Consider the following 50,103-nt stretch of genomic DNA (forward strand, 5'->3'; position numbering starts at 1 on the left):
GGTTGGCGTAGGGGTGTCACCAGGCCTTCGTGGCTCGTCGCTTCGCTCCTCGCGCCTCAGGCAGCAGAGCTGGGTGCGATGCGTTCTTTCGGCTCAGGCGGCAGAGCTGGGTGCGTCGCGTTCTTTCGGATCAGGCAGCGAGGGGTGGCGGCGCAACGGATCTCGACGTCGTCGTGGAGATCACCCGGTTGGCGTAGGACGCCTAATGCCAGCCGAAGCGTGACCTGAGTTCATCGGCGACCGCGTCGAAGCGGCGACGGTCGAGGATGGCGCCCTCGCGTCGGATGCCGTCGGCGTCGACGACGAGGACGCGGTCGAGGCGGACGAAGCTCGGCCGGTTCTGTGAGTCCCAGCTCCCGGTGCCGACGGCGAACCAGTCGTCGTCATCCTGGTGATAGTCCTTGCTCGACAGCATCAGACCCAGAACCTCCTGGAAAGTGTCACCGTCGGCGGTCTCGGCGTTGGCGTCGCGGCCCACGACGAGCACCGGGCGGTCCTTGCCCTGGCTGGGGTCGTCCTCGTAGGCGACCCAGGTCCACACGATCTCGCCGGGATCGGCGTCGCCGTCGAGTTCGGGGTTGTAACTGATCGTGCGGGCGACGTCTTCGGTGGGGCGGAGGCGGGATCGGATGCTGCGGTTCGTCACGCCCGAGATCCTTTCATCAGGAACTCGTCGACGGCGTCGGCGGTCAGCTGCGCGGTCGGCTTCTTCTTCGGGTTGAGGTCGTGACCGACCTTCTCGAGTTCGACGATCCGCGTCGGCGCGTCGATCAGGCCGACCGCCGCGGCCATCTCCTCGGTGGTGCCGAACGGGTCGGTGCTGCCGTGGACGACGAGGGTCGGCACGGTGATCGACGGCAGGTGTTCGGTACGCAGCCGGTCGGGCTTGCCGGGCGGATGCAGGGGATAGGAGCTGAGCAGGAGGCCGTCGGCGAGGTCGGTGCCGTCCTCGGCGACCGCCATCGACGCCTGACGCCCGCCGTAGGAGTGGCCGCCGACGAACAGCGGGCCGTCGGACTCGCCGCGGAACCTCGCGCAGGCGGCGCGGATCCCGTCCCGATCGGCCGGCGACGTCGACGGACTGGGCGGTCCCTTGGGCCGGCGCCGACGGTAGGGGAGGTCGATTCGGGCGACGACGTAGCCGCGTGAACTCAGTTCGTCGGCGAGCGCGCGCAGGATGACCGCGTTGCGGTTGCCGCCCGCGCCGTGGGCCAGGACGATCATGGCGCGGGGTGTGCCGTCCGGCCGGTGCACGTCGGCGGCGACGTCCTCGGTCTCGACGGGGGTGATGGTGGTCGCTGGCTTTTCCGACTCGGCGGACTCGGCTGTCACGGCTGCCACGGTAGCGCCCCGCCATCCGCTTGGGCACCATTCGCGGCGCTCATGAGAACATGGTGGTCAACGTACGTGTCCATCCTCGAGGAGTAGTTCCAATTCCCACCTTCGCCGACCAGACCTTCACCGACCCGGCGCGCATCCGGAACTTCTGCATCATCGCCCACATCGACCACGGAAAGTCGACGCTGGCCGACCGGATGCTGCAGCTCACAGGTGTCGTGGAAGAGCGCCAGATGCGGGCGCAGTACCTCGATCGCATGGACATCGAGCGTGAGCGCGGCATCACCATCAAGGCGCAGAACGTGCGACTGCCGTGGCAGCTCGACGGTGACGACTACGTCGTGCACCTCATCGACACCCCCGGTCACGTCGACTTCACCTACGAGGTGTCGCGTGCGCTCGAGGCGTGCGAAGGTGCGGTCCTCCTCGTCGACGCCGCCCAGGGCATCGAGGCCCAGACGCTCGCCAACCTGTACCTGGCGATGGAGAACGACCTCACCATCATCCCGGTCCTGAACAAGATCGACCTGCCCGCGGCCGACCCCGAACGGTATGCCGCCGAGCTCGCCCACATCGTGGGTTGTGAGCCCGAGGACGTCCTGCGGGTGTCCGGCAAGACCGGCGTCGGCGTCAGCGAACTGCTCGACGAGGTCATCCGCAAGGTGCCCGCCCCCGTCGGGAACGCCGACGCCCCGGCACGCGCGATGATCTTCGACTCGGTTTACGACACCTACCGCGGCGTGGTCACCTACGTCCGTGTCGTCGACGGCAAGATCGTGCCCCGCGAGAAGATCCAGATGATGTCGACCGGTGCGACCCACGAGCTGCTCGAGGTGGGCATCGTGTCGCCGGAACCGAAGGCCACCCAGGGCCTCGGCGTCGGCGAGGTGGGTTACCTCATCACCGGTGTGAAGGATGTGCGCCAGTCGAAGGTCGGTGACACCGTCACCAGCGCCCGCAACGGCGCGAGCGAAGCGCTCACCGGCTATCGCGAACCGCGACCGATGGTCTACTCGGGTCTGTACCCGATGGACGGATCGGATTACCCGGTCCTGCGTGAGGCGCTGGAGAAGCTGCAACTCAACGACGCCGCGCTCACCTATGAGCCGGAGACCTCGGTGGCCTTGGGCTTCGGATTCCGTTGCGGCTTCCTGGGTCTGCTCCACATGGAGATCACCCGCGAGCGTCTCGAGCGCGAGTTCAACCTGGATCTCATCTCTACCGCACCCAACGTGGTGTACCGCGTGGTGATGGAGGACGGCTCCGAACACATCGTCACCAACCCGTCGGACTGGCCGGAGGGCAAGACCCGCCACATCTACGAGCCGATCGTCAAGACCACCGTGATCGCGCCGAGCGAGTTCATCGGCGCCATCATGGAGCTCTGCCAGTCGCGTCGCGGCGAGCTCGGCGGCATGGACTACCTCTCGGAAACCCGTGTGGAACTCCGCTACACCCTGCCGATGGCAGAGATCATCTTCGACTTCTTCGACTCGCTGAAGTCGCGCACCCGCGGCTATGCCTCGCTCGACTACGAGGAGGCGGGAGAGCAGGAAGCCGACCTGGTCAAGGTCGACATCCTGCTGCAGGGTGAGGCCGTCGACGCGTTCAGCGCGATCGTCCACCGCGACGCCGCCTACGCCTACGGCAACAAGATGGCGCTCAAGCTCCGCGAGCTCATCCCGCGCCAGCAGTTCGAGGTCCCGATCCAGGCGGCCATCGGCTCGAAGATCATTGCGCGCGAGAACATCCGGGCGATCCGCAAGGACGTCCTCGCGAAGTGCTACGGCGGCGACATCAGCCGTAAGCGCAAGCTGCTCGAGAAGCAGAAGGAAGGCAAGAAGCGGATGAAGACCATCGGCCGTGTCGAGGTCCCGCAGGAGGCGTTCGTCGCAGCGCTCTCCACCGATGCAGCAGGTGACAAACCGAAAGGGAAGTAGATGACGGGGCAGGACAGCGCAACCAATCCGGTACTGGCACAGAGTGATCTGCCCTACGATCTACCGGACTTCGCGTCGATCTCCGACGACGACTTCCTGCCCGCCTTCCGCGAGGCGATGGCGTCGCACCTCGCCGAGGTCGAGGCCATCGCCGCCGACCCCGCCGCACCGACCTTCCCCAACACCATCGAGGCACTGGAACTCTCGGGTCGTGACCTGGCCCGTGCATCGGGTATCTTCTTCAACCTCGTCGGCCCCGACACGAACCCCAGGCGCAACGAGATCTCCCAGGAACTCTCGACGCTGCTGACCGACCACGGCAACACCATCGCGATGAATCCCGTTCTGTTCGGCCGGATCTCGGATCTCGCCTCCCACGCCGACGAACTCGACCTGACCGAGCCGCAGCGTCGTCTTCTCGACAAGCGGTACCGCGAGTCCGTGCGCGCCGGTGCCGGTCTGCCCGAGGCGGAGCAGGAGGAGATGCGCCAGATCGCCTCCCGGCTCGCCTATCTGACGACGACCTTCTCGCAGAAGATCCTCGACGACACCAACGATTCGGCGGTCCTCGTCGACGATGCGGCCGACCTCGACGGTCTGTCCGCCGGCCAGATCGCGGCCGCTCGGCGCGCGGCGGCCGACGCCGGCCACGAGAACGGCTACCTGATCACCCTGGAACTGCCGACCAGCCAGTCGGTGCTGACCGAGCTGACGAATCCCGCCGTGCGGCAACGGGTGTTCGACGCGTCGGTGAACCGCTGCTCGCGCGGCAACGACCACGACACCCGCGAACTCGTCCTCGAGATCGTCCGGCTGCGTGCTCGCCGTGCCGAGCTGCTGGGGTACCGCGACCACGCCGAGTTCGTGATCGCCGAGCAGACCGCACCCGACCCGTCCGCGGTAGACGACCTGCTGCGCGAACTCAACGAGTCCGCGATGCGTGCCGGGGGTCGGGAACTGACCCGGCTCACCGAGTTCGCCGGCGACGTCGAGATCGGACCCGCCGACCTGACCTTCTGGCTCGAACGCGAGAAGCAGGCCAAGTCCTCGGTGCCGCTCGACGGTTTCGCCGACTACTGCGAGCTCGACACCGTCCTGACCCGCGGAGTCTTCTACGCGGCCAACAAGCTGTACGGCCTGACTTTCGTCGAACGCACCGGGCTGCCCGTCTATCACCCCGACGTGCGGGTGTGGGAGGTGCGGGACGACTCGGGCACCGGCATAGGACTGTTCCTCGGCGACTACTACGCGCGGCCGTCGAAGCGCGGCGGTGCCTGGATGAACAACATCGTCGACCAGTCGTCGGTGCTGCAGACCCAGCCGATCATCGTCAACGTCCTGAACCTGACGAAACCCGACGAGGGACAGCCATGTCTGCTCACCATCGATCAGCTGACGACCCTGTTCCACGAGTTCGGGCACGCGCTGCACGGTCTGTTGTCGTCGGTCGAGTACCCGTCCCAGTCCGGTACGTCCGTGCCGCGCGACTTCGTCGAGTTCCCGTCGCAGGTCAACGAGATGTGGGCGCTGCACCCGGAGGTGCTCGCCAACTATGCGCTGCACCACGCGACCGGTGAGCCGATCCCGGCCGAACTGGCCGCCGCCGCACGGGAATCCGCGGGCGCCGAGACCGCGCACGGGACCATCGAGTACCTCGCGGCGTCGTCTCTCGATCTCGCCTGGCACCGGCTGACGGTCGAGGAGGCCGCGGCCGTGACCGACGTGGAGGCATTCGAGGCGAAGGCACTCACGGAGGTCGGCCTGCAAACCGACCTGATCCCGCCGCGCTACCGCAGCGCCTACTTCAACCACATCTTCGGCGGCGGCTACTCGGCCGGCTACTACAGCTACATCTGGTCGGAGGTCCTCGACGCCGAGACCGAACAATGGTTCCTCGCCTCGGGCGGCCTCGAGCGCAACAACGGACGACGCTTCGCCGAGGCGACGCTGTCGCGCGGTGACAGCATCGACCCGCTGGTGTCGCACGAGGCCCTGATCGGCCGTAAGCCGCAGATCGAGCCGCTCCTGCGTCGTCGGGGGCTCGCGGCCTGAGCCGGTCCCGATCATGACAAGCGGACAACGCCGTAACCTCGCGCGGTTCGCGGTGCTCAGCATCGTGACCGCGGTGGTCGTGTTCGGGCTCAAACTGCTGGCCTGGTGGATCACCGGGTCGGTGGGCCTGCTGTCCGACGCGCTCGAATCTATCGTCAACGTCGTCGCCGCCGTGGGCGCGTTCGTCGCACTACGGGTCGCCGCGAAGCCACCGGACCGGGGACACAACTTCGGGCACACCAAGGCCGAGTACTTCTCGGCGGTGTTCGAAGGTGTCCTTATCGTCGTGGCGGCGGTGATCATCGTCGTGACCGCGATCGACCGGCTCATCAACCCGCGCGAGCTCGAAGAGGTCGGACTCGGGCTCGGCATCTCGGTGGGCGCCACGGTACTCAATGCGGCGGTGGGGCTGATCCTCATCCGGGCCGGCCGCAAACACCGGTCACTGACCCTCGAAGCCGACGGCAAGCATCTGATGACCGACGTGGCGACCACGGTCGGCGTCCTCGTGGGCGTCTTCCTGGTCGCGTTGACCGGCTGGCTACCGCTCGACCCGCTGATCGCCATCGCGGTCGCGATCAACATCATGGTCGTCGGCAGCCGGCTGGTGTGGCGCTCGGGTGCCGGTCTGATGGACTCCGCGCTCCCCGCCGAGCAGCGCTCCGCCATCGACGGCGTACTCGACCGACACCGTGCCGACGGCATCGTCTTCCACGACATCCGCACCCGCGAGGCCGGTCACGAACGGTTCCTGCAGCTTCACATGCTCGTTCCCGGTGACTGGTCGGTGCAGCGCGCCCACGATCTCACCGAGGTCGTCGAGGACGAACTGCACGCTGCGGTACCGGACCTGAACATCACGACACACGTCGAACCGGTCAACGATCCGCGCGCCTACGAGGAGTGGCGACTGGAATAGGAACGGCGCCCTGACCATGGCCTGCGGAGAGTTTCGATCTCACTGATTTGAACTCGGGCGACGGCCCGGCAGGTTGCTAGCGTAGTCCGGTCTCCGCCGGTCACAGCCCTCATCAGACCGGCCCCGCCGAGTCTTGGAGGAAGAGTGAGCGCTGGCCCTGTCACGCCGCGCGGCACCCGGGTGCTGGTGAGCCTACTGGCGTTGGCGATGGTGTTCGTCGCGGGCTGTGGTGGCGGATCGACCGACGAGCCCGGCGGAGTGGACATCTCCAGCGGCGACCGGCACCTCGACCTGGTCGCCTACGCCGTCCCCAAGATCGGCTTCGACGAGATCATCCCGGCGTTCCGCGACACCCCTGAGGGCCACGACATCGGCTTCTCGGCGTCGTACGGCGCCTCCGGAGACCAGTCGCGCAAGGTGGCCCGTCGTGTTCCTGCCGACGTCGTGAACTTCTCGGTCGAGCCCGACATCACCCGACTGGTGAAAGCCGGCCTGGTCGACGAGGACTGGAAGAAGCAGGCGCCCAACAACAGCACCCCGTTCGGGTCGGTCGTCGCGCTGGTGGTCCGCAAGGGCAACCCGAAGGGCATCCGCGACTGGGACGATCTGCTGAAGCCCGGCGTACAGGTGGTCACCCCCAACCCGGGCAGCTCCGGCTCGGCGAAGTGGAATCTGCTGGCGCCGTACGCCGCCGTCAGCAACGGCGGCCGGGATTCACAGGCCGGCCTGGACTACGTGGCCGAACTGGTCCGCGATCACATCAAGGTGGTGCCCAAGTCGGGTCGCGAGGCCACCACGGCGTTCGAGCAGGGTCAGGGCGACGTCTTGATCAGCTACGAGAACGAAGCGATCATGCTCGACAAGAACAACGCCACCGCCGGCCCGAACAGCCAGGTCGAATATGTGATCCCGCCACAGACCTTCAAGATCGAGAACCCTGTCGCGGTCGTCAACACCTCCGATGACATCGCCGGCGCACGCTCCTTCGTCGACTTCCTCTTCACTCCGGAGGCGCAGCTGATCTGGGCCGAGCAGGGATTCCGGCCGGTCGACCCCGCGGTCATCGAGGCGACCCGGGATATGTTCCCCGGGGACATCGCGAAGCTGTGGACCATCGCCGAAGTCGGCAAGGTGCTCGGGGAGGGCACCGCCGAGGACAACGACGGCAAGGACCTGACCGGTTGGAAGGCCGTCGACGAGGCGCTGTTCGGCAAGAAGGGCGCCATCACCAAGATCTACGACTCAGGGGGTAAGCAGTGACTCCGGTCGACTCGACGGCCACGGAGGCCGGGACACCCGTTCCCGACTCGCGGCCGCCCCGCGGGTTCCTCGGACGCTCGCGCACCTTCGCCGGCGTGAGCCCGATGACCATCGGCGTCGCCTGGCTCTGGCTCAGCGTCATCGTGCTGCTGCCGCTGGCCGCCATCACGGTGCAGTCCTTCGAGGACGGCTGGAGTGGCTTCTGGGAGGCGATCTCGGCGCCCGCCGCGGTGGACACCATCTGGATCACGGTGCTCGTGTCCGTGATCGCGGCGTTGATCAACGTCGTGTTCGGCACCCTGATCGCGTGGGTACTGGTCCGAGACGAGTTCCCCGGCAAGGGTGTCGTGAACGCCATCATCGACCTGCCGTTCGCGTTGCCGACGATCGTCGCCAGCCTCGTTCTGTTGTCGTTGTACGGGCCGAACAGTCCCATCGACATCCAGCTCAACGCGACCAAGCCCGCACTGGTGATCGCCCTGACGTTCGTCACCCTGCCGTTCGTGGTGCGCCAGGTACAGCCGGTTCTCATCGAACTCGACGTCGACGTCGAGGAAGCGGCAGCCGTGCTGGGCGCGAACAACGCCACGATCTTCCGCAAGATCGTGCTGCCGGCCCTTCTCCCGGCGATCCTGACCGGCGCCGGCCTGGCGTTCACGCGCGCCATCGGCGAGTTCGGTTCCGTGGTGCTCATCGGCGGCAACATCCCCGGCGACACCCAGGTGGCCTCGCAGTACATCCAGCAGCAGATCGAGATCGACGCACCCGTCAACGCGGCCGCGATCTCGGTGGTGCTGCTGCTGATCGCCTTCGTCACGCTGCTCGTCCTGCGCGTCGCGGGCCGCCGACAGTCCAAGAGGGAGGACGCAGACCGATGAAGGTTGCACCTCTGACGAAGTACGGGCTGCGCACCGTCGCGCTCGTCTACCTGTTGATCCTCCTGGTGGTCCCGGTCGGCACGATCTTCTACCGCTCCTTCGAACACGGCCTCGGCCAGTTCTGGGAGTGGATCACCACGCCGGCCGCCATCTCGGCGCTACAACTCAGCCTGCTGATCGTCGCCATCGTGGTGCCGCTCAACGTGATCTTCGGCGTGATCACCGCGCTGGCCCTGGCTCGCGGCCGCTTCCCCGGCAAGGGATTGCTGCAGTCGGTCGTCGACCTGCCGTTCGCGGTGTCGCCGGTGGTCGCCGGCGTCGCCCTGATCCTGCTGTGGGGTTACGGCGGCTGGTTCGGCGGCATCGAGAGCCTCGGCTTCCGGATCATCTTCGGCTTCCCCGGATTGGTGCTGGCCACGCTGTTCGTCACGCTCCCGTTCGTGGCCCGCGAGGTCGAACCGGTGCTCCGGGAGATCGGAACCGAACAGGAAGAGGCCGCTGCGACACTGGGCGCCAACAACTGGCAGGTCTTCTGGCGGGTGACCCTTCCGGCGATCCGCTGGGGCCTGACCTACGGCATCGTGTTGACCGTCGCGCGAGCGCTGGGCGAATACGGTGCGGTGACCATGGTGTCGTCGAACTATCCCGGTGTGTCCCAGACGCTGACGTTGCTGGTCCACTCCCGCTACACCGACGACTACAACGAATTCGGTGCCTATGCGGCCGCAACCCTGCTGATGTTCGTCGCCATCCTGGTGCTCGTGCTGATGTCGCTGATCGAGCGCCGCGCCAAGTCCCGACTCGTCGACGCCAGTGAGTCCACGTCCACCGACGTCGAACTCGATCTGACCCCGCCGCACGGCCCCGAGTCCGTCGACGCCAAGCAGATCGTCCATCCCAACGCCCAGCACAAGGAAGGCGTGTGACATGTCCATTCAGGTGACCGGCGCGAACAAGCGCTATGGCGACTTCGCCGCCCTCGACGACGTCTCCATCGACATCCCGGACGGTCAGCTCACCTCGTTGCTGGGGCCGTCGGGCTCCGGCAAGTCGACGCTGCTGCGCGCGATCGCCGGCCTCGACACACTGGACTCCGGCATCGTCCGTATCAACGAGAACGACGTCTCGCAGAAGTCGCCGCAGAAGCGCGACATCGGTTTCGTGTTCCAGCACTACGCCGCGTTCAAACACCTCACCGTGCGCGACAACATCGCCTTCGGCCTCAAGATCCGCAAGCGGCCCAAGAAGGAGGTCGACGCCAAGGTCGACGAACTCCTCGAGGTGGTCGGACTGGCCGTCTTCCAGCACCGCTTCCCGGCGCAGCTGTCGGGTGGTCAGCGGCAGCGTATGGCGCTCGCCCGCGCCCTCGCCGTCGACCCCAAGGTGCTGCTGCTCGACGAGCCGTTCGGCGCCCTGGACGCGAAGGTGCGAGATGACCTGCGCCGCTGGCTGCGTCGTCTCCACGAGGAGGTGCACGTCACCACCGTGCTGGTCACCCACGACCAGCAGGAGGCACTCGACGTCAGCGACCGGATCGCCATCCTCAACAAGGGGCGCATCGAGCAGGTCGGCACGCCCGACGACCTCTACGACCGCCCGGCCAACGAGTTCGTGGCGTCGTTCCTCGGTTCGACGGTGCGTCTGAACGGCGAACTCGTTCGCCCGCACGACATCCGGATCGGACGCACCCCGGAGATGGCCTCCCCGGCTGCCGACTCGTCGCTCGACACCGGCGTCATCAAGGCGACCGTGCTGCGCGTGGTGAACCTCGGCTTCGAGACCCGCGTCGAACTCGTCGCCGCCACGACCGGTGACGAGTTCGCCGCCCAGATCACCCGCGGCGACCAGAACGCCCTCAACCTCCAGGCCGGGGAGACCGTGTACGCGCGGGCCACCAAGGTCGCGGCGCTCACCGAGGCCTAGGTCCTGCCGGCCCTACCGGCCGAGAATTGCCACCGAAATCCGCCCCTGAGAACGACCCTCAGCAGCGGCACCGACGCACTGTGTCGGCGGCCGCTCTCTGGAGGGCGTTCCTCAGGGGCGGATTTCAGTCGACGATGGTGGGGCGCGTCAGTGATTCGCCGGCTGGAACGTGTGCTGGTGCTCGGCCTCCTCGGCGCGGATGACGTGCATGACCGCGTTGATCAGCGCGAGGTGGGTGAACGCCTGGGGGAAGTTGCCGAGCTGCTGGCCGGTTTTCGCGTCGATCTCCTCGGCGTAGAGCTTCAGGGGACTCGAGTAGGAGAGCAGTCGCTCGCACAGCGTCTTCGCGCGTGCCAGTTCGCCGATCTCGACGAGTGCCGACACGAGCCAGAACGAACAGATCGTGAAGGAGCCCTCCTCGCCGGTGAGGCCGTCGTCGGTCTCCTCGACCCGGTAACGCAGCACCAGACCGTTGTCGGTCAGCTCGTCGGCGATCGCGAGAACCGTTGCGCGGACGCGATAATCGTCGGGCGGTAGGAACCGCAGGAGCGGCACGAGGAGCAGTGACGCGTCGAGCGCGTCGTCGCCGTAACGCTGTGTGAAGACGCCGCGGTCGTTGACTCCGTGGGCCAGGACGTCGGCCTTGATCTCGTCGGCGATCGCCGCCCACTCCCGGGCGTGCGTCTCCTCGCCGTGCATGGTCGCCAGCCGGGAACCGCGGTCGAGCGCCACCCAGCACATCACCTTCGACGAGGTGAAGTGCTTCGGTTCGCCACGGACCTCCCAGATGCCGCGGTCGGGTTCGCGCCAGTGCTTGATCGCCTCCTCGACCTGCGCCTTGAGGACGGGCCACAGGGTCTCGGGGACGGACTCGTGGGACTTGATGTTGAGATACACCGAGTCCAGCATCGTGCCCCAGATGTCGTGCTGCGCTTGGTTGTACGCGCCGTTGCCGATGCGGACCGGGCGTGCGCCGTCGTATCCGGAGAGGTGGGTGAGCTCTTCCTCCTCCAACGTCCGCTCACCGCCGACGCCGTACATCACCTGCAGCGGATGACGTTCACCGTTGGTGATGCCGGATACGTCGGCGATGAAGGAGAAGAAGTCGTCGGCCTCACGGTCGAGGCCCAGGGTGTACAGACCCCACAGCGCGAAGGTCGAATCGCGCACCCACGCATAGCGATAGTCCCAGTTGCGCTCGCCCTGAGGGGTTTCCGGCAGCGAGGTGGTCGCCGCGGCCAGCAGTGCGCCGGTCGGGGAGTAGGTGAGTCCCTTGAGGGTGAGCGCGGACCGCTGCAGGTGCGAGCGCCACGGGTGGTCGGGGAAGCTGCCGATGTTGATCCACTGCCGCCACGACTCACTCGTCGACCACATCTTCTGGGCGGCCTCGTCCCAGTTCTGCGGGGCGGGCTGTCGCGACCAACTCAGTGCGACGAAGCGGTTGTCGCCCTCGACGAGACGTGTACGTGCACGTGCCTCACGGCCCTCGAGGCCGAGACGGAGGTCGGTGGTGAGCTTGAGGGTGGGCATCTCCGCGTCGGACTCGGTGTCTCTGGCGGTCGCGATCGCCTCGCCGTAGGCCGGACCCGAGTACTCCCACTTGGTTGTCCCGCGGTGATAGTCGAATGCCGGCTCACAGCTCATGTGCAGTTCGACGGTGCCCGACACGCAGCGCACGGTGCGGAGCAGGATGTGCTCGGCATCCCAGTCGGTGGGGGTGCGGCGGTGGGTGCGGGAGCGGCGCTCGTTGTCGTGCCACGGCCCCATGACGAGCGCATCGCGCACGATGATCCAGCCGGTGTCGGTCTGCCAGGTCGTCTCGACCATGAGGCTGCCCGGCAGATACCGGCGGTCGACGGGCACGTTGACGCCGTACGGCGCGAGACGGAAATGGCCGGCGCTGCGGTCGAGCACTGCGCCGAAGATGCTCGGCGAATCGGGTCGCGGCACACACATCCACTCGACCGAACCGTTGCGGGCGATGAGGCAGTTGGTCTCGGTGTCGGACAGGAACGCGTAGTCGCCGATCGGCGGGAAGGCACTCCGGTGCGATGGGCTGGTCGGGTTCACCTGCGTCGGTATCGTGGCGCTGACTCGCGCGACGTCGGCCTCGGCGGTCCCGCCCTGTGGGGGAGTCGCGGTCGGCAGGGACGTTACGGTGGAGTCATCTGCAACAGACATGGGAACTATCATTGCGACGGACGCTGTCCGATGCCAGTCGGCCTGAACGGGGCCGGGCCGACAGTGATCCGAATCGGACGGACGGGGTGATGAGGTGACGGCGTTCTTCGCCTGGTGGGACGGTGTGGAGGAGTGGCTGACCGGCCTGTCCTTCGTTCCGCAGCTCTTGGTCACCGTCGCCGTGGTGATTCCCGTCGCGATCCTGATCGCCTATGTTCTCAATCTCTTGGTCGACCTGGCGGCAACGCTGTTCGACCGCCGACGCTTCGCCGACGACGATGGGACCGGACTGTGAAACTGATGCGCTCGCCGGTGACCCTCGCCCTGCTGGCATTGCTGATCCTCGTCGTGATCGCATGGCTCATCACGATGTGAGCCGCCGGATCTGACGGGTCTCAGCGCCCGGCGATCACCGTGCGACGCTGAGCCGCCGTGCGATAGAGACCGCAGATTCCCTCGACGACGTCGGGGTGTGCGCCGAGTGGGCCGGCCACGAGAGTCTCGTCGGCCAACGCGTCCAGCGCCGACTCGACCCGCTCGATCAGGAGACCGGCCGAGAGGAAGTACGGGCTGAGCGCGATGCGCTGCGCGCCGGCGACCCGGAGACGACGGACCGCCGAGGCGACCGCGCGGTTGTTCGGGCCGAGCTTGGTGGCGAAGACCACCTCGACCGGCCGATTCAGGTACGTCGACAGTTCGATGGCCCGGCGGCGGACGTGACGGTCGGCGGACTCGTCGGAGGAACCGACCGCCGACAGGATCACCCCGTCGCGCGCGCCGAGGCCTGCTTCGAGCAGACGATCGGCGAGGGCCGTCGTGAACGACCGGGTGCCGATGACGTCGGTCTGATGCGCGAACGGCCGGTGCTCGGCGATGATCGCCGGCAGGTCGACCTTGTGGTGATACCCCGCCGACAGCAGCAGCGGGACCACGACGGGATCGTCACCTGGATCGTTCGCGACAGAGGCGAGGACGTCGCCGACTAGCGGCTCGTCGAGATCGAGATAGGACAGGACCACCTCGACGCCCGGCAGAGCGGCGGCGACGGCGTCGCGCACACGGCGCGCGGTCGCGCCGAAGCGCGGATCGCGGCTGCCGTGTGCGACGAGGACGAGAGAAGGACTCACACCAACTCTTTGAGGTGCAGCGGCGCGAGTGCGTCGCCCACCAGACCGGCGGCGAGGGTGTTGCCACCCTGCGGGTCGATCAGCAGGAAGCTGCCCGACTCGCGGTTCACCTGGTAGTCGTCGGCCGGGATGGGTTCGGCGGTCTGCACCGAGATCCGCACGATCTGGTTGAGCTCCACCGACTCCGGGGCCTCCACTAGCGCCAGGTTCTGCTCGTCGAAGAGGGCATCGAGCCCGCCGACGATGGCCTGGGTGGTCTTGGTGCCGTGCTTGAGGAGCAGACGCGCACCGGGGCGCAGTTGCTTCTCGGCGAGCCAGCAGACGGTCGCGGTGAACTGCTGCACCGGTTCCGGTGCGTCGACCGCGGCGGCGATCAGGTCACCGCGCGAGATGTCGACGTTGTCGGCGAGCAGGATCGTGACGCTGCGTCCGGTGTGGGCGGACTCCAGCGGGCCGTCGGCCGTGTCGATCTGGCTGACGGTGGTCCGCTGGCCCGACGGCAGGACGACGACCTCGTCACCCACCGACACCCGACCGGCCGCGACCTGACCGGCGTATCCGCGGTAGTCGGGGTACTCGGGGGTGCGGGGACGGATCACGTACTGCACCGGGAAACGCAGGCCCACCGGGGCACGCTCGGTGAGGTTCGGGACCGTCTCGAGGTGCTCGATGAGGGTGGGGCCGTCGTAGAACGGCGTGTTCTCCGAGCGGTTCGCGACATTGTCGCCGTGGAGCGCGGACACCGGGATGGCGGTGACCTGTTCGTCGGACCAACCCAGCGAACGGGTCAGTTCGGCGAACTCGGCGGAGATCTCGGCGAACACAGAGGCCTGATCGTCGACGAGGTCGATCTTGTTGACCGCCAGCACGAGCTGCGGCACACCGAGGAGAGCCATCACCGCGGCGTGGCGACGGGTCTGGGAGACGACGCCGTTGCGGGCGTCGACGAGCAGGATCACCAGCTGGGCGGTGGAGGCGCCGGACACGGTGTTACGCGTGTACTGGACGTGGCCGGGGGTGTCGGCGAGAACGAAAGAGCGTGCAGGCGTGGCGAAGTAGCGGTACGCCACGTCGATGGTGATGCCCTGCTCGCGTTCGGCGCGCAGGCCGTCGACGAGCAGCGACAGGTCGGGGCCCTCGAGACCGCGGTCGACCGAGGCCTTGGTGACGGCGTCGATCTGGTCGGCCAGAACGGATTTCGTGTCGTACAGGAGACGGCCGACAAGCGTCGACTTGCCGTCGTCCACACTGCCGGCGGTGGCGATGCGGAGAAGGTCGGGTGCGTGCCTCATCAGAAATATCCTTCGCGCTTGCGGTCTTCCATGGCGGCCTCGGAGACCCGGTCGTCGCCACGGGTGGCGCCGCGTTCGGTCAGTCGCGATGCGGCGACCTCGGCCAGGACGGCGTCGTTGTCGGCGGCCTCGGAGAGCACCGCGCCGGTCGATGAGCCGTCGCCGACGGTGCGGTAGCGGACCGAGAGGCGCTGCAGCTCTTCGCCTTCGCGGGGTCCGCCCCAGACGCCGGGGGTCATCCACATGCCGTCTCGCAGGAAGACGTCACGTTCGTGTGCGTAGTAGATCGAGGGGAGCAGGACCTGCTCGCGGGCGATGTAGCGCCAGATGTCGAGCTCGGTCCAGTTCGACAGCGGGAACACGCGAACGTGCTCGCCCGGTGCGTGGCGGCCGTTGTAGAGGTTCCACAGCTCGGGGCGCTGACGCTTCGGGTCCCACTGGCCGAAGGCGTTGCGCAGCGAGAAGATCCGCTCCTTGGCGCGCGAGCGCTCCTCGTCGCGGCGGCCACCGCCGAAGACCGCGTCGAAGCGGTTCTCGGTGATCGCGTCGAGCAGCGGGATGGTCTGCAGCGGGTTGCGGACGCCGTCGGGGCGCTCGGTCAGCCGGCCGTCGGCGAGGTAGTCCTCGACCTTGGCGACGTGCAGACGCAGGTTGTGACGCTCGACGACGTTGTCGCGGAACTCGAGGACCTCGGGCAGGTTGTGTCCGGTGTCGACGTGCAGCAGCGAGAACGGCAGCGGCGCAGGCCAGAAGGCCTTCAGTGCGACATGCAGCAGGACGGTGGAGTCCTTGCCGCCGGAGAAGAGGATGACCGGGCGCTCGAATTCGCCTGCCACCTCACGGAAGACGTGGATGGCCTCGGACTCCAGCGCGTCGAGCGTGGTGAAGTCGTCGGTGTCGGCGGAGACGGTCAAGTCGCGGACGGGTTCGGTGACGGTCATGCGTGGAGCCCACATTCTGTCTTGGCGCGACCGGCCCAGCGGCCGCTGCGCGGATCGGATCCGGGTTCGGGTTTGGCGGTGCACGGAGCACAACCGATGGAGGGGTAGCCCTCGTCGACCAACGGGTTGACCAGCACTCCGTTGGAGTCGATGTAGTCCTGCATCTGCTCGTCGGTCCACGGTGCGATCGGGTTGATCTTGACCAGCCCGAAGGCCTCGTCGAACGAGATGAGCGGAGCGTTGGCGCGGGTGGGCGCCTCCACTCGGCGGATGCCGGTGATCCAGGCGTCGTAACCGGCCAGACCCGCCTTGAGCGGGACGACCTTGCGCAGTCGGCAGCACTCGCCGGGGTCGCGTGCGAACAGGTTGCGGCCCAGCAGTTCGTCCTGCTGCGCGACGCTGTGTTCGGGGTTGAGGTTGACCATCTCGACGCCATACACCTGCTCGACCGCGTCACGGGTGCCGATGGTCTCGGCGAAGTGGTAGCCGGTGTCGAGGAACAGGACCTTGACCGGGTCGCCGCCGAGGTGTTCGCGGTCGATGTTCTTCACCGCGAGGTCGACGAGGGCGGCGTCCTGCATGTTCGACGCGACGACGAAGTTGGTGCCGAAGGTCTCCGCGGTCCAGCGGATCAGTTCCTCCGGGGTGGCGTCGGGACCGAGGTCGGCCGCGCCCTTCGCCGCGATCGCGCGGAGTTCGTCCTCGCTGTGGCGGCGGCCGGTGGCCGTCGCCGTGGTGCTGATCGTCATCGGAGTGCCTCCTCGTCGGCGCGAACGGCCCACTGCGCGAACCGTTCACCCTCTTCGCGCTGATCCACGAAGTTGCGGACCACGCGTTCGATGTAGTCGCCGAGCTCGGTGCCGAGCACCTTGTGCTGGCGCAGCTTGCGACCGAAACCGGAGTCCAGGCCGAGGCTGCCGCCCAGGTGGACCTGGAAGCCGTCGGTCTGGTTGCCGTCGGCGTCCTCGACGAGCTGTCCCTTGAAACCGATGTCGGCGATCTGTGACCGTCCGCAGGAGTTGGGGCAGCCGTTGATGTTCACCGTGATCGGCACGTCGAGCTTCGAGTTGATGTCGGCGAGACGCTCGTCGAGCTCCGGCGCGAGAACCTGTGAACGCTTGCGGGTCTCGGTGAACGAGAGCTTGCAGAACTCGATACCGCTGCACGCCAGCAGATTCCGGCGCCACTGCGTCGGGCGGCCGTGCAGGCCAAGCGGCTTGAGCTCGTCGATGAGCCATTCGACCTTGTCGTCGGGGACGTCGAGGACGATCAGCTTCTGGTACGGGGTGAAGCGCACGCGGTCGGAACCGACGGCGGCGACAGCCTCGGCGGTCTTGGTGAGGATCGTGCCCGACACGCGACCGGCGATGGGGGAGAAGCCGATCGCGTTGAGGCCGTTGCGCAGCTTCTGCACGCCGATGTGGTCGATCGGGCGTTCGGGCTGCTCCGGCGCCGGGCCGTCGATCAGCTTGCGGCCGAGGTACTCGTCCTCGAGCACCTGACGGAACTTCTCGATGCCCCAGTCCTTGATGAGGAACTTCAGGCGCGCCTTCGCGCGGAGGCGACGGTATCCGTAGTCGCGGAAGATCGAGACCACGGCCTCCCACACGTCGGGCACCTCGTCGAGTGGGACCCAGGCGCCGACGCGCTGGGCGAGCATCGGGTTGGTGGACAGGCCGCCGCCGACCCAGAGGTCGAGGCCGGGGCCGTGTTCGGGGTGGACGACGCCGACGAAGGCGACGTCGTTGATCTCGTGGACCACGTCCTGCTGGCCGGAGATCGCGGTCTTGAACTTGCGCGGCAGGTTCGAGTACTTCGGGTCGCCGATGTAGCGGCGGACGATCTCGTCGATGGCCGGGGTGGGATCGAGGACCTCGTCGAAGGACTCGCCGGCGAGCGGCGAACCCAGCACGACGCGGGGGCAGTCGCCGCAGGCCTCGGTGGTCTTGAGGCCGACGGCTTCGAGGCGGTCCCAGATCGTCGGGACGTCTTCGATCCGGATCCAGTGGTACTGGACGTTCTCGCGGTCGGAGAGGTCGGCGGTGTCGCGGGCGAACTCGGTGGAGAGCTCGCCGAGGGTGCGCAGCTGCGCGACGTTGAGCGCTCCGGCGTCGCAGCGCACGCGCATCATGAAGTGCTTGTCTTCGAGGATGTCGATGTTCTCGTCGCCGGTCCAGGTGCCGTCGTACCCCTCGGCGCGCTGCGTGTAGAGGCCCCACCAGCGCATCCGGCCGCGCAGGTCCTGCTTGTCGATCGAGTCGAATCCCTGCTTGGAGTAGATGTTCTCGATGCGGGCGCGGACGTTGAGGGGGTTGTCGTCCTTCTTGACCTGCTCGTTGGGGTTCAGCGGCTCGCGGTAGCCGAGCTTCCACTGACCTTCGGCGCGGCGCTTGGCCGGGCGGGCCTTGCGTGCGGGACGAGCGGGCTTCTCGGTGCCGGCCTCGCCTGCCGCGGCAGCGGGCTTGACGGCATCAGGCTGTGAGCCCGTGCTGGAGACAGCAGCAGGGGCGTCGGTTGTGGACGTCATGAAATCTCCTGTGCCGGCGCACAGGGCCGGCGTTCATTGCACGAAAAGTGGGCTGAAACGTGCCGGCATCCCCGGATTCAGGGATCAGTCAGGGCCGAGACGTCGCTAGATGCGACAGAAAGCGCTGTTGACGCGCTTGAGATCAATGTGGCGACGCGCTGCGAGCCACACCCCTGGGAAAATCACGGGGTCCATATTGCCACGCCCATCATCGCCTCGTCTACTTGGGGTTATTTTCCATCACGATGATGGAAACGCGCCTGGGCCGGTGGGGCCGCAGGTCTCACCTCGAGTCGATCAATAACACCCGGCACGTGGTTATTCCCGGCCCGGGCGTGGTGTCGTGAGGCCTGGTCGATGCGGCGATTTCGGTGCTGACGTCGGGGTCGTCATGATGGAACGGTGAAGGTCGACATCGAAGCACCCACCCCCGAGCTCACCACGCAGCTCATCGACGGGGCGTGCCGAGACGTCGACTCCGACGTGCCGTTCGGTCTCTACCTGCACGTCCCGTTCTGCGCGACACGCTGCGGCTACTGCGACTTCAACACCTACACCGCAGGGGAGCTCGGCTCGACGTCGTCTCCGGAGTCCTGGCAGGAGGCGGTGGCCGCGGAGCTGGAGTCGGCGGCGCGGCTGCTGACGCCGACTCGGAAGGTGTCGACGATCTTCGTCGGCGGCGGCACCCCGTCGCTGCTCGGCGCAGACGGGCTCACCCGCCTGCTCGACTCGGTGCGCGCCAACTTCGACCTCGCCGCAGACGCGGAGGTCACCACCGAATCGAACCCGGAGTCGACGTCGCCGGCGTTCTTCGAACAGTTGCGGTCGGCCGGGTTCACGCGCATCTCGCTGGGCATGCAGTCCGCCGCCCAGCACGTCCTCAAGGTGCTCGACCGGGTGCACACCCCGGGGCGCGCGGTCGCCGCGGCGCGCGAGGCTCGGGCGGCCGGCTTCGACCACGTCAACCTCGACCTGATCTACGGGACCCCCGGGGAGACCGACGCCGACCTGCACGCCACCCTCGACGCCGTGCTGTCCGCGGGCGTCGACCACGTGTCGGCCTATGCCCTGATCGTCGAGGACGGCACCGCGCTGGCGCGTCGGATCCGGCGCGGCGAGATGCCCGCCCCCGACGACGACGTGCTCGCCGACCGCTACAAGATCCTCGATGATCGGTTGAGCGCCAACGGGTTCGGTTGGTACGAGGTGTCGAACTGGGCCCTCGACGACGCGGGCGCGTGTCGCCACAACCTCGCCTACTGGAACAGCTCGGACTGGTGGGGGATCGGCCCGGGCGCGCACTCCCACGTGAATGGCGTGCGCTGGTGGAACGTGAAGCATCCGGCGCGCTACGCGCAGACCCTCGGTGAGGGCGTGCTGCCCGCGGCGTCGTCGGAGCAGCTCACCACCGAGGACCGCCACATGGAGGCGGTCATGCTCACCACGCGACTCCGGACCGGGCTCCCGACCGAACTCCTCGACGACGCCGAACGCGCGAACGCCGAAAATCTCTGTGCCGACGGCCTGCTCGCCGCGACGGGCGATGCCTACGTCCTCACCGACGCCGGCCGGCTGCTCGCCGACGGCGTCATCCGCCGCGTGCTCTGGGGTTAGACCCGGGACTACCAGGGACGTTCGGGGCGCGGCGGGCTGGTCCAGCCGGTGGACTGGCGTCCCCGACGATGCGCGCCACCGCCGCCGGGGGATTCGGGCGCACCCCGCGGCGGCCGGACCGGTTCGGGCGGGACGTCGACGACGCGGGGACGCGCCGGGATCTCGGCGGTGTCGTCGAGCTGCTCCTCGAGAGGGCGTGCCCCCTCGGAGAGGTCGAGGGCGTCGAGGTCGAGGGTGCGTGCGTGGATGATGTTGCGGTTCCGCAGCGCCGAGCGCACCGCACGGTGGAGTCCGTCCTCGAGGTAGAGATCGCCCTCCCAGCGGACGACGTGTGCGAACAGGTCGCCGTAGAACGTCGAATCCTCGCTGAGCAGCTTGTCCAGGGCCAGCACCTTGGTGAGCGTGATCAGCTGGTCGAGTCGCAGCTGTCGCGGCGGGATCTTGGCCCAGCCGCGCGTCGACAGCTTGTGGTCGGGATAGGGCCTGCCCTCCCGCACCCCCTTGAAGATCATGGAACCCCGCGCCGGTTTCGTAGTATGGAACGTACCCAGTATGGGACGTACCCCAACTCTATGGCCCAACCCCATGGACCGGGACTCGGATCAGGAGGTGTACCGCGTGTCCACAACGGATGACCGTCGATTCGAGATCCTCCGCGCGATCGTGACCGACTACGTCGAATCGCAGGAGCCCATCGGATCGAAGGCACTCGTCGAGCGGCATCAGCTCGGGGTGTCGAGCGCAACCGTCCGCAACGACATGGCGGTACTCGAGGCCGAGGGATACATCACCCAGCCGCACACCAGCTCGGGTCGTGTCCCCACGGACAAGGGCTACCGGATGTTCGTCGACCGCATCAGCGAGATCAAGCCGCTGTCCTCGGCGGAACGACGCGCCATCCTGTCGGTGCTCGACTCCGGCGTCGACCTCGACGACGTGCTGCGACGCTCGGTCAAGCTCCTCGCCCAGCTGACCCGCCAGGTGGCCGTCATCCAATACCCGGTGCTGTCGGCGGCACGCGTCCGACACCTCGAGGTCGTGTCGCTCTCGCCGTCGCGGCTGCTGCTCGTGGTGATCGTCGACAACGGTCGCGTCGAACAGCGCATGGTCGCGCTGAACGAGGACCACGACGAAGAGGACATCAGCCGTCTGCGTGACATGTTCTCCACGGCGCTGCACGGCAAACGCCTTGCCGAGGCGTCGGCGGCGGTGGCCGAACTCGCCAACTCCGCACCCGACGACATCCGGGGCGCGGTTCTGAACATCGCGACGGTTCTCGTCGAGACCCTCGTCGAACGCGGCGACGACCGCCTGGTGCTCGGCGGCACCTCGAACCTGGCACGGTCGGCCGCCGACTTCACGCCGGTCGTCGGCGGTATGGACACCGTCCTCGAAGCACTCGAGGAGCAGGTCGTCGTGCTCAAGATTCTCGCCACGACACAGGACATGGGCCAGGTCACAGTGCAGATCGGAGAGGAGACGCAGACCGAGAACCTGCGTGGGACCTCGGTGGTGTCCACAGGGTACGGTGCATCGGGAACCGTGTTCGGCGGCGTCGGTGTGCTCGGCCCCACACGGATGGACTATCCGGGAACCATCGCCTCGGTCGCAGCCGTTGCCAAATACATCGGTGAGGTGCTCGCCGAACGATGACCGCCGCCTCGGCGACGGACGTCGGGTGAGGGCCCCCAACCGGTCGGCGGCAGAATCGAGTGGTTCCACTGCGTACCGCGCGGACGTGCGTCCACACCGATGGCGCGCACCGCGTGGGCACCAACTGAGACCGCTTGGGTACCAATTGAGATTTAAGGATCACTACAACCGTGGCACGTGACTATTACGCAATCCTGGGTGTGGCGAAAGGTGCCAGCGACCAGGAGCTCAAGCGCGCCTACCGCAAGAAGGCACGCGAACTGCATCCCGACGTCAACCCCGGTCGGGAGGACGAGTTCAAAGAGGTCAGCACCGCCTACGAGGTGCTGACCGATCCGGAGAAGCGGCGCATCGTCGACGCCGGTGGCGACCCCCTCGCGGGTGCGGGCGCCGGAGGTTTCGGCGGATTCGGCGGTGGTGGCGGTGGTGGCGGCGGCTTCGGCGACGTCTTCGAGGCCTTCTTCGGCAACGGCGGCGCCTTCGGCGGTGGCGGCGGCTTCGGGTCGGGGCGTGGACCCCGCTCGCGCGTCCAGCCGGGTGAGCCCGCCCTCGTCAACCTCAAGCTCGATCTCGCCGAGTGCGCCAAGGGCGTCAACAAGGAGATCACCGTCGACACCGCGATCCTGTGCGATGTGTGCACCGGCTCGGGGACCAACGGCGACAGCAAGCCGATCGCCTGCGACACCTGCCACGGCGCCGGCGAGATCCAGTCGGTGCAGCGTTCGTTCCTCGGTCAGGTCATGACCGTCCGCGAGTGCCCGACCTGTCACGGCGTCGGCGAGGTCATCCCCGATCCCTGCCACAAGTGCGGTGGCGACGGTCGCGTGCGTTCGCGTCGCACCATGACCGTCCGCATCCCGGCCGGTATCGAGAGCGGCATGCGTGTCCGGCTCAGCGGCCAGGGCGAGGTCGGCCCCGGCGGCGGTCCGGCCGGTGACCTCTACGTCGAGGTCACCGAACGTCCGCACGAGGTCTTCCTGCGCGACAAAGACGACCTGCACTGCACCCTGAAGGTCCCGATGGTCGACGCCGCGCTCGGCGCCGAGTTCGACGTCGAGACCATCCTCGGCGACCCGGTCACCGTCAAGATCGACCCGGGTACGCAGCCCGGCCAGGTGGTCAAGCTGCGCGGTCAGGGCATGCCGCACGTCAGCTCGGGTGTCCGCGGCACCCTGCACGTGCACCTCGACGTGGTCGTCCCGACCAAGCTCGACAACGCCCAGGCCGACGCCCTCAAGAAGCTCAAGAAGGTGGCGCAGGACGAGATCGAGGTGGTCAACACCTCGGCCGCGGCCGCTCCGGGCGGACTGTTCTCACGACTGCGCAACGCGTTCGCAGGCAAGTGAGCCCACCGCTTTTCTGGGCGGACTCCGTCCCCGCCCCGGGTGCCGACCTGATCCTCAGCGGGCCGGAAGGCCGGCATGCGGTGACGGTTGCGCGCCTCGGGGTGGGGGAGCGCATCCTCGTCGGCGACGGCGCGGGATCGGTGGCCAGATGCGAGATCCGGGAGATCACCGGGAAAGACACGCTCGTCGCGTCGGTGCGTGAGCTCTCCTTCGAGGCGCGGCCCACCCCGCAGGTGACCCTCGTGCAGGCGTTGCCGAAGTCCGAACGATCCGAACTGGCCGTCGATCTCGCGACCGAGGCCGGTATCGACGTGATCGTGCCGTGGCAGGCGATGCGCTGTGTCGCACGGTGGACGGGCAAGGCGGAGAAGGGCGTTGCCAAGTGGCGGACCGCGGCGTCGGTTGCCGCGAAACAGAGCCGACGACCCTGGATTCCCGAGGTCACCGACCTCGCCACCACAATCGACGTCCGCGCGCGGTGCGCCGACGCGGTCGCCGCCGGCGGTGTGGTCGCGGTACTGCACGAGGAGGCCGCGCGGCCCCTCGCCGAACTTCCGCTCGCCGATGCGAGCGAGATCGTGCTCGTCGTCGGCCCCGAAGGCGGACTCGACGACGCCGAGGTCGCCGACCTGACCGCGCTCGGCGCCCATTCGGTGGTCCTTGGCCCGGAGGTGCTGCGTACCTCGACCGCGGCCGCGGTGGCACTGGGTGCGATCGGCGTGCTGACCGGACGGTGGTCGCGATGAGTGGTGTCCGACGCTGCGCCGTACGACGCACCAAGATCGAATACGGCACCGAGCCTTCACAATTCGGCCATCTCTACCTGCCTCGCGATGGTCTCGACCCCGCAACTCCGGCTCGGGTCGTCGTGCTCGTCCACGGCGGCTCGTGGGCGGTGGAGTACGGCTCGACGATCCAGACCGCAGTCGCGCGCACGATGGCCGAACGCGGTGCCGTCGTGTGGAACATCGAGTATCGCCGCGTCGGGGAGCCGGGCGGCGGCTGGCCGAACACCGGCCGCGACGTCCTCGACGCGATCCGCGCCCTCGACGGCCCGGTGCGCGATGCGCTGCAGGAACAGGACATCGACCTCCGTGCGATCGACTTCTCGTCGGTCGGCGTCGTCGGACACTCGGCCGGTGGGCAGCTCGCGGTGTGGGCGGTCGGCAAACTCGGCGCCCGTACCGCATCGACCACCATCACCACCGTCGTCGCGCAGGCAGCGGTCCTCGACACCGTCTCCGCGGCGGACAAGGAGTCTCTGCGCGACCTGATGGGCCGGCCGTACAGCGAGTCGCCGCGCCGCTACGAAGAGGCGTCGCCCATGCTGGCGCCGGTCTTCGACGCGCACGTCGTCGCGATCACCGGTGACGAGGACGATCTCGTGCCCGACATCGTCAGCCGTCGCTACGTCGACGACGCCATCGCCCGCGGACAGTCGGCCGAACTGATCGTCGTGCCGGGTGAGGGACATCAGGCGTTCGTCGACCCGCGCACGGGCTGTGCGCGGCAGACGATCCGGGTGCTGGGGATCTAGGGTCTCGGCTCTCGTGACTCGGTCCTTCGTGACTCGGCCTCGTGACCAGGGCAGGGTCGTCTGCCATGACTGACCGGTCCACACCGGTGCCCGAGTGGGCGAGGCTCCGCGTCCGGACCCGCTGGACATCTGTGGCCTTGATGTTCTTCGGAGCTCTCGCACTCTTCTGGCTCTGGCAGCTGGGGCGAGCGCTGTCTGACGACCGCTTCATGGATGCAGCCTTCTATGTGTGCGCGTCCGGGGCTTGCGCAGCGGTCCTCTGGGCGTCTGGGCTCGTGCTGAGGAACCGGGCGCGGTCCACCGCAGCTCCGGGGGCGGCCGAGGCGGTACCGGGCGGGATTCGGTTCGCGACATCACGTCGACTGCGGATGGCGTATCGGGTGTCTCTGACGCTGATCGCGGTCTCCTCCGGTTTGTTCGCCATCGGGATGTGGTTGGGGCAGTTCGATTTTCCGATGAGTCCGGGACAGGCAACGGTCTTCCCCTGGATCACAGCCGCGATCGCCGCATACTCCGCCATCGCCCTCGCCTGGTTCGCGACGGGACTCCTGCGATACCCGAGCATCGAGGTTTCGACTGCCGGTGTGGACGTCACCGGGTTTCGTCTGAAGCAAACCGTCGAGTGGGACGACATCGCAGACATCGTTCCGCTCGCCGACGGCAAGAATCCGGAGATCGGCATCGTCCTGAGAGACCGGGCACGAGCCGGCGTGGAGATCTTCTACCGAGGGCCCTTCGCCCCGGGGTACATGCAGGCTCAGCGATCCGTCCGGATCACCGCCGATCTCTTCGCCGTCGGTGCCGCGCCACTTCTCGACATCCTCGACTACTACGCATTCAGTCCGGAGGATCGCGCCGAGTTGGCGGATGGTCGAGCACTGCGCCGGTTGGCCGCCATGGGCCAACCGACACTCGACGGTTGACGGTCAGGAAATATTGCCTGCTGATCGGCCGTTGCATAGCGATACACTGGCCAGACAACTGTGCGTTTCCTTCAGCGAATCCTCACTGCGATTCAGCGGACGCGCGCAGGCCACAACCGCAGACCACCAGGAGTGATTTCATACGTGAGTGACGACAACCCCGACCCGAGCGGGCAATCCAGCCGAACGCAGCCGCGCCGGTCTGGGGTCACATCCACCGTCGAAGTCTCTCCCGGAGTGGTGTTCGGGCTGCTCGGTGCCAGTGACGTCAACCTTCGGACGCTCGAGCAGCTGCTTCCCGCCGACATTCATGTCCGCGGCAACCAGGTGACGCTGACCGGCGAGCCCGCCGATGTCGCCGCCTCCGAACGCGTCATCGCCGAACTCACCGACCTCGTCGGACGTGGCACCCCGCTGACCCCGGACCTCGTCCGGCACAGCGTGTCGATGCTCTCCGACGGCGGCCAGGAGTCGCCAGCCGAGGTGCTGTCGCTGGACATCCTGTCGCGCCGCGGCAAGACGATCCGGCCCAAGACGCTGAACCAGAAGCACTATGTCGACGCCATCGACGACAACACCATCGTGTTCGGGCTGGGTCCGGCCGGTACCGGCAAGACCTATCTCGCGATGGCCAAGGCCGTGCAGGCGCTGCAGTCGAAGTCGGTCAACCGCATCATCCTCACCCGCCCGGCCGTCGAGGCCGGCGAACGCCTGGGCTTCCTGCCGGGCACGCTGAGCGAGAAGATCGACCCGTATCTGCGCCCGCTGTACGACGCCCTGCACGACATGATGGATCCCGAGGCGATCCCGAAGCTGATGGCCGCGGGGGTCATCGAGGTGGCCCCGCTGGCCTACATGCGTGGCCGCACCCTCAACGACGCCTTCATCATCCTCGACGAGGCGCAGAACACGACGAGCGAGCAGATGAAGATGTTCCTGACGCGCCTGGGCTTCGGCTCCAAGGTGGTCGTCACCGGTGACGTGACCCAGGTCGACCTGCCGGGCGGTGCGAAGAGCGGCCTGATGGCGGCAACCGCGATCCTCGAGGGCATCGACGACATCCACTTCTCCCGGCTCACCAGCCAGGACGTCGTGCGGCACCGCCTGGTCGCCGACATCGTCGACGCGTACGGTCGCGCGGAGGAATCCCAGCGCACCGGTGCACGCATCGACGCCGCGATCGGCGGCAACCGCGCGGCGCGTCGTGCGGCTTCCCATGGGCGTCGCTCATGAGCATCGAACTGGCCAACGAGTCGGGGGTCGAGGTCCCGGCCGAGCTGATCATCGACGCCGCACGGTTCGCGGTGAATGCGATGGACGTGAACCCCGGCGCGCTGCTGTCGGTCCTGTGTGTCGACGAGGACACCATGGCCGACATGCACGTGCAGTGGATGGATCTGCCCGGACCCACCGATGTGATGAGCTTTCCGATGGACGAGCTCGTCCCGGGCGGTCGTCCCGACGCCACCGATCTCGGCCCGGCGATCCTCGGCGACATCGTGCTGTGCCCCGAGTTCGCGCGCAAGCAGGCCCGCGAGGCGCGTCGCTCGTTCGAGCACGAACTCGCGATGCTGACCATCCACGGTGTGCTCCACCTCCTCGGCTACGACCACGCCGAACCCGAGGAAGAGCGCGAGATGTTCGGGCTGCAGAACGAGATCCTCGACGCCTTCTACGCCGAACGGCACCGGCGCGCGCAGGAACAGCGCCAGACAGACCGTGACTCGCGGTTGCTGTCGAACATCGGATTCACCGGCACCGAACAAGGGACCGGAGACGCGGGGACGACCGGACGGTCCGAGGAAGACTGAAAGTGTCCCACGACTATTGGTTCATAGTGGCCGCAGTCGTCCTGATCGCGCTCGGCGGACTGTTCGCCGCGGTCGACACCGCGGTGTCCACGGTCTCCAACGCGCGTGTCGACGACATGGTGCGCGAGGGCCGCGCCGGCGCCCGACGCCTCGCCATCATCCTCGACGCCCGCGCCACCTACGTGGGACTGGTGGTCCTGCTGCGGGTGGTCTGCGAGACCGCGGCCGCCGCGCTCATCGCCCTGTCCGCGACCGAATGGCTCGGTGTCGGCTGGGGACTCGTCGTCGCCATCACCGCGATGACGGTCATCTCCTACGTCGCCATGGGCGTCGGGCCACGCACCCTCGGCCGCCAGCACGCGTACACCATCGCGCTGTCGATGTCGTATCTGTTGTCGGCGCTGGGAATCCTGCTCAAGCCGGTGACCCGGCTCCTCATCCTCATCGGTAACGCGCTGACCCCGGGTCGTGGTTACCGAAACGGCCCGTTCGCCACCGAGATCGAGCTGCGCGAGGTCGTCGACCTCGCCGAGGCGCGAGGTGTGGTGGCTGCCGACGAACGCCGAATGATCCACTCGGTCTTCGATCTCGGCGACACCAGCGCCCGCGAGGTCATGGTGCCGCGGCCGGAGATGGTCTGGATCGAGGCCGACAAGAACGTCCTGCAGGCCACCAATCTCGCGACACGGTCGGGACATTCGCGTATCCCGGTCATCGGCGAGAACACCGACGACGTGCTCGGCATCGTCTACCTCAAGGACATGGTGCAGCGAACGGTCGCCAAACGCCTCGACCCGACGACGCTGCGCGTCTCCGACATCATGCGCGAGGCCGAGTTCATCCCGGACTCCAAGCCACTCGACAAGGTCCTCGCCGACATGCAGCTCACGCGCAACCACATGGCGATCCTCGTCGACGAATACGGGGGCATCGCCGGGCTGGTGACGATCGAGGACGTCCTCGAGGAGATCGTCGGCGAGATCACCGATGAATACGACACCGACGAACTCGCGCCCGTCGAGGACCTCGGCGACGGCTCGTACCGGGTGTCGGCACGGCTTCCCGTCGAGGATCTCGGCGAGCTGTTCGACGTCGAGATCGAGGAGGAAGAGGTCGAGACGGTCGGTGGCCTCGTCGCCCTCGAACTCGGTCGCGTCCCGCTGCCCGGGGCAAGGGTCAAGTCCCACGGCCTGCAGCTCGTGGCCGAGGGCGGTCCCAACCGCAAGGGACGCCAACGCATCATCACGGTCCTCGTCACGCGCGTTCCCGGCACCGACGACGACGGCCGGGACTCGCACCGGCATGAATCGGCGAACGGTCGAGGGCATTCCGGCCGGCAGGGTCGTCATGACCGCACCGCGGCCCGCGAACACGAGGACGAGGGCCATCGCAGCAACCACGAGCAACCGACAGCAAGGATGAATCAGTGACCGAGACCCTCGCCGACGAGGATCAGAAGCTCGTGGTGCTCGCCCGCGGAGCACTCGCCCGCGCCGAGGCGCGTTCCGGAGCGGCCGTTCGTGACGGCGATGGCCGCACCTACGCGGGCGCCGAGGTCCGCACCAAGACCCTGACGCTCAGCGGCCTGCAGGTCGCGGTCGCCTCGGCGATCTCGAGTGGCGCCACCGCCTTCGAGGCGGCGGTGCTGGTCAACGGGGACGCCGACGACCCCGGTCTGGCCACCCTGCACGAACTGAGCCCGCAGGCCTACGCCTACGTCACCGACGCCGCCGGCCGGCCGCAGCAACGACTCGGCGGCGCCGATGTCTGAGTCCGCCCCCGAATTCCGTTCCGGCTTCGTCTGTTTCGTCGGCCGCCCCAACACCGGCAAGTCGACGCTCACCAACGCGCTGGTGGGGGAGAAGATCGCGATCACCTCCAACCGGCCGCAGACCACGCGCCACACCATCCGCGGCATCGTCAACCGGCCCGACGCCCAGCTGATCCTCGTCGACACCCCGGGACTGCACCGGCCGCGCACGCTGCTCGGCAAGCGGCTCAACGAACTGGTGCGCGACACGTACTCCGAGGTCGACGTGATCGGCGTCTGCATCCCGGCCGACGAGACGATCGGCCCCGGCGACCGCTGGATCATCTCGCAGGTCCGCGAGATGGCGCCGCGCACCACGCTTCTCGGCGTCGTCACCAAGATCGACCGGGTCGGCCCCGAACAGGTGGCCAAACAGCTCATGGCGCTCTCCGGACTCCTCGGCCCCGACGCCGAGGTGGTGCCCGTGTCGGCGAAGTCGGGCAAGCAGCTCGACGTCCTGAGCGACGTGCTCGTCAGCCTCATGGAAGAGGGCCCGGCGTTCTATCCCGACGGTGAGCTCACCGACGAACCCGAACAGGTCCTCATGGCCGAGTTCATCCGCGAGGCCGCCCTCGAAGGCGTCCACGACGAACTTCCGCATTCACTCGCCGTGGTGATCGAGGAGGTCATCGACCGCGAGGACCGGCGCCCGGACCAGCCGCCGATGGTCGACGTCCACGCGGTGCTCTTCGTCGAGCGGGACAGCCAGAAGGGCATCATCATCGGGCGCAAGGGAGCACGCCTGAAAGAGGTCGGTACAGTTGCGCGCGCACAGATCGAGCGGTTGCTGGGGACCAAGGTCTACCTGGATCTGCACGTGAAGGTCGCCAAGGACTGGCAGCGCGACCCCAAGCAGCTCCGCCGGCTGGGCTTCTAGACGAGAAGATTGACGGCACCGTCCTCGCGGACACGGGCCGCGGGGGAGGTACGTCGATGGGAACACACGAGTCGCAGGAGGCCTCCGAGACAGGTCACGGAGCGCACGAGGCGCCGGAGATCGAGGAACCGACCGGGCGGACCATCGCCGGGGTGCTCGGATCGCCCCGGTTCTGGCTCGCTCCGCTGATCCTCGTCGCGGTGCTGTTCTCGCTCATGGCCGCGCTGTACATGTCGGCCGTCGTCGACCCGCAGCGCCACCTCCACGACTTCCCGATCGCCCTCGTCAACGAGGACTCCGGCGGCGAGGTGACCGGCGCCGACGGCAAGGCCACCAAGCAGAACATCGGTGATCAGGTCGCCGACGGCATCATCTCCTCGGCCGCCGACAACGGCATCGTCGTCCGGCGCACCGATCGGTCGACCGCCCTCGGTGAACTGAACAGCGGCAAGGTGTACGGCGTCGTCATCATCGGCTCGAGCTTCACCAATCGCGCAGTCGCGCTGGGACGTTCGACGGTGCTCCCGGCGCAGCCGACGCGCCCCGCCATCGACATCTTCATCAACCGCGGGTCCGGCGCCTTCGCGTCGTCGATCACCTCGACCTTCGCCGAGCAGGTGACCACGCGGGTCAACGCCGAGGTCGGACAGCAGCTGACCGCGCAGGTGCGAGATCAGCTCGACCGCAACGACGTCACGTTCACCGGTGCCGCCCAGCTCGCGCTCGCCAGTCCGGTGGCGGTCTCGGTGACCGAGCCGACACCGCTGCCACAGGGCGCCGGAAACGGATTGTCCGCGTTCTACCTCACGCTGCTGCTGGTGCTGGCCGGCTTCACCGGCGCGATGATGGTGAGCATCGTCGTCGACGGCATGCTGGGCCAGACGCCCATCGAGTACGGCCCGTTCTACCAACTCCGCGAACGCCTCGCGATCAGCCGCTGGGCGACGCTCGCCGCCAAGTGGACCATCATGTTCCTCGTCTCGGTGGTGCTCTCGACCCTGTTCATCGCGGTCGGCTCCTGGGTGGGTACGTCCCTGCCGAACGCCTTCGTGCTGTGGCTGATCTCGATCCTCGCGATCTTCGCGGTCGGGGTGAGCGCGAGCGCGATGATGGCCGTCTTCGGCAACGCCGGCCTGTTGTTCAACCTCGTGTTCTTCGTCGTGTTCGGCCTGCCGTCGTCGGGCGGCACCCTGCCGCTCGAGGCGAGTCCGCGGTTCTTCGAGTGGATCGCCGCGATCGAGCCGATGCACGTCATCTACCTCGGCGTGCGCTCGGTCCTGTACTTCGACGCCGACCTGTCCGCCGGGCTCGCGCGGTCGGTCATCCAGTGCTTCATCGGCCTTCTCCTCGGCGTGCTGCTGGGCATGCTCGGCACCAAGTACTACGACCGCAAGGGCTGGCACCGCTACCCGGGTGGCATGACGCTTCCGCCGAAGCTGGACAAGATCGTCAACGCGGGCTGAGCGGGTTTCGCGCTCCGCCCCCTTTCCGCGGAAACCTGGCACGGTGGATGCATGGGTACGTCGGTGGAGATGTCGATCGCGGAGATGTCGGCCGCTCTGCACGACCTGCGGGACGAGCTCGACCGTGCGGAGGAGCTCGCGGGGCCGCTGATCTCCGCGGTGGCCGAACAGCATCGGGAGAGTGCGCGCAACCTCGTGCACTACGTCACGGTGCGCCGCCGCGATCTGCGTCCGCTGCAGTCGTCGATGGCCGCCCACGGGTTGTCGAGTCTCGGCCGGATGGAATCGATCGTCTACTCCTGGATCGAGACGGTCATCGAGACCGTCGACGCCCTCGCCGAAGGCCGACGCAGACACCCGATCTGGGGCGACCTCTCCGGCGGCGTGCGCATTCTCGGCGCCAACCGAGACCAGTTGTTGGGCAGCGTGCACCCGGGTGGGGCCGACGACGTGACCGCCGACCGGCCGGGTGACGAGCACGGTGAACGAGCAAGTCGGGTGATGGTCACGATGCCCACCCAGGCCGCCGACGACCCGGATCTGGTGCGACGCATGGGCGAGGCCGGGATGGACGTGGCACGGGTGAACTGCGCCCACGACGGACCCGCCGAATGGGCGCGGATGATCGAGTCGGTGCGCGGACTTCCCGGGCGTGTGCGCGTCGCGATGGATCTGGCCGGACCCAAACTCCGCACCGGACCGCTCGAACCGGGACCGAAGGTCGTGAAGGTGAAACCCGTGCGAGCCGACGACGGGACCGTCGAACGCCGGTCACGGGTGCGGATGACCACGACCCCGCCCGATCCCGATCAGGCCCTGCCCGACGGCATCGATGCGATCATCCCGGTCGACGACCTCGGCGCGGTGTCCGAGGGCGACCGACTCCGGCTTCGCGACGCACGCGGTCGCCGTCGCCGCCTGGACGTCGTCGCGGTGTCCGAAGCCGGGATCGACGCCGAATGCGACCGCACCGTCTACTACCGGACCGGGTCGTCGATCACGGCGAAACACGTCCGCGGTAAGGCTCTCGTGGTCGGGGACCTGCCGGAGAAGCGCCAGCATCTGCTGATCCGTACCGGCGACGAGATCCGACTCCAGCGTGACCTCGCGCCCACATCCGCGACCAGGGTCGGACCCCATCGCATCGGATGCGAACTCGGGGACGCCTTCGACGACGTCGAACCGGGGCACCGGGTGTTGTTCGACGACGGCAAGATCGCCGGACGCGTGCGCGAGAGACTCGACGACGAGATCGTCGTCGACGTCGAACGCGCGGGCCCGAAGGGTTCCAAGCTGCGAGCCGAGAAAGGCGTCAACCTCCCGGACACGACGCTGCACATCCCGGCGCTTACGCCCGACGATCGTGCGGCGCTCCAGTTCGTGGCGACTCACGCGGACATGGTCAACTACTCGTTCGTCCGGTCGCCGGGCGACGTCGCCGACCTCATCTCCGAACTCGAACGCCTCGACGCGCGCAACGTCGGGATCGTGCTCAAGGTCGAGACCCGCGCCGCCTTCGAATCGCTGCCGCAGATGCTGCTCGAGGCAATGCGATGGGATGCGGTCGGGGTGATGATCGCGCGGGGCGATCTCGCCGTGGAGGTCGGGTTCGGCCGGCTGGCCGAGGTGCAGGAGGAGATCCTGTGGCTCTGCGAGGCCGCGCACATTCCGGTCATCTGGGCCACTCAGGTTCTCGACGGCCTGGCGAAGAAGGGCGTTCCGTCGCGTGCCGAGGTCACCGACGCCGCGATGAGCCGCCGTGCCGAGGGGGTCATGCTGAACAAGGGCCCGTACATCGTCGAGGCCATCGAGGCGCTCACCTCGATCCTCGACCGGATGGGCGGCCACGTCGAGAAGAAGCGGTCGCTGCTGCGTCCGCTCACCTCGTTCGACATCGGCCCGCACTGACCACTGCGCCTGGAGTGGCCCCGGGCTTGCGAAGGGGCGTGTCGAAAGGGCATGTCGGGGGCGGCGGTGTCGGTGGACGGTGGGACAATCGGCGGGTGAGGTTCTACCGGGATGAGGCCGTCGTGCTCCGCCAGCACAAGCTGGGCGAAGCCGACCGCATCATCACCCTGCTGACCGCGGAGCACGGGCTCGTGCGCGCGGTCGCCAAGGGGGTGCGCCGGACACGGTCGAAGTTCGGCGCCCGTCTCGAACCCTTCGCCCACATCGACGTGCACCTGTACCCGGGACGCAGCCTCGACGTCGTCACCCAGGTACACAGCCTGCATGCCCTCACCGACGCGATCGTCGCCGACTACGGGCGTTACACGACGGCCTGCGCGGTCCTGGAGACCGCCGAGCGGCTGGCGGGTGAGGAACGCGCACCCACCCGCCAGCTGCACCGCCTCACGGTGGGTGCGCTGCAGGCGCTGGCCGAGGACCGTCGGCCGCGGGAATTGATCCTCGACGCCTATCTGCTGCGCGCCATGTACAGCGCGGGCTGGATGCCCGCGCTGGAGGAATGCGCGCGCTGCGCCAACCCCGGTCCGCACCGGGCCTTCCACGTCGCCGCCGGCGGGGCGGTGTGCCTGCACTGCCGGCCACCCGGCTCGGCCACCCCGTCGCCCGGCGTGCTCGACCTCATGGACGCGCTGTTCCGGGGCCAGTGGGAACACGTGGAGGAGTCGTCGAACTCGCTGCGCCGCCAGGCCAGCGGCCTCACCGCCGCACATCTGCAATGGCATCTCGAACGTCAGCTCCGAACCCTGCCGCTCATCGAACGCACCGCGCCTCATAGGCTGATGGAAACGGGTGTCGAGCCAGTTGTGGATGACGGGGTGAGGAGAGTCGACGATGGCGTTGCGGCCGGGTAGTTCGTCGAAGGGGCGCAAGCCGACGAGCTCACGGACAGAGGTTCGTCCCCCGGATCCTCATCCCAGCGGAGCGCGACCCCCGGCCATTCCCGCCCAGTTCGTGCCCAAGCATGTGGCTCTGGTGATGGACGGCAACGGCCGCTGGGCCACCGACCGCGGACTGCCGCGCACCGAAGGGCACAAGCGTGGCGAGGCCGTCCTGATGGACACCGTCTGCGGCTGCATCGAATTGGGCGTCGGCTGGCTGTCGGCGTACGCCTTCTCGACCGAGAACTGGTCGCGCAGCCCCGAAGAGGTCCGCTTCCTGATGGGCTTCAACCGCGACGTCATCCGCCGACGCCGCGACGAGATGCACGAGATGGGTGTCCGTGTCCGCTGGGCGGGCCGCCGACCCCGCTTGTGGCGCAGCGTCATCCGTGAACTCGAGATCGCCGAGGAACTGACCAAGGACAACACCGTGATGACGCTGACGATGTGCGTCAACTACGGTGGCCGCGCCGAGATCGCCGACGCCGCCCGTGAGATCGCCCGTCGCGCCGCGCGTGGCGAGATCGATCCCGAGCGCATCACCGAGTCGACCTTCGCGCGCTACCTCGACGAGCCCGACATGCCCGACGTCGACCTCTTCCTGCGGCCATCGGGGGAGCAGCGCATCTCGAACTTCCTGCTGTGGCAGTCGGCCTACGCTGAGATGGTCTACCAGGAGAAGCTGTTCCCCGACTTCGACCGCCGCGACCTGTGGGATGCCTGCTTGGAGTACGCCTCCCGCGACCGTCGCTTCGGTGGGGTGAAGCCGTCGTGACCGATGCCGCCGCATTGCTCGAACGTGCCGCCGTCATCGTGGCCGAGCTCGGACCCACCGACCGCCCCGACGCGGAATCCGTTGTGGTGCAGGTCGGTCCGACGCGCGCGTCGATCCGGGTGCTCACCCTATCGGACGGCCTCGACGTTCTCGCCGTGACCCAGATGGTCGCCATGGACCTGCCCAACACCCCGACCCTGCGTGACGACGTCGAAGCCTTCGGCGCCCAGATGAGCTTCGGCAGCCTCCGCCGCTCGGATCCGGCCGGTGTCACCACGGATGTGTTGCAGTACTACACATTTCCCGCCGGACGACTCGACGACCTGCCGCTGCTGACGGTCCTGCACATCGTGCTCGCCGCCGGGGTCGACGCCGCCGAACGCCTGGTCGCGAAGTAGCTTTCCGGGCGCACGTCCCGAATCCGCCCCTGAGAAAGACCCTCCACAGGGCACTCGTTGACATATCGTCGTCGGTCGCGCTGTAGAGGGCGGATTTCGGGGCGGTTTTCGTCGCGTGGCGTCGCGACGTCAGTTGTGCTGGCAGCCCTGGCAATCCGCGCACAGGCCGAACACCTCGACCGTGTGGTTGATGTCGGTGAAGCCGTGTTCGGCGGCGATGGTCGCGGCCCACTTCTCGACCGGGTCGGCCTGCACCTCGACGGTGGTTCCACAGTTGCGGCACACCAGGTGATGGTGGTGTCCCGACGAGCAGTGGCGGTACCGGGTCTCACCGGATCCGTCCCACAGGACGTCGATCTGACCGGCCTGGCTCAGGGCCTGCAGGTTGCGGTACACGGTGGTCAACCCGATGGACTCGCCTCGGCCCTTGAGGATCTCGTGGAGTTCCTGGGCCGAGCAGAAGTCGTCGGTGCCGGCCAGGGCATCGGCGATGGCCGCGCGCTGGCGCGTCGAACGGACTCCGGTGACCGGCTGCGGGCCGGACGCCTCGACGCCGGTCATCCGGACACCACCGACGGGCCGCGGTTGGTCTCGTTGGCATGGACCAGCGCGTCGACGACGATGTGGGCGACGTGGTCGTCGAGCAGTTCGTAGGTGATCTCGCGGCCGTTGCGGTGGCCGCGGACGACGCCGGCGTCCTTGAGGACGCGGAGATGCTGGCTGACCAGGGGTTGACTCAGGCCGAGGTGTCCGACGAGTTCGTGCACGCACTGCCCGCGTTCACGCAGCGAGAGCACGATCGCGACGCGGGTGGGGGAGGCGAGGGCGCGCAACAGGTCGGCGGCGGCCTCCCGTGCGGCGGCGTCGGAGTCGTCGGCCGGTCCGGATGCGCCGAACCGACCGGACCCCTCGATGGGTTCAGCCGACATGTCACTCCTCCCGGACCGTTCACAACACTGCCGCCATTCTAACGGAAATGGTTTTCAATCAGCGACGGCGGAGTCAGCCCTCCTCCCGCTGCCGCCGATCGATCGCCGGAACGCCGTCGGGACCGTTCGTCGCCAGCGCGTAGGTGGCCACCGCGTGGGCGACCGCGGCGGCATTGACGCCCAGCAGTTCGGTGTCGATGTTGTCGAGGGTGTCGCGCGGGCTGTGATAGTTCGGGTCGAAGGCTTCGCCGGCCTTGCCGCCCCACATCTCGGCCTCTTCCTCGGTCTTCCGCCGTTCGGCACCGGTCGCCACGCCGCCGGCGGGGATGCCGACCGCGATGAACGGGCCGTAGTCGGATCGGCCGTCGAAATCGACCGGACCCAGCGGGATCCCGCGGTCGGCGTAGAACTTCGCGAAGACGCGTTCGATGCCGTCGGAACCGGCGGGACCCGCCGGAGCGCCCTTGCGTTCGGAGTCGTCTCCGTCGTAGGTGAAGTACCCGCCGTTGGGTGAGGCGAGCATGTCGAAGTTCAGGTACAGCGCGAGGGCACGACGCCCGGCGGCGTCGAGACCACCGACGTACTCGGTGGACCCGAGGAGGCCGTCCTCCTCACCGCCCCAGAACGCGAAACGCACCCGCTGGGGCACGCGGGGTGACGACCCGAGGCGCAAGGCCGTCTCGAGGACCGCCGAACTGCCGCTCGCGTTGTCGTTCATGCCGGGACCCTCGGTGACACTGTCGAGGTGGGCGCCGGCCATCACGACGTCGTCGGGCGTCCCGGTGCGGGTCTCGGCGATGACGTTGCGGGTCGTGACCGGGGTGGTCTCCGCGTCGACGGACAGGCGCAGTTGCTCGGCCTCGCGCACCTGGGCGGCGTCGTCGCGGGCCACGCCGAGAACGGGTATGTCCGGCACGTCGTCGGTGTCGAGGGTCAACCCGAACGGCGGCCCGTCCTCGTTGTTCACGATGACGACCCCGACCGCACCCGCCGACTCTGCGTGGCGCGCCTTGTCGGTGAAGGTGCAGTTGCCGCGGGTGATCACCGCGAAGGACCCGCGCACCTCGGCCGGGAAATCGGCGGGTGCGCATCCCGTCGCTGCCACTGTCACCGGCTTCGCGGTGACCGGCTCGCGGGTTCCGACCGAGTACTCGAGCACGTGGCCTTTCACGTCGCGGCCGTCGGCGGAGAACTTCACCGGCCCGAGGTCGAAGCGCTTGTAGCCGAACTCCGGCGTGGTGACCTCGAATCCGGCTGCACGCAGCTGCCCCGCGACGTAGTCGACCGAGGCGTCGTAACCGGGGGTGCCCGACGCGCGCGTCCCGTCGTGGTTGTCCGCGATCTGCTGGAAGGCCCGAACGTGCCCCATGACGCGGTCGAGGGTGACCGCGTCGGCCAGTCCGGCCGGGGTGACCTCGCCGACCGGCGGTTCGACGGCCGGCGTCGACACCGGCGCCGAGGTGGCGCTGCGCACCGGGCTCTCGGCTCGGTCGGCGGAACAGCCGGCGAGAAGGGTCACCGTCGCCGCGGTGGCGGCGACGACGGGCAGCAAGCGTGCTCGAGAAATCACCCTGCCACTGTGACAGTTCCGACGGGACGGCATCGTGGGTGGCGGTGGACGGCCGGCCGAACCGACTGGTTTCGTCGAACGGATGCCCCGCTCGGTAGTCTGTAGGGGTTGCCGTGCGCTCGCCCGACCCCACCCGGTCGCCCCGCGCACGAGCAGGACAGTACGAAGCCGAACACCTTCAACCCGTGGAGAGCAGTTAACCGTGGCCGCCCAGTCCAAAGTGGAATCCGTCGTCAACCTCGCCAAGCGCCGGGGTCTGGTCTACCAGTGCGGTGAGATCTACGGCGGCACCAAATCTGCCTGGGACTACGGCCCGCTCGGCGTCGAGCTCAAGGACAACATCAAGCGGCAGTGGTGGCGGAACATGGTCATCAGCCGTGAGGACGTCGTCGGTCTCGACTCCTCGGTCATCCTGCCGCGCCAGGTCTGGGAGGCCTCGGGCCACGTCGAGGTGTTCTCCGACCCGCTCGTCGAGTCGCTGCACACCCACAAGCGCTACCGCGCCGATCACCTGATCGAGGCCTACGAGGCCAAGCACGGCCACCCGCCCGAGAACGGCCTCGCCGACATCAACGACCCGGAGACCGGCCAGCCCGGCAACTGGACCGAGCCCAAGGCCTTCAGCGGTCTGATGAAGACCTTCCTCGGCCCCGTCGACGACGAAGAGGGCCTGCACTACCTCCGCCCGGAGACCGCGCAGGGCATCTTCGTGAACTTCAAGAACGTGATGACCACCGCGCGCAAGAAGCCGCCGTTCGGCATCGCGCAGATCGGCAAGAGCTTCCGCAACGAGATCACGCCGGGCAACTTCATCTTCCGCACCCGCGAGTTCGAGCAGATGGAGATGGAGTTCTTCGTCAAGCCGGGCGAGGACGAACAGTGGCACCAGTACTGGATCGACCAGCGCTTCGACTGGTACGTCAACCTGGGCATCGATCCGGAGAACCTGCGACTCTACGACCACCCCAAGGAGAAGCTGTCGCACTACTCCAAGCGGACCGTCGACGTCGAGTACAAGTTCGGTTTCGCCGGCAACCCGTGGGGTGAGCTCGAGGGCGTGGCCAACCGCACCGACTACGACCTCTCCACCCACAGCAAGCATTCCGGTGAGGACCTGTCGTTCTTCGACCAGGCCACCGGCGAGCGCTACACCCCGTACGTCATCGAGCCGGCAGCCGGTCTGACCCGTTCGCTGATGGCATTCCTGTGCGACGCCTACACCGAGGAAGAGGTGCCGAACGCCAAGGGCGGCACCGACACCCGTACCGTGCTGCGCCTCGATCGTCGCCTCGCGCCGATCAAGGTCGCGGTGCTGCCGCTGTCGCGCAACGAGAAGCTGTCGCCGAAGGCACGCGACCTCGCCGCCGAGCTGCGCAAGCACTGGAACGTCGAGTTCGACGACGCGCAGGGCATCGGCAAGCGCTACCGCCGCCAGGACGAGATCGGCACGCCGTTCTGCGTGACCGTCGACTTCGACACCCTCGACGACCAGGCTGTGACCGTGCGTGAGCGCGACACCATGAGCCAGGAGCGCGTCGCCCTCGACAAGGTCGCCGAATACCTCGGCGGCAAGCTGCTCGGCGCCTGATCGGGAGCCGCCACACCCGGCATCCGGGTGTGGCGGAACGGTCACGATTCCGCCTGACCTGCGGATGTCTGTCACAATTGATGGCGAGTTGTCGCGCGGAGTAGGGCATGGGGTCCGTCGTGCGCGCGACGAGAGAGTGAGTGGAGTCGTGTCTGTCAGCGGGAAAGTCGTTCATTACGACGCAAATCGGGGATTCGGGTTCTTGGCGCCGGAGTCGGGCGGTGCCGATGTGTTCCTTCACATCAACGACATCGACATCGACGAGAACTCGCTGAAGCCCGGTGCCAAGGTGACGTTCGACGTCGAGGAGACCGATCGCGGTTCCAAGGCGATCAACGTCGCCGTGACCGAGGCGGCTCCGGCCGACGATGCGGCGGGTGCGCGTGCGCATCGTCGCGAGGAGCACCACGGCCGCGGGGACCGGGGCGATCGCGGCCATCGTCGTGACGACCGTGATGACCGTGGCAGCCGACGGCCGCGCGGCGGCAGCGGATCGCTCGACGCCGGTGCGTTCACCGAGGAACTGACCGAGCTGCTCCTCGACGCCGACGACGACCTCACCGCACGCCAGATCGTGGCCATCCGCCAGCGGGTCACCGATTTCGCGGTCGGCCGGGGCTGGGTGCTTGACTAGCACCCAATCCGGTTCCGGCGCCGCCGGCCATGTCCTTCCGGCCGTGGCCGCCTACGGCGACGAGGCCGTCGAACGTTACGTCCCCGAAGGTGCCAAGGTCGCGAGTCTTCCGGGCACCCGAACGGATCATCGCAGTGATTTCGCCCGCGACCGCGCGCGCGTGCTGCACTCGGCCGCGCTGCGTCGGCTGGCCGACAAGACGCAGGTCGTCGGGCCACGCGAAGGCGACACCCCGCGCACCCGGCTGACCCACTCTCTCGAGGTGGGTCAGATCGGTCGAGGCATCGCCATCGGTCTGGGTGCCGAGCCCGACCTTGTCGAACTGGCCGGCCTCGCCCACGACATCGGGCATCCGCCGTACGGGCACAACGGGGAACGGGCGCTCGACGAGGTCGCCGTCGACTGTGGTGGCTTCGAGGGCAACGCGCAGAACCTCCGCATCCTGACGCGGCTGGAACCGAAGCTGCTCGACGCCGACGGCTTCAGTGCGGGCCTCAACCTGACACGCGCCTCGTTGGACGCGACACTGAAGTACCCGTGGACGCGGCGCAGCCCGGGCGGCAAGTTCGGCGCCTATGACGACGACGCCGCCACGCTCGACTGGGTTCGTCGGAATGCTCCCGGGACCCGGAAGTGCATCGAGGCCCAGATCATGGATTGGTCCGACGACGTCGCCTACTCCGTGCACGACCTCGAGGACGGCGTCATCGGCGGTCGCATCGACCTCCGCAGCCTCGGCGACCCGCAGGATCGTCGGGAGATGGCTGAGATCGGCGCCAAGGAGTTCCCGGGTCTCGACCCGGAGGCGCTCGTCGACGCGGCTCAGCGACTCTACGAGATGGACATCGTGCGGGCGGTCGGCGTCTTCGACGGCACGCTCGACTCCTATGTCGCCCTCAAGAGACTGACCAGTGAGTTGATCGGGCGGTTCGCGTCGGCGGCCATCACCGGCACCCGTGCGGTGGTCGGGGACCGGCCGGTGTCGCGCTACGACGCCGACCTCGAGGTGCCCCCGCTCATCGCCGCCGAGGTCCCGATGCTCAAGACCATGGCGCTGCGGTTCATCTTCTCCAACGAACGCCACAAGTCGACCCAGCAACGGCAGCGGGAACGTATCCACCGTGTCGCCAACTGGTTCGTCGAGGCCGCTCCCGGCGGACTCGACCCGATCTTCGTGCCGTGGTGGAACGCCGCGACCGACGACGCCGGCAGGATGCGGGTCATCGTCGACCAGATCGCGTCGATGACCGAGGGTCGGCTGGAACGGACCGACAAGCAGAACTCCGGGGCGCAAGCGCACCTGGGGTGAGGACGGTTCGGCCCGGCGTCGAAAAGCGCCCCCGAGATACGCCCTCCACAGGGGCGCCGACGACATAGTGCGATCGGCGCGGCGCTGGAGGGCGGTTTTCGGGGGCGGTTCTCGGTGTCCGGGTCCGGTGGGAGGCATCGGGTCGTGCGTGTTGAGTGCCCGGGCAGCCTGGCTGGGGGTGTCACTACACTGGACCCGTGGCAGGCCGAATTCCCGATCGTGACATCACGGCGATCCGTGAGCAGACGAGGATCGAGGACATCGTCGGCGACTACGTCGCACTGCGCCGGGCCGGAGCCGACAGCCTCAAGGGACTGTGCCCGTTCCACGACGAGAAGTCACCGTCGTTCCACGTCCGCCCCAATCACGGCCACTTCCACTGCTTCGGCTGCGGTGAGGGAGGCGACGTCTACAGCTTCCTGCAGAAGCAGGAGCACATCAGCTTCGTCGAGGCGGTCGAGCAGCTCGCCGACCGGCTCGGCTACCAGATCAACTACGAGGGTGGCGGGACCGCGATCAAGCGGGACCGTGGCACCCGCGCCCGGCTGGTCGCCGCCAACGCCGCCGCCGCGAAGTTCTACCAGGAGAAGCTGCAGACCCCGGAGGCGCAGGCCGCGCGGGACTACCTGTCGGAGCGCGACTTCGACGCCGCGGCCGCGATCCAGTTCGGCTGCGGATACGCGCCCGCCGGGTGGGACACGATGACCAAGGCCCTGCTGTCGCAGGGTTTCGAGTTCAGCGAGCTCGAGGCGGCGGGCCTCTCCAAGCAGGGCCGCAAGGGCCCCATCGACCGGTTCCACCGTCGGCTGCTCTGGCCGATCCGCAACCTCGGCGGCGACATCATCGGCTTCGGAGCCCGCAAGCTCTACGACGACGACAACCTCGGCAAGTACATGAACACGCCGGAGACCATGCTGTACAAGAAGTCTCAGGTGTTGTTCGGTCTCGACCACGCGAAGAAGAGCATCGCCAAGGGGCATCAGGTGGTCGTGGTCGAGGGTTACACCGACGTCATGGCCATGCATCTCGCCGGCGTCACCACCGCCGTCGCCTCGTGTGGCACCGCCTTCGGCGAGGACCACCTCGCGCTGATCCGTCGTCTGATGATGGACGACTCGTACTTCCGGGGCGAGGTCATCTACACCTTCGACGGCGACGACGCCGGAAAGGCCGCCGCGCTCAAGGCTTTCGAGGGCGAGCAGTCCATCTCGGGCCAGACCTTCGTGGCGATCGCCCCCGAGGGCATGGACCCGTGCGAGCTCCGGCAGGCCCGGGGCGACGCCGCGGTCCGAGACCTCATCGCGCGCCGGGTTCCGATGTTCGAGTTCGCGATCAAGACGCTGCTGACCGAACACGACCTGGACACCGCCGAGGGACGCGTCCACGCCCTGCGCGACACGGTCCCGGTGGTCGCCCGCATCAAGGACATCGCGCTGCGCGACGAGTACGCCCGACAGCTCGCCGGCTGGGTCGGCTGGGAGGAAGTCAGCCAGGTCCTCGGTCGGGTGCGTGAAGAGGGCGCAAGGATCCGGAAGGCGAAGGGCGGCGGCGAATCCGGGCGCGGCGGTCGGCGCGGTGCTCCCGCACGCAACCGGCCGGAGGCGGAGGCCGCACCGACGTCGGCACGCCCCCAGCCCAACGACCCGCGGCTGTGGCCCCAGCGCGAAGCTCTCAAGGCTGCGCTGCAATACCCGGCGATCGCCGGCACCGTCTTCGACTCGCTGCCCGTCGAATGCTTCGACGAACCGGCCTACGCCATTGTGCGGCAAGCGATGATCAGCATCGGCGGCACGTCGTCGGGCCTCGGTGGGGCCGCCTGGGTCGACTCCGTGCGCAACGCCGTCGACGACCCGGTCATAGATCCGTTGGTCACCGAACTCGCCGTCGAGTCGATGCCCGTCGACGAGGACAACATCGCCCGCTACATCACCAGCGTCCTCGCCCGCCTGCAGGAGGTGTGGGTCGGTTCGCAGATCGCCGACATCAAGTCGCGTCTGCGCCGGATGGCCCCGAGCGACGACCCGGACGGTTACAACGCCGTCTTCGGCGACCTCGTGGCCCTGGAGGCCTACCGCCGCAGCCTCCTCGAGCAGGCTCTCGACCCGACGGTCGACGTCGGCTGAGCACTCGTCGCGATGACTTCTCGTCGTTCGCCCGGTCTGTACATCGACCACATCTGAACGGAGAACACGACATGGCGACGACGATCTACTCGGCAGCGGCATCGCTCGACGGCTTCATCGCCGGTCCCGGCGGCGACATGTCCTGGCTGACCCGGTTCTTCGGCGAGGATGCAGGCGAGGGCGGCGACAGCACGGCAGCTCTGCGTCTGCGGGAGGGGACCGGCTCCCTGCTGGTGGGCAACCGGAGCTTCCGCGGCGACGACCCCAACAAGGGGACGGACCGCGAGGGAGCCTTCGAAGGTGAATTCTCGGGACCCACAGTGGTTCTCACGCACAACCCACCCGCGGAACCCGAGGAGGGAGTCACCTTCGTCTCCGACCTGCACCGCGCCGTCGAGGATGCCAAGCGACTGGCGGGCGATGGGTACGTCACGGTCATCGGCGCCGACGTCGCGCGTCAGATGATCGACGCCGGACTACTCGACGAGGTCCTGCTCTTCCACGTCCCGGTCTTCCTGGGCGACGGGGTCCGGGTCTTCGACCGTCCCGGCGGAGGGGAGGTGCGCCTGACGCGTATCCCCGGCGAGACCGAGTTCTGGTGCCGCGTCGAGAGGTGAGCGGGATCGGGTGTCGCGCGGTGTGAGAGCCTGGATTCATGACGACGGTGTCGATCGGCGATCTCACGGTGAACTACTCGGAACAGGGGAGTGGCGAAAGTTCCTCGACGCCAATTGTTCTGGTGCACGGACTGGGCGAGGACAATCGTAGCTGGGCGCACACGCAGCGCGACCTCGCCGACCTGCACACCTACGCCTACGACCTCCGCGGCTTCGGCTCGACGACGGTCGGGGAGGCCGAGGGAACCCTGGACCAGCTCGGACGAGATCTCGTCGGGTTTCTCGAGACGGTGACCGGTCCGGCGATCGTGGTCGGCTTCTCCGCCGGCGGGACGATCGTGCTGTGGGCCGCTGCCGAACGGCCTGACCTGGTGAGCCGCGCCGTCGTCCTCGGCACCTCGTCGGTGGTGGGACGGGCCGCGGCCGAGTTCTACACCCAGCGCGCCGATCAGGCCGCTGACACCGCCACCGACGAGTTTCGCGGCGCGATGCGCGACGACACCGTCGCCGGACTGGTCTCCGCTCACGATCGCGTCGACGAGGTCACGGCCAGGAGGCTCGAGGCAGTCGGGGAGGGCGCAGGCTATGCGAACGCAGCACGCGCGATGGCCGGGGTGCGCGAACAGCCCCTGACCCCACGGCTTTCCGATATCCGGCAGCACGTCGACGTCGTCGCTGCCGATCGTGACGCGCTGTGTCCGGAGAAGGCCGCGAAGATGATCGTCGACGGCCTGGCGGACGTGACCTACCGCGTGATCCCGGACGCCGGGCACCTGATGAACGTCGACAACCCGGCCGCCGTGACCGCCGCATTACGCGAGGCGATCGTCGGCGCCTAGGCGTCGGCGAAAACCAACTCGCACCGTTTGTGGGGAGTGCGGGGCTCGAACCCGCGACCTACGGATTATGAGTCCGCGGCTCTAACCGACTGAGCTAACTCCCCATGCGGGCACCTGGCCCGCGGGAGGAGATTACCGCACGGTCTCCCGGCGGCTGCAGCCTGCTGCGGTGCGAAACCGCGCGCAGCCGATGGGCGTGGTTCGGGAGGGGTGGATCGACGCGGAGCGGCGGTCCTACGTCGAGAGAGGGGCGCCGCCCAGTCCGATGGTGCTCGTGCCCGACAGCATCGACGTAACGGTCGGCATCCCCAGACGCCATTCCGAGTGCGAGGCATCGCCGCGAACTGCCACGGCCGTCTCGTCGCTGACCTGCCGTTTTGTTGTAGGGCGGCGGCATGCGCTAGAGTCTGTCCTCGGTTCGAGTGAAGCGCTTTCGGCGCCGAACGAGGGCCAGAGCAATCCCCCATAGCTCAATTGGCAGAGCATTCGACTGTTAATCGAACGGTTACTGGTTCGAGTCCAGTTGGGGGAGCAGAACGAGGAGCCCGCCCCTGCGAACGCAGGCGGCGGGCTTTTTCGTTGGCGTCTCACAAACCCACCTTTTTTCGGCAGGATCACCACTTGCGCGGGGGTGGGTTTGCCGAAAAGGGGTGGGTTTGCGGACGGTCAGGCCTTCGCCGCGTTCCGTTCGTCGTACTCCGCCTGCGCCTCGCGCACCGTCGGCATGCTGTCCTGCACCAGGTCGATGAGCCCCTGCAGCTGATCTGCCACCTGCCGGCCGAGGGGAGTGAGGTGGTACTCGACCTTCGGCGGGATCGCTTCCAGGACGGTCCGCACGACCATGCCGTCGCGTTCGAGATTCTGAAGCGTCTGCGACAGCATCCGCTCACTCACCCCGTCGACGCGGCGTCGTAGCGCGCTGAACCGATAGTTGCTCTCGCCCAATGCGATCAGGACCAGACTGCCCCAGCGGCCGGTGACCGTCTGCAGCGTCGATCTCGACGAGCAGTCACGTGCGAAGACGTCCGCTTCGAGGGACCGGTCGTCGTGATCGGGCATGGCCTCAGGTTAGCGAAGGTCACATCGATACGCTAACCAACCGTATTGAACTTACGAAAAGTAAGTGGGTACTGTCTCGGGGACAGACCATTGCGACGAGGGAGAAACAATGACGATTGCAGTGACGGGTGCGACGGGCCAGCTCGGTGGACTGGTGATCGACGAGCTGCTCGGGCGGGGAGTTCCGGCCACGGACATCGTGGCGATCGTGCGGGACGAGGCGAAGGCCGCCGACCTGGCGTCGAAGGGTGTTCAGATCCGGGTTGCCTCCTACGAGGAACCCGGCGCGCTGCGACGCGCGCTCGACGGCGTCGACAAGCTCCTGCTCGTCTCGGGCTCGGAGGTCGGGCGTCGAGTTCCGCAGCACACGAACGTGATCGAGGCTGCGGAAGCTACCGGGGTGAAGCTCATCGCCTACACGAGCCTCCTCAACGCGACTACGAGCGGACTCGGACTGGCGCCCGAACACGTGGCCACTGAGAAGCGCCTCGCCGAGTCGTCGATCCCGGCGGTGTTCCTGCGCAACGGCTGGTACTGGGAGAACTACCTGCAGGCCATCGGTCAGGCGGTCTCGTCCGGTGCGTTGTTCGGTGCGGCGGGCGAGGGCAAGGTCGCCGGTGCGGCCCGCGCCGACTATGCGGCGGCCGCCGCTGCGGTCCTCACCTCTGACACCGACCAGGGCGGCAAGATCTACGAGCTCGGCGGCGACGAACGACTCACCTACGCCGATCTCGCAAAGATCATCGGCGAGGTCGCCGGCAGGACCGTCGAGTACCGCGACCTGCCGGAGGCCGACTACGCGAAGGTCCTCGCCGACAACGGCGTTCCGGAGCAGTTCGCCGCCGTGCTGGCGGGCTCCGACGCCGGCATCGCCCGCGGGGAGCTCGACACCACCTCCGGCGACCTGCAGGCGCTGATCGGCCGGTCGTCGACGCCGGTTGCCGAGATCGTCAAGGCTGCCATCGCCTGAGCTGCGCCGACCGATGAGTTTTGCTGCGGTGCCGAGTCTGTCCTGGTTGGATTGCTCGACGACGACAGGAGCGGAAGTCATGCCGCAGCTACTCAGAGTGCAGAACTTCGCGGTCTCGCAGGACGGGATCGGTGCCGGTGAGAACCAGACCTTCGAGCGGCCGTTCGGCGACACCGTCGAACCCTGGGAGCTGATGTCCTGGGCAGGGGCCACCGCGAGCTGGCCCAACCGCACCGATCCCGGCGGCACCCGCGGCCTCGACGACTACTTCACCCGCGATTTCACCCACAACATCGGCGCGGAGATCATGGGCCGCAACAAGTTCGGACACCAGCGCGGCCCGTGGGCCGACCATGAATGGCAGGGATGGTGGGGCGACGAGCCGCCGTTCCACACCCCGGTCTTCGTCCTCACCCACCACGTGCGGCCGTCGTTCACGTTGGGTGAGACCACCTTCCACTTCCTCGACGCCACGCCGGCCGAAGCGGCGGAGAAGGCGAAGACCGCAGCCGACGGCAAGGACGTCCGGATCGGCGGGGGAGTCAGCACCGTCCGGGAGTTCCTCGACGCCGATCTCATCGACACGCTGCACATCGCGGTCGCACCCGTCACCTACGGAAACGGCCTGCGGCTGTGGAACTCGCCCACCGAGTTGGAGGACCGTTTCGAGCACGAAGTAGTCCCGAGTCCCAGTGGGGTCACCCACCACTTGTTCTGGCGGAAGTAGTTTTTCGCCAACCCTCGGAATGTGCGCGTCGACCGGCGTAGTTGTAGGGGTCATGACGGAACTCGCCGACAAGGCCAAGACCCTGCTCGAACTCCACAAGCCCGGAGACCCGGTGATCCTGCCGACAGTGTGGGACGCGTGGTCGGCGAATCTGGCGGTCTCCGCCGGGTTCACCGCCCTCACCGTCGGCAGTCACCCGGTGTCGGACTCGATCGGCAAACCCGACAACGAGGGCATCACCTTCGGAGAACTCACCACGCGGATCAAACAGATCACCGCCGCGGTCGACGCCCCGATCTCCGTCGACATCGAATCCGGCTACGGCGAAGACCCCAAGACGCTGATCGACGGCCTCATCGACGCCGGGGCCGTCGGCCTCAACATCGAGGACACCGTGCACCGTGAAGGCGGGCGACTCCGCGAGGCGCAGGAGCACGCCGACTTCGTGGCTGCCCTGCGTGCCGCGTCGGACGCCACCGATGTCCACGTCGTCGTCAACGCCCGCACCGACCTGTTCCTCAAGCAGGTCGGCGACGAATCCGACCGCGTCGACCGCGCCATCGCACGGATGAAACTCTGCGCGGAGGCCGGTGCCGACGTGCTCTATCCCGTCGGATTCCACGATGACGTGACCCAGAAGCGGCTCACCGAAGAACTCCCGCTCCCGGTCAACGCCATCGGGCACCCGACCAAGAACAACAAGGCGGCACTCGCCGCGCTCGGCGTCGGACGCGTGAGCTTCGGCCCGCTGTTCCAGATGGTGCTCGCCGAACGTGCCGCCGAGGTGCTCGCTCCCTGGAAGTAGGCATACCCCCGGTATGGCCCGTCAGTAGACGTCGCGGATCGTGACGGTCGACGCCACGTTCCGCTACATCTGCAGGCCCGGTGCCTCGTGAATCGGGCACGAATTGTCGGAGGCCGGGTCTACCGTCGGAGCATGGCACTCACCAAGAACGAAAGAGAAGCGTTTCTGGCAGAACCACACGTCGCGGCGTTGGCCGTCGAGGCCGAAACCGGGCGGGCGCCGTTGACGGTGCCGATCTGGTATCAGTACGAGCCCGGCGGCCGACCATGGCTGCTCACCGGCACCGAGTCGCGGAAGCTGAACCTCATCCGGACCGCGGGGCGGTTCACTCTCATGGTCGACGAGGTGTCGCCGCGACTCATGTACGTCTCGGTGTCGGGCGATGCCGTGGACATGGTCGCCGGAACCCGAGACGACCTGCGAGAGATGGCATCTCGGTACCTGCCGCCTCAGGCCGTCGAACCGTACATCGAGATGGCCGAGAAGGAACACGGTCCGCAGACCAAGGTGTACCTCGACCCCCAGCAGTGGGTGTCGCTGGACCTCGGCAGCCTCTGACATCCGCGGCGGTATGACGCCGGACACAATGCCCGAGGCGGCATCGCTACATTGAACCCATGCCGAAGCCTCGTCAGACCTCCGACGCCCCCGACGCCACCTCGGTGACGCCCGACGTCGACGACGTCGTGACCCCGCTCGACGGCAACGAATTCCTGCAGGCCAACCGCACGAACCGGGAGAAGTACCGGGCCGAGGCGGAGGCCAAGGCGGCGAAAGCGGCCCGCAAGGCGGCCCGTCGCGGGGAAGCCGACGATGCCGACGTCTCGACGAGCGACGCCACCCCCGAGGACACGACCGACTCGGACGCGACGGAGTCCGCCGAGGACCGGACGCCGCGCAAGCTCGACCCGGCCGCGGCGTCGGGCAAGCGAGACCGCTGGACCGGGTGGGCGACCAGTCTCGGGAAGAAGACCTGGGCGGTCGTCGCGCTGGTGGCGGTCGCTGTGGTCCTCGCGGCGTCGACCGCGGCGCTGGCCGTCGCCTACATCGACGCCGACCATCGGGCCGACACTGCTGCCGGTGCGATCGACACGACGATCCTCGACACCGCACGCAAGTACGCCGCCGAGCTCACCACCTACAACTCGGGCGACTACTCCGACCTCGACCGTCGAATCCGCGAGATCTCCACTCCCGCGTTCACCCAGACCTACATCGAGTCCTCGCAGGACGCCCGAAAAGGCTCCACCGAGGCGGAGGCCGTGTCGACCGCGAAGGCCGACAACGCCGGCATCATGTCGCTCGACGACGGGAAGGCCGTTGTCCTCGTGACACTCGACCAGACCATCAAGTCGCCGCAGACCGCGCAGGAATTCCCCGAGGGATTTCCGTACCAGACGCGCGTCAAGGTGACCCTGGTGCAGCAGGACGGCCGCTGGCTGATGGACGATTTCGCGGTGCTGTAGGGGCTGATTTCGATACGGCTCCTCGCTGCGCTCGTC

48 protein-coding genes and 2 tRNA genes are annotated in these 50,103 nt (G+C 67.8%); 36 read left to right on the forward strand and 14 right to left on the reverse strand.

Annotation, left to right across the window (positions count from 1 at the left end):
• Positions 1–202: 202 nt before the first annotated feature.
• Positions 203–646 carry a type II toxin-antitoxin system PemK/MazF family toxin gene (locus OK17_RS08950; RefSeq protein ID WP_461417237.1) on the reverse strand — a complete coding sequence of 148 codons (444 nt, stop codon included), beginning with the start codon at positions 644–646 and terminating at the stop codon, positions 203–205.
• Entirely contained in the window at positions 643–1,341 is a 699-nt protein-coding gene (locus OK17_RS08955; RefSeq protein ID WP_461417238.1) for an alpha/beta hydrolase family protein, read from the reverse strand. The genes OK17_RS08950 and OK17_RS08955 overlap by 4 nt, the downstream gene beginning before the upstream one ends.
• Positions 1,342–1,391: 50 nt before the next feature.
• Between OK17_RS08955 and lepA the strand changes: the two genes are divergently transcribed.
• The 7 genes from lepA to OK17_RS08990 all read left to right on the forward strand — a co-directional run bounded on the left by lepA (position 1,392) and on the right by OK17_RS08990 (position 10,310).
• Entirely contained in the window at positions 1,392–3,278 is a 1,887-nt protein-coding gene (gene lepA / locus OK17_RS08960) for a translation elongation factor 4 (RefSeq protein ID WP_006865758.1), read from the forward strand.
• Complete coding sequence (locus OK17_RS08965) at positions 3,279–5,330, forward strand: M3 family metallopeptidase (protein ID WP_461417239.1); 2,052 nt, start codon at positions 3,279–3,281, stop codon at positions 5,328–5,330.
• A gap of 13 nt (positions 5,331–5,343) precedes the next feature.
• Positions 5,344–6,249, forward strand: coding sequence for a cation diffusion facilitator family transporter (locus tag OK17_RS08970; RefSeq protein ID WP_232717702.1), 906 nt, complete (start codon positions 5,344–5,346; stop codon positions 6,247–6,249).
• A 144-nt stretch (positions 6,250–6,393) separates the two neighbouring features.
• Positions 6,394–7,509, forward strand: a complete 1,116-nt coding sequence (locus OK17_RS08975) for a sulfate ABC transporter substrate-binding protein (protein ID WP_461417240.1) — start codon at positions 6,394–6,396, stop codon at positions 7,507–7,509.
• Complete coding sequence (gene cysT / locus OK17_RS08980; protein WP_461417241.1) at positions 7,506–8,387, forward strand: sulfate ABC transporter permease subunit CysT; 882 nt, start codon at positions 7,506–7,508, stop codon at positions 8,385–8,387. The genes OK17_RS08975 and cysT overlap by 4 nt, the downstream gene beginning before the upstream one ends.
• Complete coding sequence (gene cysW / locus OK17_RS08985; protein ID WP_232717705.1) at positions 8,384–9,313, forward strand: sulfate ABC transporter permease subunit CysW; 930 nt, start codon at positions 8,384–8,386, stop codon at positions 9,311–9,313. The genes cysT and cysW overlap by 4 nt, the downstream gene beginning before the upstream one ends.
• A 1-nt stretch (position 9,314) precedes the next feature.
• The gene (locus tag OK17_RS08990; RefSeq protein WP_461417242.1) at positions 9,315–10,310 is read left to right on the forward strand and encodes a sulfate/molybdate ABC transporter ATP-binding protein; all 996 of its coding nucleotides are present in this window, start codon (positions 9,315–9,317) and stop codon (positions 10,308–10,310) included.
• A gap of 147 nt (positions 10,311–10,457) precedes the next feature.
• Here OK17_RS08990 and OK17_RS08995 read toward each other — a convergent pair whose 3' ends face one another.
• Positions 10,458–12,491, reverse strand: a complete 2,034-nt coding sequence (locus tag OK17_RS08995) for a glycoside hydrolase family 15 protein (protein ID WP_461417243.1) — start codon at positions 12,489–12,491, stop codon at positions 10,458–10,460.
• A 94-nt stretch (positions 12,492–12,585) separates the two neighbouring features.
• On the opposite strand from OK17_RS08995, the gene OK17_RS09000 reads away from it, so the two are divergent.
• Positions 12,586–12,786: a hypothetical protein gene (locus OK17_RS09000; RefSeq protein ID WP_006865766.1), complete on the forward strand. Its 201-nt coding sequence runs from the start codon at positions 12,586–12,588 to the stop codon at positions 12,784–12,786.
• A gap of 100 nt (positions 12,787–12,886) precedes the next feature.
• Here OK17_RS09000 and OK17_RS09005 read toward each other — a convergent pair whose 3' ends face one another.
• The 5 genes from OK17_RS09005 to OK17_RS09025 are packed head-to-tail and all read right to left on the reverse strand — an operon-like array spanning position 12,887 to position 18,378.
• On the reverse strand, positions 12,887–13,618 hold the full coding sequence (locus OK17_RS09005) for a sirohydrochlorin chelatase (protein WP_232717707.1): 732 nt from the start codon (positions 13,616–13,618) through the stop codon (positions 12,887–12,889).
• Positions 13,615–14,910 (reverse strand): sulfate adenylyltransferase subunit 1, encoded by a 1,296-nt coding sequence (locus OK17_RS09010; protein ID WP_461417244.1) that lies wholly within the window; start codon positions 14,908–14,910, stop codon positions 13,615–13,617. Before OK17_RS09010 ends, OK17_RS09005 begins: the two co-directional genes overlap by 4 nt.
• Positions 14,910–15,866 carry a sulfate adenylyltransferase subunit CysD gene (gene cysD, locus OK17_RS09015; protein ID WP_232717709.1) on the reverse strand — a complete coding sequence of 319 codons (957 nt, stop codon included), beginning with the start codon at positions 15,864–15,866 and terminating at the stop codon, positions 14,910–14,912. The genes OK17_RS09010 and cysD overlap by 1 nt, the downstream gene beginning before the upstream one ends.
• Complete coding sequence (locus OK17_RS09020; protein WP_461417245.1) at positions 15,848–16,600, reverse strand: phosphoadenylyl-sulfate reductase; 753 nt, start codon at positions 16,598–16,600, stop codon at positions 15,848–15,850. The genes cysD and OK17_RS09020 overlap by 19 nt, the downstream gene beginning before the upstream one ends.
• Positions 16,597–18,378: a nitrite/sulfite reductase gene (locus OK17_RS09025; protein WP_119032753.1), complete on the reverse strand. Its 1,782-nt coding sequence runs from the start codon at positions 18,376–18,378 to the stop codon at positions 16,597–16,599. Before OK17_RS09025 ends, OK17_RS09020 begins: the two co-directional genes overlap by 4 nt.
• A gap of 402 nt (positions 18,379–18,780) precedes the next feature.
• On the opposite strand from OK17_RS09025, the gene hemW reads away from it, so the two are divergent.
• On the forward strand, positions 18,781–19,992 hold the full coding sequence (gene hemW, locus OK17_RS09030) for a radical SAM family heme chaperone HemW (RefSeq protein WP_461417246.1): 1,212 nt from the start codon (positions 18,781–18,783) through the stop codon (positions 19,990–19,992).
• Between the two features lie 8 nt (positions 19,993–20,000).
• On the opposite strand, the gene OK17_RS09035 is transcribed toward hemW, so the two are convergent.
• The gene (locus tag OK17_RS09035; RefSeq protein WP_119032751.1) at positions 20,001–20,504 is read right to left on the reverse strand and encodes a type II toxin-antitoxin system VapB family antitoxin; all 504 of its coding nucleotides are present in this window, start codon (positions 20,502–20,504) and stop codon (positions 20,001–20,003) included.
• A gap of 106 nt (positions 20,505–20,610) precedes the next feature.
• On the opposite strand from OK17_RS09035, the gene hrcA reads away from it, so the two are divergent.
• The 15 genes from hrcA (at position 20,611) to OK17_RS09110 (ending at position 35,431) form a co-directional block, all read left to right on the forward strand.
• Positions 20,611–21,645 carry a heat-inducible transcriptional repressor HrcA gene (hrcA, locus tag OK17_RS09040; protein ID WP_119033802.1) on the forward strand — a complete coding sequence of 345 codons (1,035 nt, stop codon included), beginning with the start codon at positions 20,611–20,613 and terminating at the stop codon, positions 21,643–21,645.
• 170 nt (positions 21,646–21,815) lie between these two features.
• The gene (gene dnaJ / locus OK17_RS09045) at positions 21,816–22,991 is read left to right on the forward strand and encodes a molecular chaperone DnaJ (RefSeq protein WP_461417247.1); all 1,176 of its coding nucleotides are present in this window, start codon (positions 21,816–21,818) and stop codon (positions 22,989–22,991) included.
• Positions 22,988–23,737, forward strand: a complete 750-nt coding sequence (locus OK17_RS09050) for a 16S rRNA (uracil(1498)-N(3))-methyltransferase (RefSeq protein ID WP_461417248.1) — start codon at positions 22,988–22,990, stop codon at positions 23,735–23,737. Before dnaJ ends, OK17_RS09050 begins: the two co-directional genes overlap by 4 nt.
• Entirely contained in the window at positions 23,734–24,528 is a 795-nt protein-coding gene (locus tag OK17_RS09055; protein ID WP_461417249.1) for an alpha/beta hydrolase family protein, read from the forward strand. Before OK17_RS09050 ends, OK17_RS09055 begins: the two co-directional genes overlap by 4 nt.
• Before the next feature lie 65 nt (positions 24,529–24,593).
• On the forward strand, positions 24,594–25,451 hold the full coding sequence (locus tag OK17_RS09060; protein ID WP_461417250.1) for a hypothetical protein: 858 nt from the start codon (positions 24,594–24,596) through the stop codon (positions 25,449–25,451).
• A gap of 144 nt (positions 25,452–25,595) precedes the next feature.
• A complete protein-coding gene (locus OK17_RS09065) occupies positions 25,596–26,684 on the forward strand; it encodes a PhoH family protein (protein ID WP_040535464.1) in 1,089 nt (362 codons plus the stop codon).
• Positions 26,681–27,262 carry an rRNA maturation RNase YbeY gene (ybeY, locus tag OK17_RS09070; protein WP_461417251.1) on the forward strand — a complete coding sequence of 194 codons (582 nt, stop codon included), beginning with the start codon at positions 26,681–26,683 and terminating at the stop codon, positions 27,260–27,262. The genes OK17_RS09065 and ybeY overlap by 4 nt, the downstream gene beginning before the upstream one ends.
• 2 nt (positions 27,263–27,264) lie before the next feature.
• Positions 27,265–28,692, forward strand: coding sequence for a hemolysin family protein (locus tag OK17_RS09075; RefSeq protein ID WP_461417252.1), 1,428 nt, complete (start codon positions 27,265–27,267; stop codon positions 28,690–28,692).
• Complete coding sequence (locus OK17_RS09080) at positions 28,689–29,033, forward strand: cytidine/deoxycytidylate deaminase family protein (RefSeq protein WP_006865782.1); 345 nt, start codon at positions 28,689–28,691, stop codon at positions 29,031–29,033. Before OK17_RS09075 ends, OK17_RS09080 begins: the two co-directional genes overlap by 4 nt.
• Positions 29,026–29,949, forward strand: a complete 924-nt coding sequence (gene era, locus OK17_RS09085; protein ID WP_461417253.1) for a GTPase Era — start codon at positions 29,026–29,028, stop codon at positions 29,947–29,949. Before OK17_RS09080 ends, era begins: the two co-directional genes overlap by 8 nt.
• 56 nt (positions 29,950–30,005) lie before the next feature.
• Positions 30,006–31,412: a YhgE/Pip domain-containing protein gene (locus tag OK17_RS09090; protein WP_461417254.1), complete on the forward strand. Its 1,407-nt coding sequence runs from the start codon at positions 30,006–30,008 to the stop codon at positions 31,410–31,412.
• Positions 31,413–31,463: 51 nt separating this feature from the next.
• Positions 31,464–33,320: a pyruvate kinase gene (locus tag OK17_RS09095; RefSeq protein ID WP_461417255.1), complete on the forward strand. Its 1,857-nt coding sequence runs from the start codon at positions 31,464–31,466 to the stop codon at positions 33,318–33,320.
• Between the two features lie 95 nt (positions 33,321–33,415).
• Positions 33,416–34,231 carry a DNA repair protein RecO gene (gene recO / locus OK17_RS09100; protein WP_035751313.1) on the forward strand — a complete coding sequence of 272 codons (816 nt, stop codon included), beginning with the start codon at positions 33,416–33,418 and terminating at the stop codon, positions 34,229–34,231.
• Positions 34,212–35,033, forward strand: coding sequence for an isoprenyl transferase (locus tag OK17_RS09105; protein WP_119032743.1), 822 nt, complete (start codon positions 34,212–34,214; stop codon positions 35,031–35,033). Before recO ends, OK17_RS09105 begins: the two co-directional genes overlap by 20 nt.
• Positions 35,030–35,431, forward strand: a complete 402-nt coding sequence (locus OK17_RS09110) for a hypothetical protein (protein ID WP_006865788.1) — start codon at positions 35,030–35,032, stop codon at positions 35,429–35,431. Before OK17_RS09105 ends, OK17_RS09110 begins: the two co-directional genes overlap by 4 nt.
• A gap of 129 nt (positions 35,432–35,560) precedes the next feature.
• Here the strand turns inward: OK17_RS09110 and OK17_RS09115 are convergent, their stop codons facing one another.
• The 3 genes from OK17_RS09115 to OK17_RS09125 form a co-directional block, all read right to left on the reverse strand.
• Positions 35,561–35,992 carry a Fur family transcriptional regulator gene (locus tag OK17_RS09115; protein WP_006867916.1) on the reverse strand — a complete coding sequence of 144 codons (432 nt, stop codon included), beginning with the start codon at positions 35,990–35,992 and terminating at the stop codon, positions 35,561–35,563.
• The gene (locus OK17_RS09120) at positions 35,989–36,360 is read right to left on the reverse strand and encodes an ArsR/SmtB family transcription factor (RefSeq protein ID WP_006867915.1); all 372 of its coding nucleotides are present in this window, start codon (positions 36,358–36,360) and stop codon (positions 35,989–35,991) included. Before OK17_RS09120 ends, OK17_RS09115 begins: the two co-directional genes overlap by 4 nt.
• 73 nt (positions 36,361–36,433) lie before the next feature.
• Positions 36,434–37,930, reverse strand: a complete 1,497-nt coding sequence (locus OK17_RS09125) for a M28 family peptidase (RefSeq protein ID WP_461417256.1) — start codon at positions 37,928–37,930, stop codon at positions 36,434–36,436.
• A gap of 202 nt (positions 37,931–38,132) precedes the next feature.
• Here OK17_RS09125 and OK17_RS09130 point away from each other — a divergent pair, with 202 nt between their 5' ends.
• From OK17_RS09130 to OK17_RS09155, 6 genes are all read left to right on the forward strand, one after another.
• Positions 38,133–39,518 carry a glycine--tRNA ligase gene (locus OK17_RS09130; protein WP_119032741.1) on the forward strand — a complete coding sequence of 462 codons (1,386 nt, stop codon included), beginning with the start codon at positions 38,133–38,135 and terminating at the stop codon, positions 39,516–39,518.
• Between the two features lie 148 nt (positions 39,519–39,666).
• Positions 39,667–40,152, forward strand: a complete 486-nt coding sequence (locus OK17_RS09135; protein WP_006867912.1) for a cold-shock protein — start codon at positions 39,667–39,669, stop codon at positions 40,150–40,152.
• Complete coding sequence (locus tag OK17_RS09140; protein ID WP_461417257.1) at positions 40,145–41,461, forward strand: deoxyguanosinetriphosphate triphosphohydrolase; 1,317 nt, start codon at positions 40,145–40,147, stop codon at positions 41,459–41,461. The genes OK17_RS09135 and OK17_RS09140 overlap by 8 nt, the downstream gene beginning before the upstream one ends.
• Positions 41,462–41,658: 197 nt before the next feature.
• Complete coding sequence (gene dnaG, locus OK17_RS09145) at positions 41,659–43,584, forward strand: DNA primase (protein ID WP_461417258.1); 1,926 nt, start codon at positions 41,659–41,661, stop codon at positions 43,582–43,584.
• 71 nt (positions 43,585–43,655) lie between these two features.
• The gene (locus tag OK17_RS09150) at positions 43,656–44,201 is read left to right on the forward strand and encodes a dihydrofolate reductase family protein (RefSeq protein WP_461417259.1); all 546 of its coding nucleotides are present in this window, start codon (positions 43,656–43,658) and stop codon (positions 44,199–44,201) included.
• A gap of 38 nt (positions 44,202–44,239) precedes the next feature.
• Entirely contained in the window at positions 44,240–45,040 is an 801-nt protein-coding gene (locus tag OK17_RS09155) for an alpha/beta fold hydrolase (protein WP_461417260.1), read from the forward strand.
• 30 nt (positions 45,041–45,070) lie between these two features.
• On the opposite strand, the gene OK17_RS09160 is transcribed toward OK17_RS09155, so the two are convergent.
• Positions 45,071–45,144: transfer RNA gene (locus OK17_RS09160), tRNA-Ile, on the reverse strand.
• 355 nt (positions 45,145–45,499) lie between these two features.
• On the opposite strand from OK17_RS09160, the gene OK17_RS09165 reads away from it, so the two are divergent.
• Positions 45,500–45,572 (forward strand) — tRNA-Asn (locus OK17_RS09165).
• A 134-nt stretch (positions 45,573–45,706) separates the two neighbouring features.
• Here the strand turns inward: OK17_RS09165 and OK17_RS09170 are convergent.
• Positions 45,707–46,099, reverse strand: coding sequence for a winged helix-turn-helix transcriptional regulator (locus OK17_RS09170; RefSeq protein ID WP_461417261.1), 393 nt, complete (start codon positions 46,097–46,099; stop codon positions 45,707–45,709).
• Between the two features lie 109 nt (positions 46,100–46,208).
• Between OK17_RS09170 and OK17_RS09175 the strand changes: the two genes are divergently transcribed.
• The 5 genes from OK17_RS09175 (at position 46,209) to OK17_RS09195 (ending at position 50,067) form a co-directional block, all read left to right on the forward strand.
• Positions 46,209–47,069 (forward strand): SDR family oxidoreductase, encoded by an 861-nt coding sequence (locus OK17_RS09175; RefSeq protein ID WP_461417262.1) that lies wholly within the window; start codon positions 46,209–46,211, stop codon positions 47,067–47,069.
• A 79-nt stretch (positions 47,070–47,148) separates the two neighbouring features.
• Positions 47,149–47,796: a dihydrofolate reductase family protein gene (locus OK17_RS09180; protein ID WP_461417263.1), complete on the forward strand. Its 648-nt coding sequence runs from the start codon at positions 47,149–47,151 to the stop codon at positions 47,794–47,796.
• A gap of 52 nt (positions 47,797–47,848) precedes the next feature.
• Positions 47,849–48,601 (forward strand): isocitrate lyase/PEP mutase family protein, encoded by a 753-nt coding sequence (locus OK17_RS09185; protein WP_461417264.1) that lies wholly within the window; start codon positions 47,849–47,851, stop codon positions 48,599–48,601.
• Between the two features lie 132 nt (positions 48,602–48,733).
• Positions 48,734–49,159: a pyridoxamine 5'-phosphate oxidase family protein gene (locus OK17_RS09190; RefSeq protein ID WP_461417265.1), complete on the forward strand. Its 426-nt coding sequence runs from the start codon at positions 48,734–48,736 to the stop codon at positions 49,157–49,159.
• A 59-nt stretch (positions 49,160–49,218) separates the two neighbouring features.
• Positions 49,219–50,067 (forward strand): hypothetical protein, encoded by an 849-nt coding sequence (locus tag OK17_RS09195; protein WP_461417266.1) that lies wholly within the window; start codon positions 49,219–49,221, stop codon positions 50,065–50,067.
• Positions 50,068–50,103 lie beyond the last annotated feature (36 nt).

Source organism: Gordonia sp. GN26 (assembly GCF_054823965.1).

Coding starts and splice junctions, on each gene's coding strand:
- OK17_RS09120 (WP_006867915.1), bottom strand. CDS start 36,360: ATGTCGGCTGAACCCATCGAGGGGTCCGGTCGGTTCGGCGCATCCGGA.
- OK17_RS09155 (WP_461417260.1), top strand. CDS start 44,240: ATGACGACGGTGTCGATCGGCGATCTCACGGTGAACTACTCGGAACAG.
- OK17_RS09090 (WP_461417254.1), top strand. CDS start 30,006: ATGGGAACACACGAGTCGCAGGAGGCCTCCGAGACAGGTCACGGAGCG.
- OK17_RS08995 (WP_461417243.1), bottom strand. CDS start 12,491: ATGTCTGTTGCAGATGACTCCACCGTAACGTCCCTGCCGACCGCGACT.
- OK17_RS09035 (WP_119032751.1), bottom strand. CDS start 20,504: ATGATCTTCAAGGGGGTGCGGGAGGGCAGGCCCTATCCCGACCACAAG.
- OK17_RS09020 (WP_461417245.1), bottom strand. CDS start 16,600: ATGACGATCAGCACCACGGCGACGGCCACCGGCCGCCGCCACAGCGAG.
- OK17_RS08965 (WP_461417239.1), top strand. CDS start 3,279: ATGACGGGGCAGGACAGCGCAACCAATCCGGTACTGGCACAGAGTGAT.
- OK17_RS08970 (WP_232717702.1), top strand. CDS start 5,344: ATGACAAGCGGACAACGCCGTAACCTCGCGCGGTTCGCGGTGCTCAGC.
- cysW (WP_232717705.1), top strand. CDS start 8,384: ATGAAGGTTGCACCTCTGACGAAGTACGGGCTGCGCACCGTCGCGCTC.
- OK17_RS09185 (WP_461417264.1), top strand. CDS start 47,849: ATGACGGAACTCGCCGACAAGGCCAAGACCCTGCTCGAACTCCACAAG.
- OK17_RS09010 (WP_461417244.1), bottom strand. CDS start 14,910: ATGAGGCACGCACCCGACCTTCTCCGCATCGCCACCGCCGGCAGTGTG.
- OK17_RS09105 (WP_119032743.1), top strand. CDS start 34,212: ATGGCGTTGCGGCCGGGTAGTTCGTCGAAGGGGCGCAAGCCGACGAGC.
- OK17_RS09150 (WP_461417259.1), top strand. CDS start 43,656: ATGGCGACGACGATCTACTCGGCAGCGGCATCGCTCGACGGCTTCATC.
- OK17_RS09175 (WP_461417262.1), top strand. CDS start 46,209: ATGACGATTGCAGTGACGGGTGCGACGGGCCAGCTCGGTGGACTGGTG.
- OK17_RS09195 (WP_461417266.1), top strand. CDS start 49,219: ATGCCGAAGCCTCGTCAGACCTCCGACGCCCCCGACGCCACCTCGGTG.
- OK17_RS08990 (WP_461417242.1), top strand. CDS start 9,315: ATGTCCATTCAGGTGACCGGCGCGAACAAGCGCTATGGCGACTTCGCC.
- OK17_RS09025 (WP_119032753.1), bottom strand. CDS start 18,378: ATGACGTCCACAACCGACGCCCCTGCTGCTGTCTCCAGCACGGGCTCA.
- OK17_RS09115 (WP_006867916.1), bottom strand. CDS start 35,992: ATGACCGGCGTCGAGGCGTCCGGCCCGCAGCCGGTCACCGGAGTCCGT.
- OK17_RS09055 (WP_461417249.1), top strand. CDS start 23,734: ATGAGTGGTGTCCGACGCTGCGCCGTACGACGCACCAAGATCGAATAC.
- OK17_RS09170 (WP_461417261.1), bottom strand. CDS start 46,099: ATGCCCGATCACGACGACCGGTCCCTCGAAGCGGACGTCTTCGCACGT.
- OK17_RS09060 (WP_461417250.1), top strand. CDS start 24,594: ATGACTGACCGGTCCACACCGGTGCCCGAGTGGGCGAGGCTCCGCGTC.
- ybeY (WP_461417251.1), top strand. CDS start 26,681: ATGAGCATCGAACTGGCCAACGAGTCGGGGGTCGAGGTCCCGGCCGAG.
- OK17_RS09095 (WP_461417255.1), top strand. CDS start 31,464: ATGGGTACGTCGGTGGAGATGTCGATCGCGGAGATGTCGGCCGCTCTG.
- OK17_RS09180 (WP_461417263.1), top strand. CDS start 47,149: ATGCCGCAGCTACTCAGAGTGCAGAACTTCGCGGTCTCGCAGGACGGG.
- cysD (WP_232717709.1), bottom strand. CDS start 15,866: ATGTGGGCTCCACGCATGACCGTCACCGAACCCGTCCGCGACTTGACC.
- OK17_RS09190 (WP_461417265.1), top strand. CDS start 48,734: ATGGCACTCACCAAGAACGAAAGAGAAGCGTTTCTGGCAGAACCACAC.
- era (WP_461417253.1), top strand. CDS start 29,026: ATGTCTGAGTCCGCCCCCGAATTCCGTTCCGGCTTCGTCTGTTTCGTC.
- lepA (WP_006865758.1), top strand. CDS start 1,392: ATGGTGGTCAACGTACGTGTCCATCCTCGAGGAGTAGTTCCAATTCCC.